This window comes from Cryobacterium sp. Sr3 (genome assembly GCF_004402835.1).
Classification (GTDB): domain Bacteria; phylum Actinomycetota; class Actinomycetes; order Actinomycetales; family Microbacteriaceae; genus Cryobacterium; species Cryobacterium sandaracinum.
On sequence record NZ_SOFA01000024.1, the window covers coordinates 57,672 to 114,798 of the forward strand.

Sequence of the window (57,127 nt, forward strand, 5' to 3'; positions counted from 1 at the left end):
AGCTCGTTGCTGACCAGCTTGGGGGCCCTGGCCCCGGGGATCAGGACCGATCCGATCACCAGGTCGGACAACACCAGCGCCCGGTCGATCTCGTAGCTGTTCGAGGCGATGGTCTGCACCCGCCCGTAGTACAGCGCGTCGATTTCGCGCAGGCGGAACAGGTTGGTGTCGAGCACGGTCACCTGGGCGCCGAGCCCGAGGGCGACCTGCATGGCTGCCGTGCCGGCCACACCGCCGCCGAGCACAGTGACCCGAGCCGGATGCGTTCCGGGCACCCCGGGCACGAGCAGGCCCGGTCCGCCGTTGGGCTTGAGCATCGCGTTGGCGCCGACGATGGGTGCCAGGCGGCCCGCAACCTCGCTCATCGGCGCGAGCAGCGGCAGCGCCCGCGTCGGCAGCTGCACGGTCTCGTAGGCGATCGAGGTGACACCGCCCTCCAGCAGCGCACGGGTCAGGGCTGGTTCCGCGGCCAGGTGCAGGTAGGTGAACAGCAGCAGATCGGGGCGGAAATAACCGTACTCGCTCGCCACGGGCTCCTTTACCTTGAGCAGCAGGTCGGCGGCGGCCCAGGTTGACGCGGCATCCGGCATGATCGTCGCGCCCGCCGCCGCATAGCTCTCGTCGCTGAGCCCGGAGCCGAGCCCGGCCCCCGTTTCGATCAACACCTCGTGCCCGTGCGCCACGAGGTCGTGTACGCCGGCCGGGGTGATCGCCACCCGGAACTCGTTGTTCTTGATTTCTGCCGGAACTGCGACCTTCATGGCGCTCCCTTGTCTAACGAATTCGACGGAGATTTTGATTCAAAAATCGTTTTTTGGGCCAAAAACGGCCTTTATGGTGAAAATCTCCGTCGAATCGGTTCAAACCCTCAGTGGTGGACCTCCGGGCGGTGGACCACTCTGGCCTGAGCGAAATCCTACCGCCGCCGAACAGCTCATTTCGATTGAGAGTGTCGGCATAGAGTGCTGATTTCGTGCGTGATCTGACCAAAAATTAACGATTCGGTCACTCTTGGGTGCGCAGGGGGCGCTCCTGTGCAAGTATCTAGCAACTCGCAATGAAAGCTGTGAGAGCTCATCCGCTGAGAAGTGCAAGGAGACCCGACCATGAAGCCCAGGCCGTTGCCCGCAGATCCCATGATCGCTCAGCTGGTCCGTCAGGCCCGGGCGACCACGATGGGGCGCCGCGCTCTGCTCGCCGGAGCCGGTGGCGGGGCCGCAGCCCTGGCGCTCGCCGCATGCTCGACCGGAGGGGCCACGAAGCCCACCGCCGCCCCCGACGAGTCCGACAGCAGCAAGCTCGTGCGCTGGGACAACTGGGCGCTCTACATCGACGTCGATGACGCCGGCGACTACCCCACACTGGATGCGTTCACGGCCGAAACCGGCATCAAGGTCGAGTACACCGAGGCCGTCGACGACAACAACACCTACTACGGCAAGGTCAAGGACCAGCTCGCCCTCGGCCAGGACATCGGCGCCGACACCGTCTGCCTGACCGACTGGATGGTCGGCCGTTGGATCCGGTTCGGCTACACCCAGGAACTCGACCAGGCCAACATCCCCAACTTGAAAAACCTGCTCCCGTCCCTGAAAGACGTGGGCTTCGACCCCGGCCGCAAGATGAGCGTGCCGTGGCAGGGCGGGTTCGCCGGCATCTGCTGGAACAAGGAGAAACTTCCGAACGGCATCGCCTCGGTCGAGGACCTGTGGAGCTCCGACCTCAAGGGCCGGGTCGGCGTTCTGTCCGAGATGCGCGACACCATGGGACTGATCATGCTCGACATGGGTGTCGACATCGCGGGCGACTGGGGCGACGACGAGTTCTTCGCCGCGATCGACGTGCTGGAGAAACAGGTCGGCGATGGCCAGGTTCGCAACATCAAGGGCAATGCGTACAAGGAAGACCTCATCAACGAGGACACCCTCGCCGCCATCGTCTGGTCCGGCGACATCGTGCAGCTCAACGCCGAGAACGGGGACAAATGGGAGTTTGTGGTCCCCGACAAGGGCGGCACCCTCTGGAACGACAACTTTCTGGTGCCGATCGGCTCCACGCACAAGAAGAATGTCGAGAAACTCATCGACTACTACTACGACCCGGCCGTCGCCGCCGAGGTCGCCGCCTACGTGAACTACATCACCCCCGTCGCCGGCGCCAAGGAAGCCGCGATGGCGATCGACCCCGAGCTCGCGAACAACCAGCTGATCTTCCCGGACGACACGACCCTGGCCAAGGCTCGCGTCTTCCGCACCCTGACCGGCGCGGAGGAGCAAAAGTACGACGCCGCCTTCCAGGGCATCCTGCTGGGCTCGTAGGGATGGCCAACGGAGAATTCGCCAGCGCGGGGGCCGACCTGGAGCTGGTGGGTATCCAGAAGAGGTTCCCGGGCTTCACCGCTATCGAACATCTCGACCTGAAGATCCCCGCGGGGTCGTTCTTCGCGCTGCTCGGCCCGTCCGGCTGCGGCAAGACCACCACCCTGCGCTTGGTGGCCGGCCTCGAGGAACCGACGGCCGGGCGCATCCTGATCGGGGGCACGGATGTGACGAACCAGAAATCCTTCCAGCGTCCGGTCAACACGGTGTTCCAGAGTTATGCCCTCTTCCCGCACATGACAGTGTTGGAGAACGTCGCCTTCGGGCTGCGCCGCCGGCGGATGGACGACCCGGTCGCCAAGGCTCACGAGGCGCTCCGCCTGGTGGAACTGGACCACCTCGCCGCCCGCCGCCCGCAACAGCTCTCCGGCGGACAGCAGCAGCGCGTGGCCCTCGCCCGCGCGATCGTCAACCGGCCGGCCCTGTTGCTGCTCGACGAGCCCCTCGGGGCGCTCGACCTGAAGCTGCGGCGCCAGATGCAGCTCGAGCTCAAGACCATCCAGGAGGAGGTCGGCCTCACGTTTCTGCACGTCACCCACGACCAGGAGGAGGCCATGACCATGGCCGATACCGTCGCGGTCATGAACAAGGGCCGGATCGAGCAGATGGGCGCCCCCGAGGAACTCTACGAGCTGCCGCGCACGGCGTTCGTCGCTAACTTCCTCGGCCAGTCGAACCTGTTCACCGGCCCCGTGGTCGGTAGCACGAGCGAGGCCATCTCCGTGGCCGTGGCCGGCCAGAAAATCGTGGTTCCGGCGGCGCGCGCGCACCGGCACACCGGCGAGGTCACGATCGGCGTCCGCCCGGAGAAGCTGACCCTGCACGTGACCGAGCCCGTCGCCGACGTCGCCCGCAACCTGATGGGTCCCGGCCGGGTGATCGACGTCTCGTTCAGTGGGGTCAGCACCCAGTACCTGGTCGAGGTCGTCGGCGTCGGCACCCTCATCGTCTTCGCGCAGAACATGGCGTTCGGCCCCGTCGCCCATGAGGGGTCCGAGGTCTGGCTGGACTGGAACATCGAACACGGCTTCGGGCTCGAGGACGACGCCTCGGCGGAGCCCCGTTTCGAGGCGGACGACAGCACCCGAAGCATCGCGACCCAGAAACGCTCCTCCCTGCTCACGGAGCTTGAGGAAGCCTAGGGTGGCGTTCGCGGCATTCTCCACCAGCACCACCGCGCCCGAACCGGCGCCGCGCCGGAAGAGCCCGATCGCGCTGCTCCTGCTGTTGCCGGGCATCCTCTACCTGGTGCTGTTCTTTCTGGCCCCCCTCGTCTCGCTGCTGCTGACGTCGTTCCAGGCCCCCTCGGAATTCGGCGACGTCGGCCAGTACTCCTACGCCTTCCGCTGGGAGAACTACGTCGACGTGATCACGGCCTACTGGCCGCACATCATGCGCTCCTTCGGCTACGCGTTGATCGCCACGCTGCTCGCCCTGGTGTTCAGCTACCCGCTGGCGTACTTTATCGGCGTGAAGGCGCGGCCCTGGCCGTTGCTGCAGAGCCTCATGCTGGTGCTGGTGATCGCCCCGTTCTTCATCAGCTTCCTGCTGCGCACCCTGGCCTGGAAGCAGCTCCTGTCCGACGAGTCGTTCGTGATCACCTCGCTCAAGGCTCTGTCGTTGCTGGCACCGGATGCCCATTTCACGGGCACTGCTTTCGCCGTCATCTTCGGGCTCACCTACAACTTCATCCCGTTCATGACCCTGCCGCTCTACACGACGCTCGAACGGCTCGACCTGCGCTACCTCGAGGCCGGCAGCGACCTCTACGCGCATCCGTTCGACGTGTTCCGCAAGATCACGATCCCGCTGTCGATGCCCGGCATCGTGGCCGGAACCCTGCTGACCTTCATCCCGGCGGCCGGCGACTACATCAACGCGAGCCGGGACTTCCTCGGCGGACCGGACACCCAGATGATCGGTAACGTGATCGAGGCCAACTTCCTGGTGCTGCAGAATTATCCGGCGGCGGCCGCGCTGTCGATCATCCTGATGTCGGTGATCCTGGTGATCGTGAGCGTCTACGTCAAACGGTCGGGCACGGAGGAGCTGCTGTGAAAATCTCCCTGGGCAAGTGGTTGCTGCCGCTCTACACGGTGCTGGCGCTGATCTTCCTGATGGTGCCGATCGTCTACACGTTCGTGTTCTCGTTCAACGACTCGCTCAAGTCCAACATCACCTGGCGCGGGTTCACCTTCGACAAGTGGCTGAACGTGTGCCAAGTGCAGAACGGCGCCGTCTGCGAGGCGTTCGGCAACAGCATCCTGATCGGCGTGGTGGCCACGGTGGCCGCGACCACGCTCGGCACCATGATCGCGATCGCCCTCGTGCGGTACCGGTTCCGGTTCCGGTCGCAGACGAGCCTGCTCCTGTTCCTGCCGATGGCCACGCCGGAAGTCGTGCTCGGCGCCGGCCTGGCCGCGCAGTTCCTGTCGCTCGGCGTTCCGAAGGACATGTCTACGATCATTCTGGCTCACACTATGTTCTGCATCAGCTTCGTGGTGGTGACGGTCAAGGCGCGTGTCGCGAGCCTCGACCCCGCGCTCGAGGAGGCCGGCCGAGACCTCTACGGCTCGGCAACCCAGGTGTTCGCGCGGATCACCTTTCCGCTCCTGCTGCCCGGCATCCTGGCGGCCGCGCTGCTCTCCTTCGCGCTGAGCTTCGATGACTTCATCATCACCAACTTCAACTCCGGCGCCGTCACCACGTTCCCCAAGTACATCTACGTGTCCGCAGCCCGGGGGATCCCGGCCGAGGCGAACGTGATCGCGTCGGCGGTGTTCATTTTCGCCCTGGTGATCGTGGTCACCGCCCAGGTATCCCGGGCGGCCAAGGAGAAGCGGCTGGCAAAACTGGGCTGACTCCCGGCCCGCGCCCTACACGTAGCTGGCGCGGATCTCCCCGACCGGGAGCCCACCGCCCAGCACCATCAGGTGCAGCTCGGGCAGAATGCCCTCGACGTCGCTGTGTGCGATCGCACCGGAGTCCGCGAGCAGACGCAGGGCCACGATGGTGGTTGCCCGCAGGCTGCCGTCGAGAATCTTGAGGGCGACCGTCGTGCCGTTGGCGGCGGAGGCGACGCAGATGCCCTCCGCGCCGGTCTTCACGAACAGTCCGAGGCGGTCGATCACGACCGTGTCGGGCATGCCGGGTCCGGCGATGACCCAGCCGTTCTGCCGTATTGCCTCGCCGAGGAAGCCGGCCTCGCGGTAGATCGCGAACGGCGAGTTTGACTTGGACGTGGCGATGCGGGCGATGCCGCGTGCCAAAGCGGTGAGGGACAGCGCGTGAACCGGCGCGCCACATCCGTCGATGCCCGACGCCGACGGCCGCTCGCCGGTGAAGCGCTCCACCACGTCGAGAATGCGCTTCTGCAACGGATGCGCCGGCTCCAAGTATCCAGACAGCGCCCAGCCGTTCTGCTGGCAGGCCACGAGCATCGCGGCGTGCTTGCCCGAGCAGTTCATGTAGATCGGGGCCTTGGCGGCCCCCAGTCGCACCAGGGCGTCGCGGGTGGGGGAGTCGTCCGGCCAGGCCGCCGGGCAGGCGAGCGCCGTCTCGGGGATGCCGGCGCGGGCGAGGAGCCCGCGCACGAGGTCGGCGTGGCGCTGCGTTCCGGTGTGGCTGGCGGTCGCGATGGCGGCGTCTTCCCCGCGCAGGGTGACCCCGCTGGCCATCACGGCGATGGCCTGGAAGGGCTTCATCGACGACCGCGGAAAGATCGGGGTGGTCACATCGCCGAGGGCGCGTAGGACCGCGCCCTCGCTGGTGAGCACGACCGCGCTGCCGGCATGCCTCGATTCGATGAAGCCGCTGCGCTCGACCACGGCCAGTTCGACCGCATCGGGGACGAAGAACGTCTGCCCGGCGTGGATTGGCACCTCGAATGTCGTTGTCACGGTGTGTGCTTCGCGCCTAAAGCGCGGCGATGGCGTCGTCGATGACCGAGAGGGCATCGTTCAGGAGGGCATCACTCACGGCCAGGCTCGGGAGGAAGCGCAGCACGTTGCCGTAGGTTCCGGCGGTGAGCAGCAACACGCCGTGCTGGGCGGCGTAGGCGGCGATGGAGGACACTGCGGCGGCGTTCGGCGCCTTCTCCGTGTCACCGGTGCCCGGCTGCACGAGTTCGATGGCGATCATGGCGCCGCGACCGCGGATCTCGCCGATGATGTCGTACTTCTCCTTGAGGGAACCGAGGCCGGCGCGCAGGGTGTTCTCGATACGCACACCCTCGGCGAGCAGATCGCCTCGCTCAATCGACTCGAAGACCGCTATGGCCGCTGCGCAGGAGACCGGGTTACCGCCGAAGGTTCCGCCGAGGCCGCCGGGCTGCGAGGAATCCATGATCTCGGCGCGGCCGGTGACGGCGGCCAGCGGCATGCCGCCGGCGATGCCCTTGGCGGTGAGCACGAGGTCGGGGGTCCAGCCGAAGTGCTCGCTGGCGTAGTACTTGCCGGTGCGGGCCATGCCGCTCTGGATCTCGTCTGCGATCATGACGACGCCGTTCGCGGTGCACCAGGTCTGCAGGGCGTTGAAGTAGCCCTCGGCCGGAACCATGAAGCCACCCTCACCCTGGATGGGCTCGACGACCAGGCAAGCCAGGTCGGTGGGTCCGACGACCTTCTCGAGGTACGCGATCGTGCGCGCCGCGGCATCCGCCCCGCTCAGACCGTCGTGATACGGGTAGGAGCTGGGGGCGTGGTAGACATCGCTGGCGAGGGGGCCGTAGCCGGTGGCGTAGGGCATGGCCTTGTAGTTCATGGCCATGGTCAGCACCGTGCGACCGTGGTAAGCGTGGTCGAGCACGGCGACGGCGCGGCGGCCGGTGTGCTTGCGGGCGATCTTGACACCGTTCTCGACGGCTTCGGCGCCCGAGTTGATCAGCACCGACTTCTTCGGCCAGGAGCCGGGGGTGTGCTCGGCGAGAAGCTCGCAGACGCGCACATACTCCTCGTAGGGCGTGATGGTGAAGAGGGTGTGGATGAAGTCCTGGGTCTGTTCGACGGCGGCCGCGACCACGCTGGTCTCGGTGTGGCCGATCGTGGTCACACCGATGCCGGCGCCCAGGTCGATGAACTGGTTGCCGTCGACGTCGACGAGGATGGCGCCGTTCGCCTTGGCGATGTAGACGGGCAAAGCGGATGCGACGCCGCCGGAGACGACGGCGAGCCTGCGCTGCTGGAGTTCTTTCGAGCGCGGACCCGGGATCGCGGTCACGATCTTGCGTTCCTGCGGCACGGTGTAAACCAGTGCGGCGGGGGTGGACGGGGAGGTCGAAGGCGTCAGCGTGTCAGTCATGATCTGACCAGTTTACCGATCGATGCGACGGGAGGCGCGGCGAATTGCTGCGACAATCGGTTCCCTGGCCGTGTTACGGCCCGTTGTCGGCCGCGAATCGGCCCGCAGAGCCGCGCAAATCGAAGGAGGCGCCGTGATCGGTGCACACCACCACTACGCCGTGAACATCGCCTGGACAGGCAACCGAGGCACCGGCACGAGCAGCTACCGGGACTACGGCCGGGATCACCTGATCACCGCCCCCGGCAAGGAGCCGATAAGTGCATCGGCCGATCCGACCTTCCACGGGGACGCCGACCGTTGGAACCCGGAGGAACTGCTGCTGGCCGCCCTCAGCGAATGCCACCTGATGAGCTACCTGCACGTCGCCGTGAAGCACGGCGTGCAGGTCGTCGACTATACCGACGACGCGACCGGGTCGATGGCCCAGACGACGGATGGTGGCGGCCACTTCACCGAGGTGACCCTGCGACCGCGCGTCACGGTTGCCGACCCCGGCCAGGTCGAACTCGCGCAGTCCCTGCACGCGGAGGCCGCCGGCCTCTGTTTCATCGGCGCATCCGTGAACTTCCCCGTCATTCACCAGCCGCAGACGGTGGCGCTCGCCGATACTGAGGTGTGACGCCGACCCGGTCACCGCAACGTGCGGTCGGTGGCCGTGCTCCCTGCGGCGGCGGCGATCAGACGGCTTCCGCCGCACGCTCGCCGCCACATACCCGGGGTTCTATCGGTGCTACGGGCCGGACAAGGCGGCGAGGGTTTCCTCGATAACGGAGGCGGCATCGTCGATCAGCGCCTCGGAGATGACGACCGACGGCATGATGCGCAGCACCGAGTCCCAGCTGCCGGCATCCAGCACGATGACGCCGTTGGTGGTCGCGTGCTTGATGATCGCGGTGAGAGCCTCGGGGTACGGTGTGTTCGTGCCCGGGTGAACGAGCTCCACCCCGAACATCGCACCCTTGCCGCGCACGTCGCCCACGACCGCGAACCGCTTCGGCCAGTCGCCGATGCGTGCCCAGAGGGCCTTCTCGACGCGCCGCGCCTCGCCGAGGAGGTCGTCCCGCTCGATCAGGTCGAAGACGGCGAGGGCGGCCGCGGTCGAGACCGGGTTGCCGCCGAAGGTTCCGCCGATGCCGCCGGGCTGCACAGAGTCCATTATGTCGGCGCGGCCGGTGACGGCGGCGAGCGGGAATCCGCCGGCGATGCCCTTGGCGGTGGTGACGAGGTCCGGCACCACGTTGTGGTGCTCGATGCCGTACCAGGCTCCGGTGCGGGCGATGCCGGCCTGGATCTCGTCGGAGACGAAGACGATGCCGTGCTCGGTGCAGAATTCGCTCAGGCGCTTGAAGAATCCGGGGGCGGGGATGACGATGCCGCCGTCGCCCTGGATCGGCTCGATGAAGAAGGCCGCGATCTCGGTGGCGCCGATGTGGGTGTTGATGTAGTCGATGGTCTTCTCGGCGGCTTCTTCGCCGGTCAGGCCGTCACGGTAGGGGTAGCTGGTCGGCACGCTGTAGATCTCGCCGGGGAACGGTCCCATTCCGGCGCGCTCGGGCCAGGGGCGGTAAGTCATCGCCATGGTCAGGTTGGTGCGACCGTGGAACGCGTGGTCGAGCGCAACGATGGCGCGCCGGCCGGTGAACTTGCGGGCGATCTTCACGGCGTTCTCGACGGCTTCCGCGCCGGTGTTCACCAGGATGGAGCGCTTCTCGAAGTCGCCGGGGGTGATCTCGGCGAGCTTCTCCGCGACGGCCACGTAGTTCTCGTACGGGGTGACGGTGAACAGGGTGTGGGTGAGCTTGGCGGCCTGCGCCGCGGCGGCCGCGGCCACCTCGTCGTTCGCGTGACCGATGGTGGTCACGCCGATGCCGCAGCCGAGGTCGATGATCTGGTTGCCGTCGACGTCGACGAGGATCGCTCCCGCTCCGTGATCCATATAGATGTTCGCCAGCGTGCCCGCACCGCGGGAAACCGCGCGCAGGCGGCGTTCCTGCAATTCGACCGACTTGGGGCCGGGAAGGGCGGTGACGAGCTTGCGCTCCTGGGGTACCGAATACGTGTCAGACATGACCCCAGCTTAGGTCGCGCCCGTTTCCGCGGTGTTTCCGGGCGACGGATGCTCGGCTCGGCCGGTCCGAAAGCGGCTAGACGCGTTCGCGCGGGAAGACCCGGTCGGCGATCTTTTGCAGGGTTCCCGAGGGCGGCGACTCGTTGTACCGGCCGGCCAATTCCTGACGGGACAGGGCGTGGATCGCGGCCATGATCTCGTCGGTCGCGCCGCGCCGTGCCTTGCCGGACTCGGCGGAACCGTGGCGGCTCAGGTCGAGGGGCTCGCCGAAGGTGACCGTGACCTTGCGGATGCGCGGGAATTTCGCTCCCACCGGCTGGATCTCCTGTGTGCCGATCAGCCCGACCGGAACCACGACGGCCCCCGTGGTGAGGGCGAGCCATGCCACGCCCGTGCGGCCCTTGTACAGGCGGCCGTCGAGGGAACGGGTTCCCTCCGGGTAGATCGCGAACGCGCTGTCGGATTCGAGGATGTTGCGGCCGGCGTCGAGAGCGTCCTGGGCGGCCTGCCCCGCGCCGCGTTCGACCCCGACCGCTCCGATCGAGGTGAAGAAGGTGCGCGAGACGAAACCCGTGAACCCGGTGCCGGTGAAGTAGGTGGACTTGGCCAGGAACTGCACGCGCCGAGGTGCGACCAGCGGAATCACGATGCTGTCGATGAACGACAGGTGGTTGCTGGCCAGGATGACGCGGCCGCTGCGCGGGATGTTATCCCGGCCGATGATGGTGGGGCGGAAGACCAGCCGGGCGATCGGCGCCATGATGCCGTAACCGAGAAAGTAGACGAATCCGGGGCGCTTCGTGCGCTCCGATTCCTCCGCCGACAGGTCGACGGGAGTTGCATCCTGGGAATCTTCTTTGGAACCGGTCATCCTTGGACCCTACCGCCACGGCCCGCCGCGCCACGAAAGGCGGCGGCGCCACCTAAAATTGCAGGATGCGCAGACGAGTTGTAATTCTCGGGTCGACCGGCTCGATCGGAACCCAGGCCCTCGATGTGATCAAGGCCCACCCCACCCGGTTCGAGGTGGTCGGGCTCTCCGCCGGCAACAACAGGACGATGCTCGAGGCGCAGGCCGCCGAGTTCGAGGTCGAGCACACGGCGCTCGGCGCGGACGAGGCCGAAGAGCTCGTCCGCGACGTCGAGGCCGACGTGGTGCTCAACGGCATCACGGGCTCGGTGGGCCTCGGGCCGACTCTCGCCGCCCTGCGAGCCGGTCGCACGCTGGCCCTGGCCAACAAGGAATCGCTCATCGTCGGTGGCGACCTGGTGAAGTCGCTGGCGGCGCCGGGACAGATCGTGCCCGTCGACTCCGAGCACTCCGCCATCGCGCAGGCGCTCCGCTCGGGAACGGCCGGCGAGGTGCGACGCCTGGTGCTGACGGCATCCGGGGGCCCGTTCCGTGGCCGACGACGCGGGCAGCTCGCCGACGTCACGCCGGCCGAGGCGCTCGCGCACCCTACCTGGGAGATGGGGCTCGTCGTCACGACCAACTCGTCCACCCTCGTCAACAAGGGCCTCGAGGTGATCGAAGCGCACCTGCTCTTCGACGTGGAATACGAGCGCATCGATGTGGTCGTGCACCCGCAGTCCGTCGTGCACTCCATGGTGGAATTCATCGACGGATCGACGATCGCCCAGGCGTCCCCGCCGGATATGCGTCTGCCGATCTCGCTCGGGCTGGACTGGCCGAACCGCGTCGCGGCGGTCGGCACCCCGATCGACTGGACCATCCCGCAGGACTGGACCTTCGAGCCCCTCGACACGACGGCTTTCCCGGCCGTCGACCTGGCCAAGCAGGTCGGGCGCGCGGGCGGCACCTACCCCGCGGTGTTCAACGCGGCGAACGAGCAGGCCGTGGCAGCTTTCCACGCCGGCACCATCGGGTTTCTGGACATCGTCGACACCATCCAGCGTGTCGTCGAACGGCACGAGCAGGACGGCCCGCTCACACGCGAGTCGCTCGTCGGCGCCGAGGCGTGGGCCCGCGCCGCGGCGGACAAGCTCCTCGCCCGCTGAGAAAGCCGGCCACGCAGCTTAGGCCGTGTCGCCTGAGCTGCGGTAACTGTCCGCGGTGGCGGCGAGGGCATCCGGCCACGGGGTCTTGCCGACGCCGAGCTCGCGCTCGGTTTCGGCGGAATCGATGATGTACGGCACCCTGAGCTGATAGCTCGAGGCCCAGATCTCGTGCATCATCGGGTTCAGCGCGCCGAGCGATTTGAGCAGCCACTGCGGGTAGCCCGCCACCGTGCCGTGCGTGCCGTAGCGGCGGTTGAGCTGGGCGGCGATGTCGTCACGGGTGATGGCCGTGCTCGGCACATGCCAGAGGCGGCCCCAGTCGCCCCGGTAGTCGGCGGCGGCCACGAGAGTTGTCACGATGTCGGGCAGGTAGCTCCAGCTGTGCACGCGCCCGGGCCGGCCCACGACCCGGGCGGTCTTCGATTCCAGGATGGCTCTGAAGAACCGGTCGTCGAGATGCGCAGTGCCGACGACGCCCGGCCCGAAATAATCGCTCGCCCGCACCTCGACGGCCCGAATCTCGCCGCGGTCGTGCGCGTCCCTCACCCGGTGCCAGAGCTCCTTGCGCACGAGCCCCTTCGTCTCGGTGGTCGTTTCCGGCGAATGCTCGGTCATCGGCCCGGTCGGAGACCCGTACGGGTAGAGATTGCCCATCATCACCAGGCGGGCGCCGGTGACGGATGCCGCCGTCAGCGCCGCGTCGATGACCGGCGGCCACTGGGTGGGCCAGTCGGTGTACCGCGGGTTGATGCACAGAAAGATCGTCGACATGCCGGTTGCCGCCCGGGTGAAGGTCTGGGCGTCGCTCGCGTTCAGCACGACAGACTCTACCCCGGGTGCCGCCGCGCCGGAGCGTGTTCCGACGGTCACCTGGTCTCCTCGAATCATCAGACGCTCGGCGAGCGGTCGTCCGACCATGCCGGCGCCGACGATCAGTTGCTGGGGCATGTATCCTCCTGAGATGAGGCCGACGCTAGTCCTCGTCGTCGCAGCCGTCGTCGTTCTTCTTGCATTTACCGTCGTCCTTGTCGTTGCCGTTGTCAACGGACGTCGGGCTCGGGGCTGGAACCGGGGCCACGGTCGGCTCCGGCTTGCTCGCCTCGATCGCGGCGGTCAGGTCCGCGGACACCAGGTTGAGGGCTGACTGGATGTCGGCAGCACGGGCGGCGCTTACCCCGTCCGCCGCGGCCGCGGTCAGCAGGTCGGCCTGGACGGCCTCGAGCGAGGCCTGGGCGGCCTCGAAGTCGCCGGCCGCGGCGGCCGCTGTGACGTTCCGCACACCGGCCTGCAACTCGGTGGCGGTGCTCTGCTGCAGGTCGGGAGGTGTGCTCCCGCACCCGGTCAGGGTGGACGCGACGAGCGTGACCGCGGCCAGTGCGAGTGTTAGGCGGGCCCGAGGCATCATGGCGTCACGCTTTCCTGGAGTCGCTTCAGATTGGTGCCGAGGGAGCCGTCGACGGCCGGGTAGGTAGCGGCGGGCGTGGCCGGTTCAGCCACCCGCGGGGTGAAGACCACCACGGCGAGCAGAATGAGCGCGGCCAGGACTCCGAGCGAGGCGAGCACTCGGGGCCGGCGCCACGTGGGAGCGATGGTGGTGCCACGGGCGCTACCCGGGGACCGTTCCGCCGCGCGGCCCGGTGAGCGGGCCGGAGCGCCGGCCGGCGTCAGAAACTCGGTGGGGGAATCCGCGCCGGGTTTCGGGGCAGCGATGACCTTCGTGACGGCCAGAACCGCAGTCGGCTCGAGGGTCGCGGCCCTGAGGACCGCGGTGGGCTCGAGGGTTTCGGTGGCGCCCAGGACGGCAGTGGGCTCCAACAGCTCGTTGGCGCCCGGATCGGCGGTGGGTTCCAGAAGCTCGGTGGCCCCCGGATCCCCCATTGCCACGGTGACTGCGGTGACATCGGCGACGTTCTCCCCGCTGACCAGGCGTCGCAGCTGCACGGCTGCGTCACCCGCGCTGAGTCGGTCGGCCGGCTCGCGGATGGTCATGCCGCCCAGAACAGCGGCCCAGCGCTGGCCGAGATGGGCCGGGATGTGCGGCTGCCGCTGCAGCCTGGCCATTGCCGATTCGATCGCCGTTCCGGTGAAGGCGCGCTCGCCAGTGAGGCATTCGAGCAGCACGAGTCCGAGCGAGTAGACGTCGCTGGGCGGGCCGATGGTGTTGCCGAGTGCCTGTTCGGGGCTGAGGTAGCCGGCCGTGCCGAGCAGAGACCCGGTCGCCGTGAGGCGGGTCGCGTCGAAGAGACGGGCAATGCCGAAGTCGGCGAGTTTGGCATGCATGGCGCGGCCGGGGAAGCCCGACGGTGCGAGCAGCACGTTCGCGGGCTTGATGTCGCGGTGGATGATGCCCCGCGCGTGCACGTAGTGCAGCGCCTCCGCGAGGTCGGCGCCCATGGCTGCCACCTCGTCGGGGTGCAGGGCCCCGTCGGCGATCTTGCTGCGCAGGTCCGTGCCGTCCACGAGCTCCATCACGATGTAAGTGCGCGAGACTCCGTCGATCACGGCCGTGCCGGCGTCGAACAGGGTGACCAGGGCGAAGTGGTTGAGGCTCGCGAGCACCGTGACCTCGCCGCTCTGGCGCTCGGGCCCGGCGTCGTCGGCCGTGTCGAGACGGAACAGCTTCACGGCGACCGTACGCCCCAGAAAGAGGTCGGTGGCCCGGTAAACGGATGCCATCCCGCCCGTTCCGAGCAGAGCGTCGATACGAAAACGGTCGGCCAGGCTGATGCCGATGGGACCGACGGCGTGTGGCTTGGACAGAGGGAACCTCCTCGTGGATCCGTAAAGTCAAGCAAACCACACCTTGCAGGGGGAACAGCCAGCGCCCTCGCAGGGTGGAGTGGGTAATCTACGACTGTGGAAACCGTGCTGCTGTATATTCTGGGCGTTCTGATCGTCGTGGTCGGCCTTGCCCTGTCCATCGGCCTGCACGAGATCGGGCACCTGCTTCCCGCCAAGCTCTTCGGCGTCAAGGTCACCCAGTACATGATCGGTTTCGGGCCCACCCTATGGTCCCGTCGCAAGGGCGAGACCGAGTACGGCGTGAAGGCCATCCCGCTCGGCGGCTACATCGCCATGATCGGCATGTTCCCGCCCGCCAAAAAGGGCGGCAGAGTGCAGGCATCCAGCACTGGCTTCTTCAACCAGCTGGTGCAGGAGGGTGAACCGGAGAAGAAGCCCGGCGCCATGGCCACCATGGTCGACGACGCCCGCCAGTCCAGCGCCGACACCATCGGTGAGGGCGAGGAGCACCGCGCGTTCTACCGCCTGCCCGTCTTCAAGCGTGTCATCATCATGCTCGGCGGGCCCACGATGAATCTCCTCATCGCGGTCGTGCTCTTCGCCGTGCTCCTGATGGGCTTCGGAACGGCCCAGGCCAGCACCAGCATCGGCAGCGTGTCCGAGTGCGTGCTGCCGGCCACGAGCACCCGGCAGACCTGCGAACCGACCGACGAGAAGGCGCCCGGCGCCGCGGCCGGCCTGCAGCCGGGCGACCGCCTGGTCAGCATGAACGGCACCCCGATCGACAGCTGGGACCAGTCCACCGAGATCATTCGCGAGTCGCCGGGCATCCCGCTTGCCACCGTCGTCGAACGCAACGGCACCCAGCAGACCCTGACCATCACCCCGAAACTCACCGAACGCTACGTGAGCGATGCCGACGGCGAGATCGAAGAGGATGCCGCCGGCGAGCCGAGGACTCAGGAGGTCGGCTTCGTCGGAATCGGCCCGGCTGGCGAGTTCGTGCCGCAGCCGGCGACCGCCGTGCTGCCCGCGGTGGGCGAGAACATCGGCGCGGTCGTGCACATGATCGCGAACCTGCCGCAGCGCATGATCGATATCGCCAACGCGGCCTTCGGACCGGGGGAGCGCGACCCCAACGGCCCGATCAGTGTGGTCGGGGTCGGCCGCGTCGCCGGCGAGATCGCCAGCATCGACGCCATCCCGGTGAACAGCAAGATCGCGAGCATGCTGGGGCTCCTGGCCTCGCTCAACGTGGCCCTGTTCGTGTTCAACCTGGTGCCGCTGATGCCGCTCGACGGCGGACACGTCGCCGGCGCGCTCTGGGAAGGGTTGCGGCGTCAGATCGCCAAGCTGTTCAGACGCCCCGACCCGGGCCCCGTCGACACGGCGAAACTGATGCCGCTCACCTTCGCCGTCGTGGTGGTGCTCGGCGCCATGAGCCTGCTGCTGATCTACGCGGACATCGTCAAACCGATCAACATCTTCGGCTGATCCGCGGCGCGTCCCGGCGCAGCTCCCCGCGGCTCTGCCCGGCGAGATTCGCCGAGATTCGCCGAAAATGCCGAGAGTCGCCGTTCAGCCAGGTCAACTGGGCAAAAACGGCGACTCTCGGCGTCTGCGAGCGGCGTCCGGTACGGGCGTTAGCGCGAGAGCAGCAGCGCCTCACCCTGGCCGCCGCCGCCGCAGAGGGCGACGGCGGCCTTACCGGTGCCGCGCCGGGCCAGCTCAAGCGCCGCGTGCAGCGCGAGGCGGCCGCCCGAGGCCCCGATCGGATGCCCGAGGGCGATCGCGCCGCCGTGGATGTTGACCTGCTCGGGGGAGAGGCCGAGCTCCCGGGTCGATTCGAGCGACACCGCGGCGAAGGCCTCATTGATCTCGACCAGGTCGAGCTCGTTGGCCGCCCAGCCCTGGCGCTCCAACGCGCGGTGGATCGCGTTCGCCGGCTGTGAGTGCAGCGAGTTGTCGGGTCCGGCGACCTGGCCGGAGGACTCCACCACCGCCAGCCAGCTGAGCTCATTGTCGTCGGCGAAGCGGCGGCTGCACAGCACGAGGGCGCTGGCACCGTCGCTCAGCGGCGACGAGTTGCCGGCCGTGACGGTGCCGTCCTCGGTGAAGGCCGGGCGCAGCCGGCCCAGCGTCTGCGTGGTGCTGTCGCCGCGCACACCCTCGTCCGTGGCGACCAGGAGCGGCTCGCCCTTCCGCTGCGGAACGCTGATCGGGGTGATCTCGTCGTCGAAGACGCCGTTCTCGACGGCGGCGGCGGCGCGCTGATGCGAGGCGGCCGCGATGGCATCCTGGTCCGCCCGAAGCAGGCCGAGCCGCCCGTTGACATGCTCGGTGGAAAGGCCCATAGAGAGGCCGTCGAAAGCATCCGTCAGCCCGTCGCTGGCGGCGTGGTCAAGCATGGTGACGCTGCCGTAGGCCCAGCCCGTGCGCGAGCCGGGCAGCAGGTGCGGGGCGTTCGACATCGATTCCTGGCCGCCGGCCACGACGACATCCGCTTCACCGAGACGGATGATCCGGGCCGCGTCGATCACGGCGGCCAACCCCGAGAGGCACACCTTGTTCAGTGTCATTGCCGGAACGTTCCACGGGATGCCGGCGCCGATCGCGCTCTGCCGGGCCGGGTTCTGGCCGGAGCCGGCCTGCAGGACCTGGCCCATAAGCACGAACTGCACCTGATCGGGTGTCACGCCGGCGCGGGCGAGCGCCCCGGTGATGGCAGCGGTTCCCAGCTGCACGGCGGTGAGGCCTGAGAGCTGCCCGTTCACCCGACCCTGCGGTGTGCGCGAGCCCGCGAGGATGACGACGTCGCTGCTGTTCACGGCACTGTGGTTCATAGCGGATCTCCTTCAGAAGACCGATCGGGCCGAGGGCCGATCGGGTAGGGGTGGCGATGCGTTCCGGCGGTGGCCCCGACCGTCGGGAGTCATCCGGCATCCGTTCAGATTTCGCCCGGTCTCGCCGCGTAAGCTGTCGCCGTGGCTGCAATCAACCTGGGAATGCCCAAAGTACCTGAAGTTCTCGCTCCGCGTCGCAAGACGCGTCAGATCAAGGTCGGCAAGGTACTCGTCGGCGGCGACGCGCGCGTGAGCGTGCAGTCGATGACGACGACACCGACCACGAACATCAACGCGACCCTGCAGCAGATTGCCGAGCTGACGGCATCCGGCTGCGACATCGTGCGCGTCGCCGTGCCCAGCCGCGACGACGCCGAGGTGCTGCCGATCATCGCGATGAAGAGCCAGATCCCGGTCATCGCCGACATCCACTTCCAGCCGAGCTACGTGTTCGCCGCGATCGACGCCGGCTGTGCCGCCGTGCGCGTCAACCCGGGAAACATCCGCAAGTTCGACGACCAGGTCGGCAAGATCGCCGCCGCGGCCAAAGCAGCCGGCGTCTCCCTCCGCATCGGCGTCAACGCCGGCTCGCTCGAGCCGAGCCTGCTGCAGAAGTACGGCAAGGCCACCCCGGAGGCGCTCGTCGAGAGCGCCGTCTGGGAAGCCAGCCTGTTCGAGGAACACGACTTCCACGACTTCAAGATCTCCGTCAAGCACAACGACCCGGTGATCATGGTCAAGGCCTACCGGCTGCTCGCCGAACGCGGCGACTGGCCCCTGCACCTCGGCGTCACCGAGGCCGGACCGTCGTTCCAAGGCACCATCAAGAGCGCCACGGCGTTCGGTATCCTGCTCGGCGAAGGCATCGGTGACACCATCCGGGTGTCGCTGAGCGCGCCCCCGGCCGAGGAGATCAAGGTGGGCCTGCAGATCCTGCAGTCGCTGAACCTGCGCGAGCGCAAGCTGGAGATCGTGTCCTGCCCGAGTTGCGGTCGCGCCCAAGTCGACGTGTACAAGCTCGCCAACGACGTCACCGACGGCCTCGAGGGCATGACCGTGCCGCTCCGGGTTGCCGTGATGGGTTGTGTCGTTAACGGACCGGGCGAGGCCCGCGACGCCGACCTCGGCGTGGCGTCGGGTAACGGCAAGGGCCAGATCTTTGTGCGCGGCGAGGTCATCAAGACCGTGCCGGAGTCGGAGATCGTCGCGACCCTGATCGAGGAGGCCAACCGGATGGCCGCCGAGATGCCGCCGAGCGAAGACTCCCTCGGCGCCCCCGTCGTGACGGTCGGCTCCAACTAGTCGAGATCCAACGAGTCCAGCGAGTCCCATTCGCTGGGTCGCGTCGCGTCGCGTCCGGGAGATCAGATCTCAGGCGCCGCGTGCATGACGTTCATCACAGGTGGAGCACCGTACCAGCGTTGAACCAATTCGACGGAGATTTTCACGTAGTGGGGACTTTTCGCGGGCTCTAGGGCCGATTCCGGCAGAATCTCCGTCGAATTCGTTCGGGAGAGGGAAACTGCCGGGGCTCTGATGGGAAGGACTCGTCGGCCGGAACGTGCGGTCATTCGGCGTCGCGGTGCGTCGCTGGGCCAGCCGCGCACACTCGTCATGGGCATCCGTTGTCACGTAAACGCGGGAATTTTTGAGACACACCGGTTTTGGCGCCGTATTGTGCGGCGTGTTGCGAAAATCTCCGAGGTTAGCGACCGGCCGCAACGGATGCCCGGGGCGGGGGCCTCCGCACGTCGGGTCGCCAGGTCTCGGCGAGCGCGACCGCCGCTGGCGCGACCGCCGCTGGTGCGACCGCCGCTGGCGGCACCTCGGTCAAGACGGTTCGCGGCGCGGGTTGTGGAATCCGGCGGACCGCGGAACAGGTGCCGGCGTCCACCGGGTGCGCCGCGACGTCTGTCCGCGCGCCGTAAAGTGGGTGAGTGCCTATTCGTATGTCCAACTACTTCCTCCGTACCCTCCGCGAAGACCCCTCGGACGCCGAGGTCACCAGCCACCGCCTGCTGGTGCGCGCCGGCTACATCCGCCGCCAAGCCCCCGGAATCTTCGCGTGGCTGCCGATCGGTCTGCGCGTCAAGGCCAAGATCGAGACGATCGTGCGCGAGGAGATGGCCGCGGCCGGCGCCTTCGAGGTGCACTTCCCGGCCCTGCTGCCGCGGGAACCCTACGAGATCACGGGCCGCTGGGACGAATACGGCGACGGCCTCTTCCGGCTCACGGACCGCAAGGGCAGCGACTTGCTCCTCGCCCCCACCCACGAAGAGGTCTTCACACTCCTCGTGAAGGACCTCTACAGTTCCTACAAGGACCTGCCCCTGTCGATCTTCCAGATCCAGGACAAGTACCGCGACGAGGCCCGGTCCCGCGGCGGGCTGCTGCGCGGCCGCGAATTCACGATGAAGGATGCCTACTCCTTCGACTACACGGATGCCGGCCTCGACACGAGCTACCAGGCTCAGCGCGACGCCTACGAGCGCATCTTCACCCGGCTCGGCCTCGAGTACGTCATCGTTCAGGCGGATGCCGGCGCAATGGGCGGCTCCAAGAGCGAAGAGTTCCTGCACCCGACCCCGGTCGGCGAAGACACCTTCGTACGCTCGGCCGGCGGCTACGCGGCCAACATCGAGGCGTTCCGCACGGTCGTCCCGCCATCGATCGACTGGGCTGGCTTCCCCGCCGCCGAGGTCTTCGACACCCCGGGCACCCCCACCATCCAGACCCTGGTCGACCGGGCCAACAGCGATCATCCGCGTCCCGACGGCCGCGTCTGGACTGCCGCGGACACCCTCAAGAACGTCGTCCTCGCGCTCATCCAACCCGACGGCACCCGTGAACTCCTCGTGATCGGCCTCCCCGGCGACCGCGAGGTGGACCTCAAGCGCGTCGAGGTGGCCGTCACCCCCGCCGAGGTCGAGGCCGCGAACGAAACGGACTTTGCCAAGTTCCCCGGGCTGGTCAAGGGCTACATCGGACCCTGGAGCGCGAACGGAGCGGTGTTCGGTGAGAAGTCGACCACCGGCATCCGTTTTCTGGTTGACCCGCGCGTCGTGGAGGGCACCGAGTGGATCACGGGCGCGAACGAGCCCGACCGCCACGTCTTCGGTCTCGTCGCCGGCCGGGATTTCGCGCTGGGCGGCACCATCGAGGCCGCCGAGGTTCGCGTCGGCGATCCCGCGCCCGACGGCTCCGGCCCGGTGGAGCTGGCCCGCGGCATGGAGATCGGCCACGTTTTCCAACTCGGCCGAAAGTACGCTGAGGCGCTGGGCCTGAAGGTTCTCGACGAGAAGGGCAAGCTCGTCACGGTCACGATGGGTTCCTACGGCATCGGCGTCACCCGCATCCTCGCCACCATCGCCGAACTCAACAACGACCCGAAGGGGCTGATCTGGCCCGAGACGGTCGCGCCGTTCGACGTGCACGTGATCGCCACCGGCCGGGACGATGTCGTCTTCGAGACTGCCGAAACCGTTGTCGCCATGCTGGAGAGCATCCAGCGCGACGTGCTCTACGACGACCGCCGCAAGGTGTCGCCGGGCGTCAAGTTCGGCGACGCGGAACTGATCGGCATCCCCGTCATCGTCATCGTGGGCCGTGGCGCCGCCGACGGCATCGTGGAACTCTGGGACCGTCGCACCGGTGGGCGCACCCAGGTGGCCATTGCCGAACTGGCCGCCAGCTTCGCCTGAGCGCCCGGCCCGGCTGAAGGTTCAGAGGCGGGCGAGCCGCGCCTGGGCGAAGCAGTACACGCCATAAGCGATCACTCCGGCGCCGACCAGCACCAGGATCGCCACCCCGAACGGCAGCGCCACGAGTGATTTCAGCGCACCGTCCATGCCGGTGGCCTTCTCCGGGTCGAGCGTGAAAGCCGCCACGGTGAAGAGGATGCCCACGGCGGCCAGCGCGATGCCCTCCGCTATGTAGCCCACGGTTCCGAGGATGACGACCACCGTGCCGGCCGGGCCACCGGGCACCGTGATGCTCTCGGTGAAGCCATGGCTGGCGCCGCGGTGAACGAAGACGCCGCCGATCACGACCACGGCCAGGCCGGCGACGAAGAGTAGCACGACGCCCCCGGGAATCGACAGCAGTCTCGCGGTCGAGTCGCTGGCTGTTTCCGACGAGCTTGCCGAGGCTCCGCGGGCGAACGTGAACGCCGTCCCCGCGATGAACAGGAAGACGACACCCTTGCCGATCAGGACGGCGCGGTGGGCCCACTTGCGTTTCGGATCTTGGGCGGGTTCAAGGAACACCTGTACCAGATACCAGAGGCCGAGCGAGGCCAGGCCGAGAACCACCGTCCAGAGCACGAACACGCCGCCGGGGGTTTGGGCCAGCTGCCCGAGCGCGCCAGACTGGTCTGCCGACTCGCCACCGGCGCCCGTTGCCACGCTGATTGCGATGGCGCCGATCATGATGTGAAGCAGGCCGTTCACCGCATAACCGGCGCGGGCCAGAAGTTGGAAGGTGCGGCTGCCCTCGACGGTGCGTGCAGCGTGGTGAGCGTTGTCGGATACGGAATCGGCGGCCATCCGCCCAGCGTAGCGCCGCGCTCGGGCCGAGGGGAAGGCAGTTTCGGCGCGGGACGGGCCTGGGTCGGGTGACGGGCGTCCGGGGATTCGGCTAATCTAGGACGAGCCCGCTGCGCAGTTTCGCGGCGGCAAGATCTGAATAGAGGAGGCCGGCCATGGACATCGACCTCAGCGTGTTGCGGCAGTTGGAGCGCGAGAAAGAGATTCCCTTCGAGGAACTCGTGCGGATCATTGAGCAAGCAATTCTGACGGCCTACGTGAAGCACACCCAGCAGGGTGAAGTCTCCACGAAGCAGGTCGTCGAGGAAGAGCCGGAAGCGCGCGTCGTCCTCGACCGCAAGACCGGCCACGTCGACATTTTTGTGCCCGAACACGACGAAGAGGGCAACGTCGTCGGCGAAGCCGTCGACAACCCCACCGACTTCGGTCGCATCGCGGCCTTCGCGGCCAAGCAGGTCATCAACCAGCGTCTGCGCGACCTGGCCGATGACGCTGTGCTCGGTGAATTCAAGGGCCGCGAGGGTGAGATCGTCGCCGGGATCATCCAGCAGGGTCCGAACCCGCGCATGATCCACGTCGACTTGGGCACGATCGAGGCGATCCTGCCGCCCGAAGAGCAGGTGCCGAGCGAGAGCTACGTGCACGGACAGCGCATTCGCGTCTATGTAACTGCCGTCGGCAAGGGCCTCAAAGGCCCGCAGATCACGGTGTCCCGCACGCACCCTTCGCTGGTGCGTCGCCTCTTCGCCCTCGAGGTGCCGGAGATCGCCAGCGGCGTCGTCGAAATCGTCTCGCTTGCCCGTGAGGCCGGTCACCGCACCAAAATGGCCGTTCGCGCCACGGAGCCCGGCGTCAATGCCAAGGGCGCCTGCATCGGCGAACTCGGCCAGCGCGTGCGCGCCGTCACCGTGGAGCTCAACAACGAGAAGATCGACATCGTCGACTACTCGCCAGACCTGGCCACCTTCGTCGCCAGCGCACTGTCGCCGGCCAAGGTCACCAGTTCCTACGTGATCGACGAATCGATCAAGGCCGTCCGAGCCCTCGTTCCCGACTACCAGCTGTCGCTGGCGATCGGCAAGGAAGGTCAGAATGCGCGCCTCGCGGCCAAGCTCACGGGTGCGAAAATCGACATTCAGCCGGACAGCATTCTGGAGGACACGGAATAGGGGGTACGATGAATTCCGTTAGAACGTGCATTGGATGCCGTTTGCGCGCTCCGCGATCCTCACTTCTGAGGGTTGTAGCCCGAGAATCGGAACTCGTGGTGGATGAAACCGCCACTCTGCCTGGGCGAGGCGCGTGGCTGCATCCCACTACCGCGTGCTTCCAGGACGCACAGCGGCGACACGCTTTCGGGCGTGCCCTTCGCGTGACCAGTTCAATGGACGCGAATCAACTAGAGAACAGGCTGAACAGGCTTATGGATAACTAATGAGCGGCTCGAAATGAGACCCGTCCGTTACTAACGGTCTGCCCCTTTCCGGGTGCAGACCCGGAACAGGAGAATTGTGGCTGCGAAACCACGCGTACACGAGATCGCTAGCGAGCTCGGCGTCGACAGCAAGGTTGCCCTTGCTAAATTGAAAGAGATGGGCGAGTTCGTCAAGGGCCCGTCCAGTAGCGTTGAACCCCCGGTAGCGCGCCGTCTGCGCGCCGCCCTGGCGGCCGATGGCTCCAGCACCGCGGCTCCCGCCGCCACTGCCACAGCTCCAGCCGGCGCCACCCCCATCGCCGCGACAACCCCCGCAAAGCCGGGCGGCGCACGTCCGTCCCCGGCCAAGTTGGCCGTCAAGCCGGGTGTACGTCCCGTCGTCGAGGTCCCCGCAGCGGTTGCTCCCACCGCGGACGCCCCGCCGATGCCGACTGCCCCGCTCACAGTCGCCGAGCGTCAGGCTCAGGCTGCCGAGAAGGCTGCGGCTGCCGCGAAGGCTGCGGCTGCCGCGATCGTCACCGAGACCGTGTCCGCGACGGATGCCCCGGTCGCCAGGACCGCGGGTGGCGCCTCGGGCGCAGCCAAGCCCGGTGCGTCCGTGCCGAAGCCGCCCGCGGCTCGTCCGGGCAACAATCCGTTCGCCAGCAACCAGGGCATGGGCAAGACCCCGAGTCCGCGTCCCGGCAACAACCCGTTTGCGAGCGCGCAGGGCATGGGTCAGCGCCCGCCGTCCACGTCTTCGCCCAGTAACATTCCGCGCCCCGCGGCCCCGCGCCCCGGTGCACCTCGTCCGGGTGGACCCGGGCAGGCCCCGCGCCCGACTGGTTTCGGTCAGCGTCCGGGTGCGTTCCAGCGTCCCGGTGGCGCTCCGGGTGGTGCCGGCGGCGCACGCCCCGGCTTCCAGCGTCCTGGTGGCGCCCCGGCCGGGGCCCCCGGCTTCGGCCCGCCCCGTCCTGCCGGTGGTGGCGGCGCCGGAGGTCGCGGTCGCGGCCCCGGCGGCGGAACCGCTGGTGCGTTCGGTCGCGGTGGCGGCAAGAACAAGGCCCGCAAGTCCAAGCGGACGAAGAGAGCAGAGTTTGAGCTGCGCGAGGCTCCGTCGCTGGGTGGCGTGAGCGTACCCCGCGGCGACGGCGGAACCGTGGTGCGTCTGCGCCGCGGTGCGTCCATCACGGACTTCGCCGACAAGATCGACGCGAGCCCCGGAAACCTGGTCACGGTCCTGTTCCACCTCGGTGAGATGGCCACGGCAACCGAGTCGCTCGACGAGGCCACGTTCGACGTTCTCGGCTCCGAGCTCGGTTACAAGATTCAGATGGTCTCTCCGGACGACGAAGACCGCGAGCTGCTGCTCGCCTTCGACATCGACATCGACCAGGAGCTGGAAGACGAGACGGATGACGAGCTTGTCGCCCGTCCCCCCGTCGTCACCGTCATGGGTCACGTCGACCACGGCAAGACTGCGCTCCTGGACGCCATTCGTAACGCGAAGGTAGCCGCGGGCGAAGCCGGCGGAATCACGCAGCACATCGGTGCCTACCAGGTCATCACCGAACACGAGGGCATTGAACGCGCCATCACCTTCATCGACACACCGGGCCATGAGGCGTTCACCGCCATGCGTGCCCGTGGTGCCCAGGTGACGGACATTGCGATCCTCGTGGTCGCGGCGGACGACGGCATCATGCCGCAGACGATTGAGGCGCTCAACCACGCCCAGGCCGCCAACGTGCCGATCGTGGTTGCAGTCAACAAGATCGACAAGCCCGGCGCCAACCCGCAGAAAGTGCGCCAGCAGCTCACCGAGTTCGGTCTCGTCGCCGAAGAATACGGTGGAGACGTCATGTTCGTCGACGTGTCGGCGAAGCAGGGCACCGGCATCCAGGAAGTCCTGAACGCCGTGCTCCTCACCGCTGACGCCGGTCTCGACATGCGGGCCAACCCGGACAAGGACGCTCGCGGCGTGGCCATCGAGGCTCGCCTCGACAAGGGGCGTGGCGCCGTGGCGACCGTGCTCATCCAGTCGGGAACACTGAACGTCGGGGACTCCATCGTGGCGGGAACGGCCTACGGCCGCGTTCGTGCGATGGCAGACGAGAACGGCGTGCCCGTGCTCGCCGCAACCCCGTCCCGTGCCGTCCAGGTTCAGGGCCTCTCCAGCGTGCCGCGTGCAGGCGACACCTTCCTGGTGATTCAGGAAGACCGCACGGCTCGTCAGATCGCCGAGAAGCGCGAAGCCGCCGAGCGCAACGCCCTGCTGGCCAAGGCCCGCAAGCGGATCAGCCTCGAAGACTTCACCCGTGCACTCGAAGAGGGCAAGGTCGAATCACTCAACCTCATCATCAAGGGTGACGTTTCCGGTGCTGTTGAAGCCCTGGAAGAGTCGCTGCTCAAGATCGAGGTCGACGATTCGGTTCAGCTGCGCATCATCCACCGCGGAGTCGGTGCGGTCACGGAAAGCGACGTCAACCTCGCCACCGTCGACAACGCCATCATCATCGGCTTCAACGTGCGCCCCGACACGAAGGCACGCGAACGCGCAGCCCGGGAAGGCGTGGATGTGCGCTTTTACTCGGTCATCTACAACGCACTCGAGGACATCGAGAACTCCCTCAAGGGAATGCTCAAGCCCGAGTTCGAAGAGGTGCAGAGTGGTGTCGCCGAGATCCGCGAGGTGTTCAGCTCCTCCAAGTTCGGAAACGTCGCCGGCGTCATCGTACGGTCGGGCGTCATCACGAGAAACGCCAAGGCGCGGGTAATCCGCAATGGTGTCGTCGTGGGAGACAACCTGGGCATCGAGTCACTGCGCCGGTTCAAGGACGATGTCACCGAGGTCCGTACGGACTTCGAGTGTGGTATCGGCCTGGGCAAGTTCAACGACATCCAGATCGGTGACGAAATCGAGACGATCGAAATGAAGGAAAAGCCGCGGGTCTAAGGACGTACGGATGATGGGTGTGGGTTTCGCTGGGTTCCTGAACTCGGACGCGGCGGGGCCCGCACCTTCGGTAATATTTCGACAATAGGAGTTAGACCATGGCAGATCCGGCACGCGCCAGGAAAATGGCCGACCGCATCAAGGTCATCGTGGCCAAGCGCATCGAACGCGGACTCCGCGATCCGAGGCTCGGTTTCGTGACCATCACCGACGTGAAGGTGACCGGTGACCTGCAGCACGCCTCGGTGTTCTACACGGTCTACGGTTCGGCAGAGGAACGAGCCGACAGCGCGACAGCGCTCAAGGCGGCTACCGGCATGCTGAGAAGCGAGGTCGGTAAGAACATCACCGCCCGGCTGACGCCGTCGCTCGAATTCATCGCGGACGCCATCCCGGAGAACGCGGCCCTGATCGACGACCTGCTGCGTGAGGCGCGCGAGCGCGACACGCAGGTCGAGGAGCAGGCTCGCACGGCGAAGTATGCCGGCGACGAGGACCCCTACGTCAAGGCGCGCGAATACGACGACGGCGACGACGAAGACGAAGGCGACGACGAGGAAGACGACGAGGTGCAGCCCGGGGGCGGCCAACACGCCGAAGTTCCCGCCGAAGTTCCCGCCGGGTCGGATTTGCAGAAGTAAGGAAGCAACACCTGCCGGTCAGTGACCGGCCGGCCGTGCCGGCCCGCATCATCCGTCAGCGGTGTGCGGGCCGGTTCGGCTTTTCTCGCGCCCGAAGGGGCTTATTCCTGCGGCAGGGTGTACTCGCCGGGTGCGGTGGCAATGGCGAGGCCGTCGGACAGCAAGCCCGCCAAAGCCCGGTCACGCTGGGGTGAGTCGGCCCACAGGTCGGTGATCTCGGCATCCGTCACCGGGTGCCGGGTGGCGCGAAGCTCGGCCATGATCAAGCCGCGCACCTTTCGGTCGCTGCCCTCGAACTTCTTCTGCACGGCTTTGCGCGGGCCGGAATAGGGCGGGTAGTCCGCCAGGCGCCAGGCGCAGGCGGCGCGGATGGGGCAGTCATCGCACCGGGGGATCCTGGCGGTGCAGACCACGGCGCCCAGCTCCATCATGCCGGCGTTGAATACGGCGGCGTCGCTCACGGGAAGTGGGAGCAGCGCGCTCATGGCGTCAAGGTCGCGGGTGCGGCTGGGTGGGGCCGGTTCGGCCTGGCCGGCCACGGCGCGCGCGATGACGCGCCGGGTGTTGGTGTCGACGACCGGATGCCGCAGGCCGTAAGCGAACGCGGCGACCGCCCTGGCCGTGTAGTCGCCGATCCCGCTGAGGGCCAGCAAGGCGTCGACGTCGGCGGGGACCACCCCATCGTGCCGCTCGGTGATCTCCACCGCGGCCGCGTGGAGCCACAGAGCGCGGCGAGGGTAACCCAGGTTTGCCCAGGCCCGCACCGCCTCGCCGGGCGGGACCGCCGCGAGGTCCCCCGGGGTCGGCCAGCGCTCGAGCCACTCCGCGAGGCGGGGAATCACCCGGTTCACCGGGGTCTGCTGCAGCATGAACTCGCTCACCAGCACGCCCCAGGCGCCGAAGCCGTGCCGGCGCCAGGGCAGGTCGCGAGCATTGCCCCGGAACCAGGCGTTGATGGCGAGGCTGAGGGCAGGGGAGCCGGCTGCAGGAGCAAGCGTGAGCGTGGCATTCACCGTTCTAACCTAGGCTCGAAAGATGAAGCTTGCCTCCACTCCCCGGATCGAGTTCCTGCGGGAACTCGCGACCGAAATCCTTGGCGTCTACGGTCTCGGTCGCACGGTCGTCGCCATCGACGGCACGGATGTCGCGGAGCGCGCCGCTTTCGCCGACGACCTGGCCGCCGTGTTCGATGAGCGGGAGCATCCGGTGTTCTCAGCCTCCCTGCGCGATTTCCGGCGGTCGCGGGCGGAGCAGGAGCGCTTCGGCCCGGAATCTCCCGAGCGGCTGCTGCGCCACCTGTACGACTTCTCGCTGCTGCGGCGCGTGCTGCTCGACCCGTTCCGGCTGGGTGGCAGCACCGGTTTCGTCACCCGAGCGTTCGACGCCGACCGGGATGCCTGGATCCAGCCCACCTGGCTGACCGGGCCGTCCGACGCCACGCTGATTCTCGACGGCGAGTACCTGAACCGCAAGGAGTTGCGCGACCTGTGGTCGTACAGCGTTCTGGTGGAGACCGAGGCGGACGCGGTGCGCTTCGGACCAGGCGGTGCCGAGGATACCGGCATGGTCACCGAGCACGAGGTCGCCGACCGGCTGTACCGCGGCGAGGTGCGTCCGCGCAGCCGGGCCACGGCCATCGTCGACGTGAGCAACCCGGCCGACCCGCGCCGTGTGTTCCTCGACAGCTGCTGATCGGGGTCTTGGGTCACGGGTCGTGACGGTCATCGGCGGAGCGCCGCGAACCGCTCGAGCACGTCGTACGGGGCCAGCGACACCCCGCGTGCCTCAACCTCGTGCACGAGAGTTGTCAGCAGCTCGTTCACGGGCGCCCGCACGCCGGCCAGGGCGGCTTCCCGCACCACCGCGCCGTTGAGAAAGTCGACCTCGGTGAGCTGCCCGCGCTTCAGGCTCTGCTGCGTCGAACCCAGGTTCGGCACGTCGCCCATGCGGGCCTTCAGCCTCAGCGGCAGCACCTGGCCGAGGGCCGGCGGCAGCCGCGAGAAGGCTCTCAACGGCCGGTCGCCGAGCCCCTGCAGGCTGCCGTAACGCACCCCGCGCTTCATCCCCACCTCCACGGTCTCGCGCATGCTCTCGGTCATCACGCGGCGCAGCCCGGCGTGGTCGATGACATTCTGAACGCTCATCCCGGTGATCGCGGGTAGTGCGTTGAGCATGTTGACGACGAGTTTGGTCCACTGGGCACCGACGAAGTTGTCGAGGGCGACGGTGGGCACGGCGCCGGCGAGCACGTCCCGCCAGGCGAGCGTGGCGGCATCCGCGGCGCCGGTTCCCCGGCCCAGATAGGTGGGCGCGGCGGTTGTGATCGTCACCTGGCCGGGTGCCGCGTAATTCGCCGCGATGATCGACAGGGCGCCGAAGCAGTCCGAGCGGGGCAGCAGAGAGCCCGCCGTGAGCACCCCGTCGAGGCCGTTCTGCACGACGATCACGGGGGAGCCGTCGAGCACCCGGGCGTTCTCGCCGATGGCCGCAGCCGCATCCTGGGCCTTGGTGCAGACGAGCGTCAGCTGCGGGGTCCGGGCCAGACGTTCGAGCGCGAGCGGATGCTGGCGTACGGTTCCGAAGGCCCCGGTCAGTGAAATCCCCTCGGCCCGGATGGCCGCCAGCGCCGGTCCGCGCGCCGTCACGGTCACCGTATGACCGGCCCGGGCGAGCAGGGTCGCGAACGTGCCGCCGAGGGCGCCGGCTCCGATCACCGCAATATTCATCCCCCCAGCCTAGGTCGCGCCCGATGGGTCAGCGCCGGACCGGGGCCGGATACCATGTCAAGAATGAACGAAGCATCCGGCGGGCCAGCCAGCGAACCGATAGTCGAACGGACGCCCGGGCAGCGGTCGATGAAGGTCGGCACCACCGTCAGCGGACTCCTCCTGGTCGACAAGCCCCAGGGCTGGACCAGCCACGACGCCGTCGCCCGCACCCGCCGCCTGGCCGGCACCCGCAAGGTCGGCCATGCCGGCACGCTGGACCCGATGGCCACCGGCCTGCTGATCCTCGGAATCAACAGTTCCACCCGCCTGCTGACGTACGTCGTCGGCCTCGACAAGGAATACCTGGCAACAATTCGACTGGGTACGTCGACGACGACCGACGACGCCGAGGGTGAAGAGCTGGCGCGGGCATCCGTCGACGCCGTGGCCGCCGTCACGCCGAAAGCCGTCGCGGCCGGAATCGGCGCCCTCACCGGCGCCATCACGCAGCAGCCCAGCTCCGTCAGCGCCATCAAGATCGACGGCAAGCGCGCCTACGCCCGGGTGCGCGCCGGCGAGGAGGTGGACCTGCCGGCCCGCCCCGTCACCGTGAGCGCGTTCGAGTTGCTCTCCCTGACCCCGGGCGACGGCTTCCTCGACCTCGAGGTGCGGGTGGAGTGCTCCTCCGGCACGTACATCCGGGCGCTGGCCCGCGACCTCGGCGCCGCCCTCGATGTCGGCGGCCACCTCACCAGCTTGCGCCGAACCCGGATCGGCCCGTTCGGCATCGACATGGCCCAGCCGCTCGCCGAACTCGACGTCGCTGCCGGACTGATCGGCCCGACGGATGCCGCCACGCGCATCCTGGGACGCCTCGACCTGACAGAGCAGCAGGCCATCGACCTCGGACACGGCAAGCGCATCGCGGTGGACGGCGCAGTCGGCACCGACGCCGAAGCCGGCACGGCGGTTCCGGTCGGCCCGGTGGCCGCGGTCGCGCCGGACGGCCGGCTGGTCGGCCTGGTCGAGTACCGCGGCGACCACGCCAAGTCCCTGCTCAACTTCCCGCCGGATCAGTTCGCCGATGCCGCGCAAACCGTGGCAGCCCCGAAGGCCACCGCATGATCGAGTGGTTCATGTGGCTCCAGTTGGCCGTGGCCACCCTCGCCGGCCTACTCTGCATCGCCCTCGGCCTGGCCGGGCGCAAACCCAGCGACCTCACCATGGGTGCCACCGCGCTCGTGGAGCTACTGCTGATCGTGCAACTCGTCGTCGCGATCGTCGCCCCGCTCACGGGCAACACCGCGACCGGCAGCCTGCTCGAGTTCTACACCTACCTGATCAGCGCAATTCTCGTGCCCGTGGCCGCCGCAGCCTGGGCGCTGATCGAACGTAGCCGCTGGAGCACGGTCATCTTGGGCGTCGCCGGGCTGGGCGTCGCCGTGATGGTCTACCGCATGTGGCAGATCTGGACCGTCCAGGGCCTGTGAGATTCAGGGCCAAGAAGTCCGGCGCCCGTGAAATCAGATCCACGGATGCTGCGATAATTAGGAAGCCATGACCGCAGAGCAGAGCAACGCCGCAGGGACGCCCGCCGAGAGCGCTCGGTCGACCCCGGTGACCGGCATCGGGCGCGTGCTGATCGCCGTCTACGGCCTCCTCGCGCTCGCCGCCACGGGCCGCTCCTTCGTGCAGATCGCCTCCAAATTCGCCGAGGCACCGTTGTCCTACTCATTGTCCGCGCTGGCCGCGGTCGTCTACATCGTCGCCACGGTGGCCCTGATCAGGAGCGGCGGACGCTGGCGCCGCGTGGCCTGGATCACGATCGGCTTCGAGTTCGCCGGCGTGCTGGTGGTCGGCACCCTCAGCCTCGTCGACCCGGCCCTGTTTCCGCACGACTCGGTCTGGTCGTTGTACGGCCGCGGCTACCTCTTCATCCCGCTCGTGCTGCCGGTCCTGGGCATGTGGTGGCTGTCCCGGAGCGGTAAGGTGCGCGAGTGAAGGTGCTGCGCGGCGTCGCCGATATCCCGGCCGACTGGCCGGCCTCCGCGGTCAGCATCGGCAAGTTCGATGGCGTGCACGCGGGGCACCGCGCGGTCATCGCCGAGTTGCAGGCACTCGCCGACAGCGACGGACTGGCCTCCGTGGTGGTGACCTTCGACCGGCATCCGCTCGCCGTGCTTGCCCCCCAGGAGTGCCCACAGACCCTGATCAGCACCGAACAGAAGCTTGCCTTGCTCGCCGAGACCGGCGTGCGCGCCACCCTTCTGCTCGAGTTCACCGCGGCGTTGGCCGCTCTTTCGCCCGAGGATTTCATTGAGAGCATCGTGGTGCAGGGGCTTCACGCGCGCACCGTGCTGGTCGGCCGCGACTTCCGGTTCGGCGCTCGCGGCGCCGGCGATGTGCACCTATTGCAGGAGCTGGGGGACCGGTTCGGGTTCACCGTGCGCCTGATCGACGACGTGAAACCAGACCGGATGCGCCGGGTCTCGTCGACCTGGATCCGCGAGCTGCTCTCCCGCGGCGAGGTCGGCGCGGCCACCACCCTGCTCGGGCACAACCCGACCGTGCGCGGGGAGGTCGTGCACGGCGCGAAGCGAGGACGCGAACTCGGCTTTCCCACGGCCAACCTGTCACCGGCGTCCGAGGGGCTGATCCCCGCGGACGGGGTCTACGCGGGCTGGCTGACGGATGCCGGTATCCGCTACCCGGCGGCCATCTCGGTGGGCAACAACCCCACCTTCGACGGTGTGGCGCAGAAGCAGGTCGAGGCCTTTGTGCTCGACCAGGACATCGACCTGTACGACCATGTAGTGGAGGTGTCCTTCGTCGAACGTATCCGCGGCATGGTCGCGTTCACCGGAATCGAACCGTTGATCGTGCAGATGCACGATGACGTGGAAAAGGTCCGCGGCATCCTGGCCTGACGCGGGCATCCTGGCCGGACCGGGCATCTCGCTGTTGAGAGTCGGCTACTTGGTCGGGCCGCTGCTTGTCGGGCTGCTGCTTTTCGGGCTGCTGCACCAGCTGGCCGGCGGCTGGACCTGGCCGCTCGCCTTCCTGATCGGCGCCGCCCTGGCCGCTACGCTCGGCGGCGCCGTGCTGTCCTGCCCGCCCAGTGTCCTGCTGCCTGCCTAGCGCCCTGCTGCCCGCCCAGTGCCCCGCGCGGCCTCACAAATTCGACGGAGATTCTGGCAAAAAACCGGGTGAGACCGGTCTCAATGCCGGTTGAGAGCAAAATCTCCGTCGAATTGGTTCAGGGGCGGGCGGGCAGGCGGGCGAAGGGCGCGCGGGCGCGGGAGTGGGTGACTCAGGCGACCAGATCGGCGCGGTGGATGAGCGCCGCGGCGCCGATCAGTGGGCCGTCGCCGGAGAGAGCGGATGCGACGACGCGCACCCGGGTCGCGAAGGAGAACACCGTGCGCTCGGCGACGGCCGCTCGCACGTAGTCGAACAGGTCCGGCGTGACGTGTGAGAAGCCGCCGCCGATCGCCACCACGTCGAGGTCCACGAGATTCGTCGCGGAGGCGATCGCCTGGCCGATGGCCTGGCCGCAGCGCTTGACCGCACTGATCGCGATCGGGTCTCCCGCGGCGTATGCGGCCGAGAGGTCTTCGCCGGTGAGGCCCGACCAGCCCTCGGCGCGCGCCCAGGCCACGGTGCGCGGTCCGGATGCGACGGCCTCGAGGCATCCGGTGCCGCCGCAGGCGCAGGCGTCGTCGAACCCGCCGACTTCGATGTGACCGATGTGCCCGGCGTTGCCGGTCGGCCCGGAAACGGTGGACCCACCCAGGATCAGGCCGCCGCCGATGCCGGTGGACACGACCATGCCCATCAGGCTGTCGGCGCCCCTCCCGGCGCCGAGCCAGTGCTCGGCGAGCGTGATGCAGAGGCCGTCCAGGCGCAGGCGCACGGGCGCCTCGGGCACGAGGGCCGCGACACAATCCCGTAAGGGGTAATCCCGCCAGGCCGGCAGATTCAACGGAGAGACTGTGCCCGTGTCCACGGTGATCGGTCCGGCGGTGCCGATGCCGACGCCGAGGAGGGCGTCTCCGGCCGGCAGGCTCGCTCGGGCGCGGGTGACAACGGTCCGTACACTGTCCGCGAGTTCCTCGGCGGTTTTGACCGGGCCGGTGGGGGCGCGGTGCCGGCTGGCGGCGAGCACGACCCCCTGCTCGTCGACGAGTGCGGCTTCAACCTTGGTGCCGCCGAGGTCGACGGCGAGAGCGTAGCTGGTGGGCATGACATCAGCCTAGGGCGTGCAGAGTTGCAGGGTCGATGCTCGAATGCGCAGATGAGCAACATGACCAACAGGCGTTGATCGGGGGAGACCGGCGACTTAGGCTGGACCCGAACGGAACGGAGCACCATGACGGACACCGACGAACTCTTATCCATTCGCGCGGCCGAACTCTACTATGAGGAAAACAAGACGCAGGACGAAATCGGCACCGTTCTCCGCCTCACCCGCTGGAAGGTGGGCCGGCTCCTCGCCCAGGCCAAGGCCAGTGGCTTCATCCGCATCGAAATCGTTCACCCGCGCGCCCGTCGTCTCTCCATCGAACGCCGGCTGCGCGAGACCACGCAGCTGACGGATGCCATCGTCGTCTCCTCTGCCGGCGTCTCCACTGACGAGGAACTCCAGTCCCGCACCGCCCAAGCTGCCGCCGACTACCTCACGGGCCTCCGCCCGGTGCCGCGAACGCTCGGCATCAGCTGGGGCCGCACCCTGCACGAGGTGTCGCTGCACCTGGCCCAGGGCTGGGCCAGCGGCGTCAACGTCGTGCAGATCAACGGCGGAGTCAGCCTCAACCGGCGCGCCGGCACCGCAGCCGCGACGGCCGTCACCATTGCTCACAAGGCCTCGGGGGCGGCGACACTGCTGCCGAGCCCAGCCATCCTCGAGCGCCTCGACACCAAGACCGCGATCGAAGCCGACCGCTCCGTCGCCGCCGTGCTGAACCTCGGCGCCGCGGCATCCGCCTACCTGTTCAGCGCCGGCCAGGCCGACCAAAACTCGGCTCTCGTCGACAGCGGCTACCTCACCGCAGAACAGGTCGCCGAGCTCGTACGCAAGGGCGCGGTCGGCGACATCGTCGGCCGGTACATCGACAGCAACGGCAACATCGTCGACCCGGAACTCAACGGCCGGACCGTCGGCATCCAGCTCGAAGCGCTGCGTCACGCGAAGACCGCCATCGCCGTGATCACCGGCGGCTCCAAACACTCCATCGCCCGCGCCGTCGTCGGCAGCGGCCTGTGCACAGTGCTCGTCACCGACGAAGACACCGCACTCGCCATCCTCGGCGAAAACGCATGACCGCACCCCGACCGCAAGGACAATTCATGACTACCAGCCAAACGGCCATGGCCCAGCTGAACACCGGGGAACGCGCCCTGGCGCTCATCGGCGGCGAAGCCACGGATGCGAATCTGCGGCGTTACCTGCACGGCATCCCCGGCATCGACGCCGTCGGCTTGGAGCAGCGTGCCTCCGACCTCGGCACCCGCTCGATCAAGACCAGCTCGAAGAAGTGGGCGATCGACAAGATCATCAGCCTGATCGACCTCACCACCCTCGAGGGGGCCGATACCCCCGGCAAGGTGAAGTCCCTGGTCGGCAAGGCCCTCACGCCCGACGCCGGTGACCTCAGCTGCCCTCGCGTGGCCGCGGTCTGCGTCTACGGCGACATGGTGCTGCACGCCGTCGCCGCTCTCGGCTCCGCGCACTCCGCGGGCACGGATGCCGGCGTGAACGTCGCCGCCGTCGCGACCGCGTTCCCGAGTGGGCGCGCGTCCCTCGCGATCAAGCTGGCCGACGTGCACGACGCCGTCGCGGCCGGCGCCGACGAGATCGACATGGTCATCGACCGTGGTGCGTTCCTGTCCGGCAGGTTCGGCCAGGTCTACGACGAGATCGTGGCGGTCAAGCAGAGCTGCCGCCGCCCCGACGGCAGTTTCGCCCACCTCAAGGTGATCCTCGAGACCGGGGAGCTCAGTACCTACGACAACGTGCGCCGCGCGTCGTGGCTGGCCATCCTGGCCGGCGGCGACTTCATCAAGACCTCCACCGGCAAAGTGCCCGTCGCGGCCACCCTGCCCGTGACCCTCTCCATGCTCGAGGTCGTGCGCGACTGGCATCGCCTCACCGGGGCGAAGGTCGGTGTGAAGCCGGCCGGCGGCATTCGCACGTCTAAAGACGCCACCAAGTACATCGTGACCGTCGCCGAAACCGTGGGCGAGGAATGGCTCACGCCGAGCCTGTTCCGGTTCGGGGCGTCGAGCCTGCTGAACGACGTGCTGATGCAGCGCCAGAAGATGACCTCCGGACACTACTCCGGCCTTGACTACGTGACGATCGATTGAATCTCGACAAGCTCGATCACCGACAACTCGATCAACCTTGATTGGAATAACCATGAGCTTTCTTGACTACGCTCCCGCCCCGGAGTCCCAGGCCGTGCTGAACCTTCGGGGGGACTACGGACTCTTCATCGACGGGGAGTTCGTCGCCGGTCGGGGTGAGCCGTTCCAGAGCATCAACCCGGCCACCGAGAAGCAGATCGCAATGATCGCCCACGCCGACGCGGCGGATGTCGACGCGGCGGTGGCCGCCGCCCGTCGCGCCTACGACAAGACCTGGTCGAAGCTCTCCGGCAGCGATCGCGGCAAGTACCTGTTCCGCATCGCCCGCCTTGTGCAGGAGCGGGCCCGTGAGCTTGCCGTCGCCGAGACCCTCGACAACGGCAAGCCGATCAAGGAGAGCCGCGACGTCGACGTGCCTCTGGTTGCCGCCTGGTTTTTCTACTACGCCGGCTGGGCCGACAAGCTCGACCACGCCGGGGTCGGCCCCACGCCGTCCGCGCGGGGCGTCGCCGCCCAGGTGATCCCGTGGAACTTCCCCCTGCTGATGCTGGCTTGGAAGATCGCCCCGGCCCTCGCCGCCGGCAACACGGTCGTGCTCAAGCCGGCTGAGACCACCTCCCTGACCGCGCTGTTGTTCGCCGAGATCCTGCAGCAGGCCGACCTGCCCGCCGGCGTTGTCAACATCGTCACGGGCGGCCGCGACACCGGCAAGGCCCTCGTCGGGCACCCCGGCGTCAACCTCGTCGCGTTCACCGGCTCCACCGGCGCAGGCCGGGCCATCGCCCGCTCGGTCGCCGGAACCGACAAGAAGGTCATCCTCGAGCTCGGCGGCAAGGCCGCGAACATCGTCTTCGACGACGCGCCCATAGACCAGGCGATCGAGGGCATCGTCAACGGCATCTTCTTCAACCAGGGCCACGTCTGCTGCGCGGGCAGCCGCCTGCTCGTGCAGGAGTCGATCCATGACGATGTCATCGACCGCCTCAAGGCGCGCCTGTCCACGCTGCGCCTCGGCGACCCGATGGACAAGAACACCGACATCGGCGCCATCAACAGCGCCGAGCAGCTGGCGCGCATCCGGGAGCTCACCGACATCGGCGAGCAGGAAGGCGCCGAGCGCTGGAGCCCGGACTGCGTGCTGCCCGAGGCCGGCTTCTGGTTCAGGCCGACCATCTTCACCAACGTCTCCACCAGCCACCGCATCGCCCGTGACGAGGTATTCGGCCCGGTGCTCTCCGTGCTGACCTTCCGCACCCCGGCCGAGGCCATCGCCAAGGCGAACAACACGCCGTACGGACTGTCCGCCGGAATCTGGACCGAGAAGGGCAGCCGGATGCTGGCCGTCGCCGACAAGTTGCGTGCCGGCGTGATCTGGGCGAACACGTTCAACCGCTTCGACCCGGCCAGTCCATTCGGCGGCTACAAAGAGTCCGGCTACGGGCGCGAGGGCGGCCGCCACGGGCTTGCCGCATACCTCAAGCCCGCCGCCGGTCGCGCGGCCGCGCGCACCGTGACGGCCGCGCCCGCGGCATCCATCGCACCGGCCGTTGCTTCGCCGGCCGCGGAGAAGACCCCCGTTTCCCGAAAGAAGGCAGCCAAGTGACCCGCCTCGCCGTTCCCAAGACCTACAAGCTCTACCTCGGCGGCAAGTTCCCGCGCAGTGAGTCGGGCCGGGTCTACGAGATCCGTTCCCACGACGGGGAATTCCTCGCCAACGCCGCGAAGGCCAGCCGCAAGGATGCCCGGGACGCCGTCGTCGCCGCCCGCTCGGCCCTCGGCGGCTGGGCCGGCGCCACGGCCTACAACCGCGGCCAGGTGCTTTACCGCATTGCGGAGTTGCTCGAGGGGCGCCGGGCCCAGTTCGTCACCGAAATCGTGCAGTCGGAAGGCGTGAGCACCGCGGCAGCATTCGCCCAGGTCGACGAGGCCATCGACCGCTGGGTCTGGTACGCCGGCTGGGCCGACAAGTACCTGCAGGTGGCCGGCAACGCCAACCCGGTTTCGGGTCCCTACTTCAACCTCTCGGTGCCGGAGCCCACGGGCGTCGTCGCCATCATCGCGCCGCAGACCGGGGGTTCCCTCCTCGGTCTCGTCAGCGCGGTCGCCCCGGCGCTGGTCTCAGGCAACACCGTGGTCGTCGTCGCGAACGAGGCCATGCCGCTCTCGGCGATCAGCCTGGGCGAGGTGCTCGCCACTAGTGACGTGCCCGGCGGCGTAGTCAACATCCTCACCGGGTCTCCCGCCGAGATGGCGCCGTGGCTGGCCAGCCACGCCGACGTCAACGCCCTCGACCTGGTTGGCGCCGGCGATCTCGACTGGATCCACCTCGAGATCGACGCGGCCGAGACCCTCACCCGGGTGCTGCAGCCCGAGAACGGTCCGGATGCCGCGAGTCCCTCCCTGGCGCGCGTCCTGGCGTTTACCGAAACGAAGACGATCTGGCACACGAAGGGCCTGATCTAGCCCGCGCCCGCCTGACGAATTCGACGGAGATTTTGCCCAAAACGGCGCAAAACCGCCTTCCGGGCCTCAAAACCCCAAAATCTCCGTCGAATTCGTCAGGGCCAGCCGGGCTACGCCTCGTGCGGCCGCTCGGTGTCGTCGTCGCGCAACAAGTCTTCCAGGGCCTGGTCCACCTCGTCGAGGACCGGCTCAACCCCGGCCGCCGAGCTGGTCAGGCGGGCCACGAGGGCCTGTGGGTCGTCGAGGTCCGCTGACGAGGGCAGAAGGTCCGGGTGGGCCCACAGCTCGTCGCGCTTCTCGTTGCCCACGGCATCCGTCACGGCCTGCCACAGGGCGGCGGCCTCGCGCAGGCGCCGGGGGCGCAGCTCGAGCCCGACCAGGGTGGCGAACGCCGACTCGGCGGGCCCACCGGATGCCCGGCGCCGCTTCACCGTCTCGGCGATCGCGTCCGCGCGGGGCAGCCGGCTCGTGGCCTCGAGGGTGACGACATCGACCCAGCCCTCGATCAGGGCGAGCATCGTTTCGAGCCGGGAGAGCGCGGCCAGCTGGGCCTCGCTCTTCGGCGGGATCAGCGAGCCGTCGACCATGGCGGCGCGCAATTCTTCCGGGTTGGCCGGGTCGAAGCCGTCGGCCAGCTGCTCGAGGCGGCTTGAGTCGATGTGGATGCCGCGGGCGAAGTCGGTGATCGAGCTGATCAGGTGCAGGCGCAGCCAGCGGGAGTGGCGGAAGAGGCGCGCGTGGGCGATTTCCCGCACCGCGAGGTAGATCTGCACCTGGTCGGCGGGAACGTCGAGGCCTTCCCCGAACGCGGCCACGTTCTGGGGGAGCAAAGCGGCCTGCTGGTCGCTGAGCAGAGGGATTCCAACGTCTCCACCGGAGACGACTTCACTGGACAGCTGACCCACGACCTGGCCGAGCTGCATGGCGAACAGGGTGCCGCCGATGCTGCGCATCACCTGGCCGGCACCGGCCATCATGCCTTTGAGCTCTTCCGGGGCCTGATCGGTGAGCACCCGGGTCAGGGAGTCGGAGATGCTGGTCGCGACGGGCTCGGCGAGCTGGGTCCACAGCGGCATGGTCGCGGAGACCCATTCCTTACGGGTCATCAGGCGCGGAGGGGTGGTGAGCTCGGCGACCGAGATCACCTCGTCCAGCCAGAGGGAGGCGATGTGGAATGCCTGATCGAGGGCGGCGCGTTCGGCCGAGGTCACGTCGAGCTGACTCTGGGCCGCGCGCTCCTGGCCCTGGTTGAGGGCGGCATCCCAATTGATGGATCCGTCGCCGCCGCCGCGCAGAGCACCCTGCAACTGATTCATCAGCGCGGAAATGCTCGCCGGGTCGCTGGGAAGCCCCGCCGCGCCGGCCAGCTGGCTCGGGTCGATGGACGACTTCCCACTCAGGATGTCGCGCAGCATGTCCCGAAACTCATCTTCGGGATTGTGACCCTCGTCGGGTCGGGAGTCGTCGTCGGCCACTTCAGGCACCTCTCAGTCGCGTCCTCCTACGCTAGCCGGAGATCCCCGGCGCGGACTGGGAAATGACCTACGCTGGTAAACCGGTGTCCGCCTGCCGCGAACAGCCAGCACATTCCCTGGAAGGAGACCGGTGGCCCTCTTCACCGATCACCCAGTACAGCCGCCCGACCGATCCGCGCGCGCCGTCGGGACAGGCTGGGTGGTGCTCGGGATCGCGATGGTCATCGGCCTCATCCTCGCCGTGACGCCGTCACCGTATGTGATCGAGAAGCCAGGACCGGTCTACAACACCATCGGCACGGCCGAACAGGACGGCAAGCAGGTGCCGCTCATCTCCATCTCCGGCGAACCCGTTTACCCGACCGAGGGCAGCCTCGACCTGCTGACCGTGTCGCTGCTGGGCAACCCCGACAACCGGCCGAGCTGGCTGACGGTCGCCGCAGCCTGGCTCGACCCGAACCAGGCCGTGATCCCGATCGAGTCGGCGTTCCCGCCCGACGTGAGCACGAAGCAGCGCGAGGAGCAGAGCCAGGCGCAGATGGTGAATTCGCAGCAGGATGCGATCGCCGCCGCTCTGACCAGCCTCGACTATGACTACCCGACGATCCTCTCGGTCGTCTCCCTGCCGGGCGACTCGCCCGCCGAGGGAGCCATCGAAGCCGGCGACGAGGTGGTCTCGGTGAACGGTGAAGAGGTCGCCGACATCACGGCCCTGCGGGACGCGCTGACGCGAAACGGTGTCGACGACGCCGCCTCCATCGGAATCATCCGGGACGGCGCCAGCGAGACGGTGCAGGTCACCCCGGTTGAATCGGGCGACGCCGTCGTGGTGGGCATCAATGTGACGAGCGACTACGACTTCCCCTTCGACGTCACGATCGAACTCGACTCGGTCGGCGGGCCCAGCGCGGGCATGATGTTCGCCCTCGGCATCATCGACACGCTCACCTCCGGCTTTATTCAGGGCGGTGAGGATGTCGCGGGCACCGGCACGGTAAACCAGGCCGGCGAGGTGGGTCAGATCGGCGGTATCCGACAGAAGCTGATCGGTGCCGACCGAAGCGGCGCCGATTGGTTCCTCGCGCCCGCCGACAACTGCGACGAGGTCACCGGTCACGTGCCCGACGGGATGACGGTCTTTTCCGTGGACACCCTCGACGACGCGCTGGCCGCGCTGGACGCCATCCGCACCGGTTCGGACACCGACGCACTGGAGCAGTGCGCACTCGGCTAACCCCGGGCCGCTGCCCAGCGAATGTGCGGCTTTCGTTCGCGGCGGCTGTCTAGAATGGGCGATGACCGCCGATTTCGAGATCAAGAGGCCAATTCGTGACGTCACAACAAGCCCGAAGCGCTCCCGCGCCACAGCGCAGCCGTGCTCCCCTTGCCATTACGGCAGCGATTATCGCGGGGCTGGTGATCATCTTCTTCGTTTTCGCCGGGCTATATGCCGACGTTCTCTGGTTCGACCAGTTGGGCTTCCTAGCCGTGCTGACCACGCAGTGGTTCGCCGGTGCCGTGCTGTTTCTGATCGGGTTCGTAGCGATGGCGGTCCCCGTCTGGGCGAGCATCCAGATCGCTTACCGCTTGCGGCCGGTCTATGCGAAGCTCAACTCGCAGCTCGACCGCTACCAGCAGGTCATCGAGCCGCTGCGCCGCCTCGCCATGTACGGCATCCCGGCTCTGCTAGGTCTGTTCGCCGGCGTCGCCGCGGCTACCCGCTGGCAGGTCGTTCTGATGTGGCTGAACCGCACGGACACCGGCCGAGTTGACCCCCAATTCAAACTGGACATCTCGTTCTATCTGTTCGATCTCCCCTTCCTGCACTCCGTGCTCGGCTTCGCGTCGGCCGTGGTGCTCATCTCGGCCCTCGTCGCCGCGGCTACGAGCTACCTGTATGGCTCGATCAGGGTGAGCGGGCGCGAGGTCATGGTTTCCAAGGCCGCCCGCATCCAGATTGCCAGCACGGCAGCCCTTTACCTGATGCTGCAGGCCGTGAGTATCTGGCTCGACCAGTACTCCACGCTGACCAACACCAACGACATCATCACCGGCGCCGGCTACACCGACGTGAACGCCACGATTCCGGGCCGCGCCATCCTGGCCGGAATCGCCGCCGTCGTCGCTATCCTGTTCCTCCTCACGGCCTTCATCGGCCGCTGGCGCCTGCCCATTGTCGGCACCGCGCTGTTGATCGTGAGCAGTCTCCTGCTCGGCTCGCTGTACCCGTGGGTCGTGCAGCGCTTCCAGGTGGTGCCGAGCGCCAAAACGCTCGAAGAACCCTATATTCAACGCAACATCGATCTCACCCGCGACGCCTACGACCTGGCGGATGTGGAAGAGATTCCGTACAACGCGATCACGACGGCCGCGCCCGGCGCCTTGCGCGCCGACGCAGAGACGACCGCTAACATCCGTATTCTCGACCCTGCTCTGGTCAGCGACGCGTTCTCCCAGCTCGAGCAGTTCAAGCAGTATTATCAATTTCCGCAAAACCTCGACGTCGACCGGTACCCGATTGACGGCAAGTCCCAGGACACAGTGGTCACCGTGCGCGACCTCAACCTGGCCGGTTTGAACGCCGGCAACACCTGGGTCAACTCGACCGTGGTCTACACGCACGGCTACGGCGTCGTGGCGGCCTACGGCAACCAGCGCTCGGCCGCCGGCCAGCCCGTGTTCCTCGAGTCCGGCATCCCGACCACCGGGTCGCTGCCCGAATACGAACCGCGGATTTACTTCGGCGAGACGTCGCCGCCGTACTCCATCGTGGGTGCGCCCAAGGACAGCAAGCCGGTCGAACTCGACTACCCGTCGGGCACGGATGGGGCGCAACAGACCTACACGACGTTCACGGGCGACGGTGGGCCGAAGCTCGACAACGCGTTCAACAAGCTGATCTACGCGCTCAAGTTCCAGTCGGAGCAGATCTTCCTGGCCAACGCCGTGAACGAGAAATCACAGATCCTTTACGACCGTGACCCGGTCACCCGGGTGCAGAAGGTGGCTCCGTACCTGACCCTCGACTCCGACGCCTACCCGTCGATCGTCGACGGTAAGCTCAAGTGGATCGTCGACGGCTACACCACCTCGGCCGACTACCCGTACTCCACTTCCGTGGGCCTGAGCGACGCGATCGCCGACACGGAAACGCCCCCGCAGCCATTCGCGCTCGACAACATCAACTACATGCGCAACTCGGTCAAGGCCACGGTCGACGCCTACGACGGCGAGGTCACCCTCTACGCCTGGGACGACGAGGATCCGCTGCTCAAGACCTGGCAGAAGATCTTCCCGTCGACGATCAAGCCGATGACCGAGATGAGCGGCGACCTGATGAGCCACGTTCGCTACCCGGCGGACATGTTCAAGGTGCAGCGCCGGGTTCTGGGTAAGTACCACGTCACCGACCCGGGTTCCTTTTACTCGGTTGACGACGCCTGGACGACGCCGAACGACCCGGTGTCGCCGTCGACGAACACGACCCTACAGCCGCCCTACTACCTGACCATGCAGGTTCCAGGCCAGGAGAAGCCATCCTTCTCGCTGTACACCACGTTCATCCCGGACGCGAGCGGCGCGACGAGCCGGAACGTTCTGACCGGCTACCTCGCGGTCGACGCGGATGCCGGTTCGACCGACGGGGTGCGGGCGGAAGGCTACGGGAAGCTCCGCCTGCTCAACCTGCCGGAGGACGTGACCGTGCCTGGCCCCGGCCAGGTGCAGGCCAAGTTCAACGCGGACCCGACCGTCTCACAACAGTTGAACCTGCTGAAGCAGGGCCAGTCGAAGGTGCTCAACGGAAACCTGCTCACCGTGCCTGTGGGTGGCGGCCTGCTCTACGTGCAGCCGGTTTACGTGCAGTCCACGGGTGAGACCAGCTACCCGCTGCTGCAGAAGGTGCTCGTCGCCTTCGGAGATCAGATCGCGTTCGAGGACACGCTGGACAAGGCGCTTGACGTGCTCTTCGGAGGCGACTCCGGCGCCAGCGCCGGAGACACCGATGTGCCGCCGTCCGAGACGCCCGTGGAGGGGGAGGCCCCTGCCGAGGGCGAAACCACCCCATCGACGTCGACCGGTGACCCGGCGACGGATGCTCAACTGAAGTCGCTCCTCGCCGTGGCCAAGCTGGCCGTCACCGAGAAGCAGGCGGCCCTGACGACCGGTGACTTCACCGCCTATGGAATAGCCGACAAGAAGCTGAGCGATGCGATCGCCGAAATGCTGGTGCTGCTCGACCAGTAGCGAGTCGTTCGCCGCTTCATCCGCTGCGCGGGTGCTGCGCCGTTTAGCCGGGGGCACGCCTCCCGCGGAACGGCGCGGCATCCGCGTTCCGCGGGCCGGGACGGCCGGTTCCGCAGCCCGTGTGGTCGGACCGCGCCGGAGGCTGTGGTAAATTTATCGTTGTAGCGCGGGGTGGAGCAGTTCGGTAGCTCGCTGGGCTCATAACCCAGAGGTCGTAGGTTCAAATCCTGCCCCCGCAACCAAGGGCGTTTCAGGCAATGCCACCGTGATTTTCATCACGTACACAGAAGGGCCGGTTCAGCAGAAATGCTGCACCGGTCTTTCTGCTTTAACTCACAGGAGCCAGTGAATGTCCGGACTTTTCAGAGAAAGTGTCGGGGAGGCCATCGCCCTGACTCCACATTCATCACGGCCGTAGTCCGACTACCCGATCCGGATCGTCTGGGCGACGCTCGGCACCCCGTTAACGTCCATGGCGAACAGGAGATAATGCCCGGGGACCACGACTCCCGGATCGGACGGAATCGTCAGGGATGCGACATTACCGGTTACGCCGGTGGGCGTGAGTGGGATGCGACGCTGGTCAGTGTTGATCGAGTGGGTGACCGTGCTCATGCGGATGAGGGGGAACGCTGGTGTGGGCCCGGACGTCGTTATGTGGATGGTGGAACCCCGCACCGCAGCGGTAGGCGCCGTGGTGATCGATGGACGAGGGCGGGCGGTGCCGTCGGCGTTGAACAGGTAGGGCGGGGTGAATATCTGCCCGTCCGGGTGGTTGGTCGTGCAGGTGCCGCAGAGGCCGCCAACGCCGACGAAGACCCGGGCATCAGGCAGCAGTAGCCCCACGCTGTGACACGTGCGTGGCGCAGTCATCGGCGCGAGCGCGGTGAACTTACCTGTCGCCGGGTTCCAAACCTCAGGCGCCATGGCGGCCGGTGCGTCCGAGAACTGCTTCGCGTACGCCTGACCGCCCAATGCCAGAACCTGTCCGTCGGGCAGCACGACAGAGTTCAAGAAAGCCCGTCGCGCCGCCATGTCGCCGGTTCGCGTCACCTTGACACCATTGTTGATGTCGATTGCATAGGCCCGCGCGGTCGCGTCACTGTCCTGGTACGCGGGCGAGCCACCGAGGGTGAGTATCTTGCCGACGTCGTACATGACCGCATTCCGTTCATCGCGTCACCACTGTCGGCCCGGAGACCAAGATCCTGAACAGCGCTGGTGCTGCTGGTCGTGTACATGTTCATCCGACGGCTCGGGCCGCATGGAACACCTTCCCGTCGGCCACCGCGAACAGCCACGCGTGGTTGTCGGATCGGAACACCCCTTGCGGGTCGTTCGTCAGGATCGGTGCGACAGGCGCGTTGGCCAGCCCGCGCCACCCGGCGCTAGTCGATCAGATTTCACCGTTCTTACCGCCCTGGCCGCCCGCCCAGGAACCGCCGAGAAGGAACACTTGCCTATTGCAGAGCGTGACGTTCGACTGATAGGCGCGCGGGATGTTCATGGGTGTGGCGGCTGACCACGTGTGGTCGCCGGGTCGTAGATCGTCGACGAGGCGGCGTTGCTCCCCCCGCTGATCAGGATCCTGCCGTCCGGGAGGATCGACACTCCGGGGCAGAACATGTCGTGCCCCGTATTAGCGACAGTAAGCGGGGTGACCACGCCGGTGTTCAGAGCGAGGATGGCGGTCTGGGTCTTGCCGTTGGCCCCGCCGAAGGTCGTGTTGGAGTACGAGAACCAGGTGAGCACTTTGTTGCCGGGCAGGAGGGCTGCCGCCGTGGTCCACTGTCCGCGATTGCCGGCCTCGGTCGTCGCGGTCAGGCGAACGTATCGCGCCTGAACAGCCGGGAACGTGAGGGCCTTCGCCTGGCTGTTGTCAGCCCAGATTCCGCTGGCGACCGGTGCACTCCAGCTCGTTCCGTCGGAGCTCACGGCGATGGCGTATTGGCCGATGGCGCCGTTCCGGGACGTGCCGGACCTCGGGGTGTAGGTGAAGCCGGAGACCTCGTTGATCGCCCGCACGTCGAGAACAATGCTGTGCGGAAACGGGATCAACGTGGGGGAGTACTGGGAGTGCCAGATCGTGGTGAGGTTGCCGTCGAGCATGTTCGCGGCGCCGCCGCTTTCGCGGGTTGTCTCTTGCTCGCTCGCCGTCACTATCCAGCCGGTCCGGGTGAGCGCCGTCGGCGCTGGCGCGGGTGGGGGCGGCTGGGTGGTGCCTGTTTCTGCGATCAGATGGAGTTCGGCGGCGCTGGTCCAGGGCCGCGGCTACCTGCCTCCGTGATCGCGGTCAGCCGGATGAAACGTGTCGCCACAGGGGTGAATCCCGTCGTCTTCTCCAACGCGTTCTCGGCCCAGGTTCCTGTTGCGACGGCGGCACCCCAGTTCGTGCCATCCGGGCTGGCATGGATCTCGAAACGGCCGATTCGTCCATTCGAACTGCATGTGCGCGGCAGGTACTTCAGGGCTGCGACGGTGTCGGTTTTGTACATGTCGATGGTGATCGAATGGGGCAGCGGCACCGCGGTTCCGCTCCACTCACTGTGCCAGTAGGTCGAGGCGTTGCCGTCGAGCACATTAACGGCTGCGCCGTTCTCACCTGTGGTTTCCTGGTCACTCGCGGTCACGGTCCACCCTGTGCGCGGCAGCGGAGTGGACGAGAAGCCGGGCAGCAGTCGGGTTGCGGCGCATGCGGAATACTCGTTGGGTACTGGGGGAAGGTGCAGGCACTGTCGATAGAAACCCAGATCCACCGTCAATGGAAGGGTGTGGGGAGAGCAATTCGACGAACGTCGACATCCCCGGCACAGCGTCGCGCGCGGCCGCCCAGGACGTCCGGAATCAGTTTCCGGACTTGTCGCCGAAGCCGTCGGCATAAGCGGCGGTGTCGGACAGGACTTCTGTGAGAACGGTCACGGGTGAATCTCTTTCTATCGAAAGCGGTTTCAGGAGTACCCAGAGCGTGGCCATCACACTGAGGTCTGACCATGCGTTTCACAACCCGAGGCTGTGGTAAGTTTGTATTTGCAGCGCGGGGTGGAGCAGTTCGGTAGCTCGCTGGGCTCATAACCCAGAGGTCGTAGGTTCAAATCCTGCCCCCGCAACCATCAGCCCCCGGAACCACACGGTTCCGGGGGCTTTTTTGTGTCAGGCACACGTGGCTGTGCGCCGAACGAATCGTCACGAAGGAGTCACTCATGCCACTGGTTCGAATCGATCTGAATCGAGCGGGCCCCCGGTCCAGTAAGTTCGATATGCATCAGGTCACCGGCGAAACCTCGCTGTTTCAGGCCGCCGCACGACAGTCGGGAACAGTTCAGATATGAAGCTCAAGATCAGCCTGCTGGCCGTTTTCGGTGTCGCGTCGCTGGCGCTGACGGGGTGCACCGCCACGGGAACGGATGCTGACGGGGGAGCGGCAGGGGAGCCGGTCACCATCGCCGTGGTCACTCACGGCACCGCGGGCGATTCCTTCTGGGACGTCGTCAAGAGCGGCGCCGAGCAGGCAGGCACCGACCTCGGAGCCACGGTCACGTATCAGGGCGACGGCGACCCGGTCAAGCAGAGCCAGCTGATCGAAGCGGCCATCGCGGCCCAGCCCGACGGGCTCATCATCTCGATGGCGAACCCCGACGGCGTGAAGAGCGCCGTCGAGAAAGCCGTTGCCGCCGGCATCCCAGTGATCACCATCAACTCGGGCCTGGAGAAGTCCGTCGAATTCGGCGCCCAGACCCACGTCGGCCAGAGCGAGTTCATCGCGGGCCAGGGAGCCGGTGAACAGCTGGCCGCCGCCGACGTGACCAACGTGATCTGCATCATCCACGAGGCCGGCAACTCGGGGCTCGAAGAACGCTGCACGGGTGCCGCCGACACGGTCGGCGCGGACGTCAGCAACGTGCAGGTCGACGTCGCCAACCTCGCGGATGCCCAGAACACCATCAAGAGCAAACTCCTGGCCGACCCGTCCATCGACGCCGTCCTCACCCTGCAGACCGGGGTCGCCGTGGCCGCGAGCCAGGCCATCGACGAGGCGAAAAGCCCAGCCACGCTGGCCACGTTCGACGTGTCCGCCGACGTGACCCGGCTCATCCAGGGCGGCAAGATACTGTTCGCGGTCGACCAGCAGCCGTACTCCCAGGGCTACCTGCCCGTGACCTTCCTCACCCTGCAGAAGCGCAACGGCGACGTCGTCGGCGGCGGGCTGCCGGTCTATTCAGGCCCGGGCTTCGTGACGAAGGACAACGCGGCCCAGGTCGCGAAGTTCGCGGAGAACGGCACGAGATGACCGTCGCTGTGGGCGCGGGGATCGATGAACGGCCGACGAGGGCGCATCCGCTGCCCACCCTGCTGCGCAGGCCTGAGGTCGGCGCACTCGTGGCGACCCTGGCGATCTTCCTCTTCTTCTCGCTCTCCACGCAGGCGTTCCTGACTCCCGCGGGCATCTCCACCTGGCTCTACTCGGCCTCCCTGTTCGGCATCATGGCCGTGGCCGTCGCCCTGCTCATGATCGGCGGGGAGTTCGACCTCTCGGCGGGCGCGATGACGGGCACCACGGGGCTCATCGTCGGCGTGGTCACCACTCAGTGGGAGCTGAACATCTGGTTCGCCCTCGTGCTGGCCCTCGCGGTGGCCCTCCTGATCGGCGCCGGGAACGCCTGGGTCGTCATGAAGACCGGCCTGCCGAGCTTCATCGTGACCCTCGCGGCCTTCTTCATCCTGCAGGGCTGCAACCTGGCGTTGACGAAACTCTTCACGGGCAGCGTCGCCATTCAGGGGATGGGGGCGGTGCCCGGGTTCGACCAGGTCAAGGTCTTCTTCGGCTCCTCGTTCCCGTTCCTGGGCATGGACGTCAAGATCTCGATCGTCTGGTGGATCGCGTTCACCGCGCTGGCCACCTGGGTGCTGCTGCGCACCCGGCCCGGCAACTGGATCTTCGCCGTCGGCGGCCAGGTCACGAGCTCCCGGCAGGTCGGCGTTCCCGTGTTCAAGGTCAAGCTCGGGCTGTTCATGACCACGGCCGGTGCCGGCTGGCTCGTCGGCATGCTTCAGCTCTTCGACGTGTCGACCGTGCAGGCCACGACCGGGGTCGGTCAGGAATTCATCTACATCATCTGTGCCGTCGTGGGCGGATGCCTGCTCACCGGCGGTTACGGATCGGCGATTGGCGCGGCCCTCGGAGCCCTGATCTACGGGATGACCCTGCAGGGCATCGTGTTCGCCCAGTGGGACAACAATTGGCTCAAGGCATTTCTCGGCGGGATGCTGCTGCTCGCCGTGCTTGTAAACCTGCTCGTTCGCCGCCAGTCCGGGGTGCGCGCATGACGCCGGCCCCGATCCGTCCGGAGCCGATTCTCGAGGTGCATGACATCGGGAAGTCCTACGGTTCGGTGCGGGCGTTGGCGGGCGTGTCGGCATCCGTCGGCGCCGGGGAAGTGCTCTGCGTGCTGGGCGACAACGGCGCGGGCAAGTCAACGTTCATCAAGATCCTCTCCGGTGCCCACCAGCACTCGGAGGGCAGCCTGCGCGTCTTCGGGGTGGAGCGCCGATTCGCGCATCCGCGGGAGGCGCTCTCCCTCGGCATCGCCACCGCCTACCAGGACCTGGCCGTGGTGCCGTTGATGCCGGTGTGGCGCAACTTCTTCCTCGGTTCCGAGCTCACCCGAGGCCGAGGCCCGCTGCGGCGCCTCGATGTCACCGGCATGCGGGCCACGACCAAAAACGAGCTCGCCCGGATGGGCATCAACCTACGCGACGTGGACCAGCCGATCGGAACGCTTTCCGGCGGGGAACGGCAATCCGTCGCCATCGCACGCGCCGTGCATTTCGGGGCGAAGGTCGTCATTCTCGACGAACCCACGTCGGCCCTGGGGGTCAAGCAGGCCGGGGTGGTGCTCTCGTACATCGCCCGGGCCAGGGACCGCGGGCTCGGCGTCGTCTTTATCACGCACAATCCGCACCACGCCTATCCGGTCGGCGACCGTTTCCTGCTGCTGCAGCGCGGCACCAGTATGGGTGATTTCGCCAAGAGTGAGATCACGATCGAAGAGATGACCGCGCTGATGGCGGGAGGGGCCGAACTTGAGGCGCTGGCCCACGAACTGGAGCGTGCGTAGGGCCTGAGATGGCCGCCCCGTCGCCGCGCGGGCGGTGGAAAGGCGCTGATTCATTCGTATACATCTACTAAACTAGTTTGCGTTATTGGTGAGTCACTCTGAATTTCAGGTTCTAGTCAGGGTAAAATTATCCCGTGACCAACCTCCTGGAACAGCCCGAAGCGGATGCCGCGCACGGCCTGTCCGCGGCGGCTCGGGCGGTCGCGGGGCTGCCGCACCGCCGGAGAACTACTCGAGCGTCTGACGCTCGTCTCCGGGCCGACCGCGGGGCGACGGACGCGGTTGGGCACGCAGCTGCGCACCGGCCGCTCCCCGGGGTGGCGAACCGCTGCCGCCCACCTTCCCCGCCACGGCCATCGGCCTGGCCGCCGGGGCGATCGGCGTCGACACGGCCGACGCGATTCTCACCGCGTTGACGCCGACGCTGCGGTACACCGACCTGGACTCGGTGCAGGCAGCCGAGAGCGAGCTGGTCGCCTCGGCCACCGGCACCAGCTCCGAGACCCCGGTGCCGGCGTCGGTGCCGGCGTCGGCGGATGAGATCCGGTTGCAGGGTGCGGTCTGGAGGGCCGTGCTCGCGCCCGACGGGTCCCGACCAGCGGCGCCACGACGTGCTCGCCGTGATCCTCGACGTCGTCTCCCGGGCCGGGGAGGCCCCGACCATCGGCGGCGCCCCGGCCACGGTTCTGGTCAGTGTGCGGGAACAGGACCTGAACGCGGACTTCGGTCAGGGCCGCGGCGTCGGCTGGATCGACGGCGTCGAAACCCCGATCTCGATCAGCGCCGTCACGGACCTGATCAGCAACGGCGGTCAGCAGAAAGTCGTCATCACCGACGAGGGACGCATCATCGCCCTCGGCTCACCCGAACGCTGCTTCACCGCCGCGCAACGCCGGGCGATTCAGCTCCGCGACGGCACCTGCGTCATCCCGGGCTGCAAAATCCCGGCCGGGATGACCGAGATCCACCACGTGATCCCGCACTCCGAGGGCGGACCGACGCACACCGACAACGGCGTCTGTTTGTGCTGGTGGCATCACCGCTACCTCGCCGCCTCCGGCTGGGCAATCCGGATGGTCCGCGGCGCCGTGCAGATCATGGCACCACCCTGGCTGGAGACCGGGGCCCTCAAATGGCGGAATGAGACCAAGTCCCGCCCCCGGATGACGGACGCGGTCGAACGGGGAAACGGATAGGGGGTCCCTGGTCACGGTCTCGGTCTCGACAGGCTCGACCATCGTCGAGGGAACGTTGGGGAGGGTGGGTCGCCGGGTAGCGTGGGGACCATACGCGTTGACTCGAGAAAGGGGCCCCATGAGCGCACCCCACGATCCGTTTGAGCTTTCTGCACGCCGGTTGACGCTGGACCTCGCCCGGCGGGGCACGGAATTCTTCGGTCGCGAACTGCAGGGGCTCACAGACGATGAACTCGACGGGGACTCCCTGCTGCCGGGCTGGACCCGGCGCCAGGTCGTCGCGCACGTCGCGTCCAACACCCGTGCGATCGGACGGCTGGCACAGTGGGCCGACACCGGAGCCGAGACGGTGATGTTTGCCTCGATGGAGGCGCGGAATGCGGAGATCGTCGCGGGCAGCATCCTCAGTTCCGATGCGGTCCGTGAATCCTGGGCGGACTCGGCCGCCGACCTGGACCGACGCTGGCTGGCGCTGGCGGACGACCGCTGGGTCGTTCCGGTCAGGAACGGGCAGGGTGCCATGGTGCCGCTGCGGGACACGATCTGGATGCGCACCCGCGAACTCTGGATCCACGCCGTCGACCTCAACCACGGTGCCGGCTTCCGGGACCTGCCGGAGGAGGCATTCGACCGGCTTCTCGGCGAGATCGTCGGTGCCTGGGCCTCCCGGGGGGACGCGGGCCGCCGGCTCACCGCGACGGATTCGACGCACACAGGCTACGGCGATCCGGATGCCGCCGACCAGGTCACGGGGTCGCTCGCCGACCTGGCCGCCTGGGCCGCCGGCCGTGCCCGATCGGGCGTTACTTCCGATGCGGGGGAGACCCCCGTGGCAGCGCGCTGGCTCTGAACCGACTGTGACCAGGCTCGCTCCTGCCACAGGGTGGGCCGTACACGAGAACGGCCCCGCACCAACAGGTGCGGGGCCGTTCCCCAGTCAATCAGGCGGTGACGGCTACTTGCCTGCCTTGCGGGCCGACTTCTTTTCTTCGGCCGGTGCCACTGCTTCGACGGCCGCGCGAGCGGCGCGGACCTCGTTGAAAGAGGTGCCGTAGTACGCGGCCTCCATGATGGTGTGCATGTCGTCGAGNAGAGGTGCCGTAGTACGCGGCCTCCATGATGGTGTGCATGTCGTCGAGCATCGGCATGCGCGGGTTGGCCGGTGCGCACTGGTCACCGTAAGCACCCATGGCCAGGCTGTCGAGGCGGCTGATGAAGTCCTCTTCCGGCACACCCTGCGCCTGGAAGGACGGCTTGATGCCGGCCAGGTCGCGCAGCTTCTCCACGGCCAGGGCGTAGGACTCGACGCCCTCCGCCGGGGTCGACGCCGGGAGGCCGAGGTGCTTCGCGATCTGCTGGAAGCGCTCCGGGGCGATGTAGCTCTCGTACTTGGGCCAGCTGGTGAGCTTGGTGGGGATGAGGCCGTTGTAACGGATCACGTGCGGCAGGTAGGTCGCGTTGACCCGGCCGTGGATCAGGTGGAGCTGCGCGCCGGTGACGTGAGCCATCGCGTGACAAATACCCAGGAACGCGTTGCCGAACGCCATCCCGGCGATCGACGAGGCGTTGTGCATCTTCTCGCGGGCCTTGATGACCTCACCGTCGGTGCTGGCGGTGGTGCCGTTGACGCTGGTCACGATGTTCTCGAAGATCAGCTTGATCGCGTGCAGGCAGAGGCCGTCGGTGAAGTCGTTCGCGTAGACGGACACGTAGGCCTCGGTGGCGTGTGTGAGAGCGTCGAAACCCGAGTCAGCAACCAGGAACGACGGCATCATGGCCGTGAGCACGGGGTCGATGATCGCGACGGTCGGCAGGAGGGCGTAGTCCGCGAGCGGGTACTTGACTCCGGTGACTTCGTCGGTGATCACGGCGAACGGGGTCATTTCCGAACCGGTGCCCGAAGTGGTGGGGATGCAGACGAGCTTGGCCAGTTCGCCGAGGTCGGGGAACTTGAACGCGCGCTTGCGCACGTCGAAGAACTTTTCCTTCATGTCGGAGAATTCGATTTCGGGGTGTTCGTACAGCAGCCACATGACCTTCGCGGCGTCCATCGGCGAGCCGCCGCCGAGGGCGATGATGGTGTCAGGCTTGAAGGCCCGCATTTCGGCGGCACCCTTTTCGACCGCTGAGACGGTCGGTTCGGGCAGCACGTTGTCGATGATCTGCAGTGCGACGCGGCCCTCGCGCCGGTTCAGGATGTCGAGGATCTTGTCGACGAAACCGAGGCGGGTCATGGTCGAGTCGGTCACGATCGTGACACGTTCGACGTTGCGCATGTCCGCCAGGTAACGGATGGCGTTCGGCTCGAAGTACGTCTTGGCGGGGACCTTGAACCACTGCAAGTTGTTGTTCCTTCTGCCGATGCGCTTGACGTTGATGAGGTTGATCGCGGAGACGTTGTTCGAGACGGAGTTGTGTCCGTACGAGCCACAGCCGAGTGTCAATGACGGGATGAACGCGTTGTAGATGTCACCGATACCACCGAGCGAGCTGGGAGCGTTGGTGATGATCCGGACCGCCTTGACGCGGGTTCCGAACTCTTCGATGATGGCCGGGTTTTCGCTGTGGATGGAGCCCGAGTGGCCGAGGCCGTCGAATTCAACCATCTGCTCGGAGAGCGAAATGCCCTCTTCAGCGTCCTTGGCATGCAGCACGGCGAGAACGGGTGCCAGCTTTTCGCGGGTCATCGGCTCGTTCGGTCCCACTCCGGCGACCTCGACCAGGATGATCGATGTGTCGGCCGGGATGGTGAATCCGGCCTGCTGGGCGATCCAGACCGGCGACTTGCCGACGACGGCGGCGTTGAGCTTGGCCTCGCCACAGTTGGTCGAGTTGGCCTGGACTCCGAAGATGTAGTCCTCGAGGAGAAGCTTCTCGGCCGGGGTGACCAGGTAGGTGTGCAGGATCTTGAACTCGGCCATGGCTTCTGCGTAGAGCGGCTCTTCGATGATGACGGCCTGCTCCGACGCGCAGATCATGCCGTAGTCGAAAGACTTGGAGAGCACGACGTCGTTGATGGCACGCTTGAGCTTGGCGCTTTTCTCGATGAAGGCGGGAACGTTGCCCGCTCCGACGCCGAGGGCGGGCTTGCCGCAGGAGTACGCGGCCCGGACCATGGCGTTGCCACCGGTGGCGAGGATGGTTGCGACGCCCGGGTGGTTCATCAGCAGGCTGGTGGCCTCGAGGGACGGCGTTTCAACCCACTGGATGCAGTTTGCCGGTGCACCGGCGAGGATGGCGGCGTCGCGCACGACGCGCGCTGCGGCCACAGAGGACTGCTGGGCGCCCGGGTGGAAACCGAAAACAATCGGGTTGCGGGTCTTCAGTGCGATGAGCGACTTGAAGATCGCGGTCGAGGTGGGGTTCGTAACGGGGGTCACACCGCAAATCACGCCGACCGGCTCAGCGATCTCAGTAATGCCGGTAATGTCGTCTCGGCTGATAACGCCGACGGTCTTAAGGTTTTGCATCGAGTTCGTAACGTGTTCGCATGCGAAAAGATTTTTAACGGCCTTATCTTCGAATACGCCACGGCCGGTTTCGGCTACGGCGTGAACGGCAAGCTCGGCGTGTTTGCTGAGAGCAGCCACCGAGGCTTTCTTAACGATGTGGTCGATTTGTTCCTGCGTGAAGTTCGCGTAATCCAGAAGCGCGACCTGAGCGGCTTTAACCAGAGAGTCAATTTGAGTGGCAAGTGACTCGGTGACTGGTTTGTCGATTATTGTCATTGTGTCCCTTTTTGGCGGCCCACCTTGGGCTTATCGCCTCTTACTTATAACCTTAGGGCGCTGGCCAGACGGCCGCACGTCGAGGGACGTGCAGTCAGCGGTCCAGGGTCGGTCACCGTCAGCAGATTAGCTGATCGGGGGCATCTTCGCCGCGAGGAACGAAACCTTCGGAAATTGTCTGACAACTCGCAGTAAGTTCGGTTTCAGGCGCGCGCGTGCACGCGCGCGTCACGCGCGCGAAGCCGGGCCTGAAGCGCCGGCAGGTCAGCCTCGGCCGAGACTGCGGACGGTGCCCACGGCGGCCTGAACGGATGCGGCCGCTTCAGACGCATCCGCTGCTGTGGTCGTCGATGCCAGCGTGAACCGCACGGCGGTCTGGGCGACCTCAGCCGGGATGCCCAGAGCGGTCAGCACGTGGGACGGTTCGTCACTGTCGGCCGCGCAGGCCGACCCGCTCGAGCAGACGATGCCGCGCTGTTCCAGCTCGAGCAACACCGCCTCGCCGCTCGTGCCCGGGAAGACGAACGAGGCGGTGCCCGGCAGACGCTCCGTCGGGTGGCCGGTGAGCCGGGCCGACGGTGTGCCGCTCAGAACCGTGGTGATGAAGGCATCCCGCAGCGCGGTGATGCGGGGCGCTGCCTCCGTGCGTTCCGCCTCGGCGAGGCGCAGTGCGGTCGCCAGCGCCAGCGCCCCGGGCACGTTCTCCGTTCCGCTGCGGCGCCCGCGCTCCTGACCGCCGCCGTGCAGCACCGGTTCGACCGCGATGCGGCGGCGCAGGAAAAGCACCCCGATGCCGGGAGGTGCGCCGAGTTTGTGGCCCGACAGGCTCAGGGCATCGACGCCGAGAGCCCCCACGTCGACCGAAAGCCAGCCGGCCGCCTGCACGGCGTCGGTGTGGAGCGGCACGCGGGCGCCCTGGGCGATGGCTGACAGTTCCGCGAGCCGCTGAACGGTGCCGACCTCGTTGTTGGCGTATTGCACCGAGACGAGGGTGGTATCCGGGCGGATCACGGCGCGGAGCTGTTCCGGATCCACCCGGCCGGAGGCATCCGGGTCCAGGAGCGTCACCTCGAAGCCGTGCAGGCGGCGCAGATAGTCGCAGGATTCGAGTACCGCCTCGTGCTCGATCGGCGTCGTGATGAGGTGACGGCCGCGTGGAGCGCCCAGGGCGATGCCCTTGATCGCGAGGTTGTCGGACTCGGTGCCGCCGGTCGTGAACACAACGTCGGCCGACCGACACCCGAGCACGCCCGCGACCATGGCCCGCGCCTCGGCCAGCGCGGCGGCCGCGGCCTCACCCACTCGGTGGTGGCTCGACGGGTTGCCGAACCGGCCCGCGAGCTGCTGCCAGAGCACCTCGAGAACTTCCCGTCGCACCGGGGTGGTCGCGGCGTTGTCGAGATAGATCATGGCCGGACCGGTCAGCCCTCGGTGAGGATGACGACGTCGAGGCCGAGGTCGAGGGAGCGCACGCTGTGCGTGATAGCCCCGACCGAGATGATGTCGACGCCGGTCTCGGCGATGCCGCGCACGGTCAGCAGAGAGACGCCGCCGCTGGCCTCCACGCGTGCTCGGCCGCCCGTGAGGCGTACGCCCTCGCGCAGGTCGTCGGGGCTGAAGTTGTCGAGCATGATCGTGTCGACGCCGGCGGCAAGCACAAGCTCGATTTGGTCGATCCGGTCCACCTCCACCTCGAGGTGCGTGGTGTGGGAGATGCGGTCGCGCACCTGCCGGAGCGCCTCGGTGAGGTTCAGGCCGCCCGCGGTTAGCACGGCCAGGTGGTTATCCTTGGCCATGATCGCGTCGGAGAGGCTGAAGCGGTGGTTGTGGCCGCCGCCGTCGCGCACCGCGGCACGTTCCAGCACACGCAGGCCCGGGGTGGTCTTGCGGGTGTCGACGATGCGGGCGCGGGTGCCGGCCGTCT

The 57,127-nt window shown here is 67.4% G+C and carries 50 protein-coding genes and 2 tRNA genes (2 of these 52 only partly in view); 32 read left to right on the top strand and 20 right to left on the bottom strand.

The window, feature by feature from the left end:
* On the bottom strand, positions 1–761 hold the 5' portion of the coding sequence (gene ald, locus E3N94_RS05580) for an alanine dehydrogenase (protein WP_134569939.1). Its footprint begins 355 nt before the window's first position; only the first 761 of its 1,116 coding nucleotides appear in the window; it begins with the start codon at positions 759–761; its stop codon lies beyond the left edge, outside the window.
* A 345-nt stretch (positions 762–1,106) separates the two neighbouring features.
* On the opposite strand from ald, the gene E3N94_RS05585 reads away from it, so the two are divergent.
* Genes E3N94_RS05585 through E3N94_RS05600 form a run of 4 tightly spaced genes read left to right on the top strand, consistent with a single transcriptional unit; the run spans position 1,107 to position 5,239 of the window.
* Positions 1,107–2,318, top strand: coding sequence for a spermidine/putrescine ABC transporter substrate-binding protein (locus E3N94_RS05585; protein WP_134396407.1), 1,212 nt, complete (start codon positions 1,107–1,109; stop codon positions 2,316–2,318).
* 2 nt (positions 2,319–2,320) lie between these two features.
* Entirely contained in the window at positions 2,321–3,520 is a 1,200-nt protein-coding gene (locus E3N94_RS05590) for an ABC transporter ATP-binding protein (protein ID WP_104100279.1), read from the top strand.
* A 1-nt stretch (position 3,521) separates the two neighbouring features.
* Positions 3,522–4,436 carry an ABC transporter permease gene (locus E3N94_RS05595; protein WP_104100278.1) on the top strand — a complete coding sequence of 305 codons (915 nt, stop codon included), beginning with the start codon at positions 3,522–3,524 and terminating at the stop codon, positions 4,434–4,436.
* The gene (locus tag E3N94_RS05600) at positions 4,433–5,239 is read left to right on the top strand and encodes an ABC transporter permease (RefSeq protein ID WP_174720187.1); all 807 of its coding nucleotides are present in this window, start codon (positions 4,433–4,435) and stop codon (positions 5,237–5,239) included. Before E3N94_RS05595 ends, E3N94_RS05600 begins: the two co-directional genes overlap by 4 nt.
* A gap of 15 nt (positions 5,240–5,254) precedes the next feature.
* Here the strand turns inward: E3N94_RS05600 and E3N94_RS05605 are convergent, their stop codons facing one another.
* Both E3N94_RS05605 and gabT read right to left on the bottom strand, forming a co-directional pair.
* Positions 5,255–6,277 (bottom strand): asparaginase, encoded by a 1,023-nt coding sequence (locus E3N94_RS05605; protein ID WP_241987071.1) that lies wholly within the window; start codon positions 6,275–6,277, stop codon positions 5,255–5,257.
* A 16-nt stretch (positions 6,278–6,293) separates the two neighbouring features.
* On the bottom strand, positions 6,294–7,676 hold the full coding sequence (gabT, locus tag E3N94_RS05610) for a 4-aminobutyrate--2-oxoglutarate transaminase (RefSeq protein WP_104100276.1): 1,383 nt from the start codon (positions 7,674–7,676) through the stop codon (positions 6,294–6,296).
* A 136-nt stretch (positions 7,677–7,812) separates the two neighbouring features.
* Here gabT and E3N94_RS05615 point away from each other — a divergent pair, with 136 nt between their 5' ends.
* A complete protein-coding gene (locus tag E3N94_RS05615; RefSeq protein WP_104100294.1) occupies positions 7,813–8,298 on the top strand; it encodes an OsmC family protein in 486 nt (161 codons plus the stop codon).
* Positions 8,299–8,409: 111 nt separating this feature from the next.
* On the opposite strand, the gene E3N94_RS05620 is transcribed toward E3N94_RS05615, so the two are convergent.
* Together E3N94_RS05620 and E3N94_RS05625 are read right to left on the bottom strand one after the other, a co-directional pair.
* Positions 8,410–9,747: an aminotransferase class III-fold pyridoxal phosphate-dependent enzyme gene (locus E3N94_RS05620; protein ID WP_104100275.1), complete on the bottom strand. Its 1,338-nt coding sequence runs from the start codon at positions 9,745–9,747 to the stop codon at positions 8,410–8,412.
* Between the two features lie 76 nt (positions 9,748–9,823).
* Complete coding sequence (locus E3N94_RS05625) at positions 9,824–10,618, bottom strand: lysophospholipid acyltransferase family protein (protein ID WP_104100274.1); 795 nt, start codon at positions 10,616–10,618, stop codon at positions 9,824–9,826.
* Between the two features lie 65 nt (positions 10,619–10,683).
* Here E3N94_RS05625 and dxr point away from each other — a divergent pair, with 65 nt between their 5' ends.
* Positions 10,684–11,766 (top strand): 1-deoxy-D-xylulose-5-phosphate reductoisomerase, encoded by a 1,083-nt coding sequence (dxr, locus tag E3N94_RS05630; protein WP_134569941.1) that lies wholly within the window; start codon positions 10,684–10,686, stop codon positions 11,764–11,766.
* A gap of 18 nt (positions 11,767–11,784) precedes the next feature.
* Here dxr and E3N94_RS05635 read toward each other — a convergent pair whose 3' ends face one another.
* From E3N94_RS05635 to E3N94_RS05645, 3 genes are read right to left on the bottom strand one after another with little or no spacing between them, the layout of a single operon-like run.
* Positions 11,785–12,714, bottom strand: a complete 930-nt coding sequence (locus tag E3N94_RS05635; protein ID WP_104100272.1) for a hypothetical protein — start codon at positions 12,712–12,714, stop codon at positions 11,785–11,787.
* A 25-nt stretch (positions 12,715–12,739) separates the two neighbouring features.
* Positions 12,740–13,171 (bottom strand): hypothetical protein, encoded by a 432-nt coding sequence (locus tag E3N94_RS05640; RefSeq protein ID WP_104100271.1) that lies wholly within the window; start codon positions 13,169–13,171, stop codon positions 12,740–12,742.
* Positions 13,168–14,526: a serine/threonine-protein kinase gene (locus E3N94_RS05645; protein ID WP_347232692.1), complete on the bottom strand. Its 1,359-nt coding sequence runs from the start codon at positions 14,524–14,526 to the stop codon at positions 13,168–13,170. The genes E3N94_RS05640 and E3N94_RS05645 overlap by 4 nt, the downstream gene beginning before the upstream one ends.
* A 96-nt stretch (positions 14,527–14,622) precedes the next feature.
* Here E3N94_RS05645 and E3N94_RS05650 point away from each other — a divergent pair, with 96 nt between their 5' ends.
* Entirely contained in the window at positions 14,623–16,002 is a 1,380-nt protein-coding gene (locus tag E3N94_RS05650) for a site-2 protease family protein (RefSeq protein ID WP_166790069.1), read from the top strand.
* A 149-nt stretch (positions 16,003–16,151) separates the two neighbouring features.
* Here the strand turns inward: E3N94_RS05650 and E3N94_RS05655 are convergent, their stop codons facing one another.
* On the bottom strand, positions 16,152–17,351 hold the full coding sequence (locus E3N94_RS05655) for an acetyl-CoA C-acetyltransferase (RefSeq protein WP_104100269.1): 1,200 nt from the start codon (positions 17,349–17,351) through the stop codon (positions 16,152–16,154).
* A gap of 141 nt (positions 17,352–17,492) precedes the next feature.
* On the opposite strand from E3N94_RS05655, the gene ispG reads away from it, so the two are divergent.
* Both ispG and E3N94_RS05665 read left to right on the top strand, forming a co-directional pair.
* Entirely contained in the window at positions 17,493–18,653 is a 1,161-nt protein-coding gene (gene ispG / locus E3N94_RS05660; RefSeq protein ID WP_174720143.1) for a flavodoxin-dependent (E)-4-hydroxy-3-methylbut-2-enyl-diphosphate synthase, read from the top strand.
* A 635-nt stretch (positions 18,654–19,288) separates the two neighbouring features.
* Positions 19,289–21,052 carry a proline--tRNA ligase gene (locus E3N94_RS05665; protein ID WP_174776119.1) on the top strand — a complete coding sequence of 588 codons (1,764 nt, stop codon included), beginning with the start codon at positions 19,289–19,291 and terminating at the stop codon, positions 21,050–21,052.
* 21 nt (positions 21,053–21,073) lie between these two features.
* On the opposite strand, the gene E3N94_RS05670 is transcribed toward E3N94_RS05665, so the two are convergent.
* On the bottom strand, positions 21,074–21,895 hold the full coding sequence (locus E3N94_RS05670) for a DUF1206 domain-containing protein (RefSeq protein ID WP_104100267.1): 822 nt from the start codon (positions 21,893–21,895) through the stop codon (positions 21,074–21,076).
* Between the two features lie 155 nt (positions 21,896–22,050).
* Here E3N94_RS05670 and nusA point away from each other — a divergent pair, with 155 nt between their 5' ends.
* The 4 genes from nusA to rbfA all read left to right on the top strand — a co-directional run bounded on the left by nusA (position 22,051) and on the right by rbfA (position 26,906).
* Positions 22,051–23,064: a transcription termination factor NusA gene (nusA, locus tag E3N94_RS05675; protein WP_104100266.1), complete on the top strand. Its 1,014-nt coding sequence runs from the start codon at positions 22,051–22,053 to the stop codon at positions 23,062–23,064.
* Between the two features lie 8 nt (positions 23,065–23,072).
* Positions 23,073–23,330 (top strand): YlxR family protein, encoded by a 258-nt coding sequence (locus E3N94_RS05680; RefSeq protein WP_104100265.1) that lies wholly within the window; start codon positions 23,073–23,075, stop codon positions 23,328–23,330.
* Positions 23,331–23,406: 76 nt separating this feature from the next.
* Positions 23,407–26,265, top strand: a complete 2,859-nt coding sequence (gene infB, locus E3N94_RS05685) for a translation initiation factor IF-2 (RefSeq protein ID WP_104100264.1) — start codon at positions 23,407–23,409, stop codon at positions 26,263–26,265.
* A 98-nt stretch (positions 26,266–26,363) separates the two neighbouring features.
* Positions 26,364–26,906, top strand: a complete 543-nt coding sequence (gene rbfA / locus E3N94_RS05690; RefSeq protein WP_104100263.1) for a 30S ribosome-binding factor RbfA — start codon at positions 26,364–26,366, stop codon at positions 26,904–26,906.
* Positions 26,907–27,007: 101 nt separating this feature from the next.
* Here rbfA and E3N94_RS05695 read toward each other — a convergent pair whose 3' ends face one another.
* Entirely contained in the window at positions 27,008–27,862 is an 855-nt protein-coding gene (locus E3N94_RS05695; RefSeq protein WP_166784823.1) for an A/G-specific adenine glycosylase, read from the bottom strand.
* Positions 27,863–27,941: 79 nt separating this feature from the next.
* Between E3N94_RS05695 and E3N94_RS05700 the strand changes: the two genes are divergently transcribed.
* Positions 27,942–28,598 (top strand): hypothetical protein, encoded by a 657-nt coding sequence (locus tag E3N94_RS05700; protein ID WP_104100262.1) that lies wholly within the window; start codon positions 27,942–27,944, stop codon positions 28,596–28,598.
* Positions 28,599–28,627: 29 nt separating this feature from the next.
* On the opposite strand, the gene E3N94_RS05705 is transcribed toward E3N94_RS05700, so the two are convergent.
* The gene (locus tag E3N94_RS05705) at positions 28,628–29,632 is read right to left on the bottom strand and encodes a ketopantoate reductase family protein (RefSeq protein ID WP_104100261.1); all 1,005 of its coding nucleotides are present in this window, start codon (positions 29,630–29,632) and stop codon (positions 28,628–28,630) included.
* 129 nt (positions 29,633–29,761) lie between these two features.
* Between E3N94_RS05705 and truB the strand changes: the two genes are divergently transcribed.
* From truB to E3N94_RS05730, 5 genes are all read left to right on the top strand, one after another.
* On the top strand, positions 29,762–30,739 hold the full coding sequence (gene truB, locus E3N94_RS05710) for a tRNA pseudouridine(55) synthase TruB (protein ID WP_104100260.1): 978 nt from the start codon (positions 29,762–29,764) through the stop codon (positions 30,737–30,739).
* Positions 30,736–31,104, top strand: coding sequence for a hypothetical protein (locus E3N94_RS05715; protein ID WP_104100259.1), 369 nt, complete (start codon positions 30,736–30,738; stop codon positions 31,102–31,104). The genes truB and E3N94_RS05715 overlap by 4 nt, the downstream gene beginning before the upstream one ends.
* A 67-nt stretch (positions 31,105–31,171) precedes the next feature.
* Complete coding sequence (locus E3N94_RS05720; RefSeq protein WP_104100258.1) at positions 31,172–31,615, top strand: hypothetical protein; 444 nt, start codon at positions 31,172–31,174, stop codon at positions 31,613–31,615.
* Positions 31,612–32,541, top strand: coding sequence for a bifunctional riboflavin kinase/FAD synthetase (locus E3N94_RS05725; protein WP_104100257.1), 930 nt, complete (start codon positions 31,612–31,614; stop codon positions 32,539–32,541). Before E3N94_RS05720 ends, E3N94_RS05725 begins: the two co-directional genes overlap by 4 nt.
* Positions 32,507–32,752, top strand: a complete 246-nt coding sequence (locus E3N94_RS05730; protein WP_104100256.1) for a hypothetical protein — start codon at positions 32,507–32,509, stop codon at positions 32,750–32,752. The genes E3N94_RS05725 and E3N94_RS05730 overlap by 35 nt, the downstream gene beginning before the upstream one ends.
* A 172-nt stretch (positions 32,753–32,924) precedes the next feature.
* Here the strand turns inward: E3N94_RS05730 and E3N94_RS05735 are convergent, their stop codons facing one another.
* Positions 32,925–33,857 carry an ROK family protein gene (locus tag E3N94_RS05735; protein WP_104100255.1) on the bottom strand — a complete coding sequence of 311 codons (933 nt, stop codon included), beginning with the start codon at positions 33,855–33,857 and terminating at the stop codon, positions 32,925–32,927.
* A gap of 126 nt (positions 33,858–33,983) precedes the next feature.
* On the opposite strand from E3N94_RS05735, the gene E3N94_RS05740 reads away from it, so the two are divergent.
* Genes E3N94_RS05740 through E3N94_RS05755 form a run of 4 tightly spaced genes read left to right on the top strand, consistent with a single transcriptional unit; the run spans position 33,984 to position 38,443 of the window.
* The gene (locus tag E3N94_RS05740; protein WP_104100254.1) at positions 33,984–34,934 is read left to right on the top strand and encodes a sugar-binding domain-containing protein; all 951 of its coding nucleotides are present in this window, start codon (positions 33,984–33,986) and stop codon (positions 34,932–34,934) included.
* Positions 34,935–34,960: 26 nt separating this feature from the next.
* Complete coding sequence (gene deoC, locus E3N94_RS05745) at positions 34,961–35,980, top strand: deoxyribose-phosphate aldolase (RefSeq protein WP_104100253.1); 1,020 nt, start codon at positions 34,961–34,963, stop codon at positions 35,978–35,980.
* 52 nt (positions 35,981–36,032) lie between these two features.
* Positions 36,033–37,583 carry an aldehyde dehydrogenase family protein gene (locus E3N94_RS05750; protein ID WP_104100252.1) on the top strand — a complete coding sequence of 517 codons (1,551 nt, stop codon included), beginning with the start codon at positions 36,033–36,035 and terminating at the stop codon, positions 37,581–37,583.
* Positions 37,580–38,443, top strand: coding sequence for an aldehyde dehydrogenase family protein (locus E3N94_RS05755; RefSeq protein ID WP_104100251.1), 864 nt, complete (start codon positions 37,580–37,582; stop codon positions 38,441–38,443). Before E3N94_RS05750 ends, E3N94_RS05755 begins: the two co-directional genes overlap by 4 nt.
* A 110-nt stretch (positions 38,444–38,553) precedes the next feature.
* Here E3N94_RS05755 and E3N94_RS05760 read toward each other — a convergent pair whose 3' ends face one another.
* Positions 38,554–39,858: a zinc-dependent metalloprotease gene (locus E3N94_RS05760; RefSeq protein ID WP_104100290.1), complete on the bottom strand. Its 1,305-nt coding sequence runs from the start codon at positions 39,856–39,858 to the stop codon at positions 38,554–38,556.
* Positions 39,859–40,048: 190 nt separating this feature from the next.
* On the opposite strand from E3N94_RS05760, the gene E3N94_RS05765 reads away from it, so the two are divergent.
* The 3 genes from E3N94_RS05765 to E3N94_RS05775 all read left to right on the top strand — a co-directional run bounded on the left by E3N94_RS05765 (position 40,049) and on the right by E3N94_RS05775 (position 44,405).
* Positions 40,049–41,152, top strand: a complete 1,104-nt coding sequence (locus tag E3N94_RS05765; RefSeq protein ID WP_104100250.1) for a S16 family serine protease — start codon at positions 40,049–40,051, stop codon at positions 41,150–41,152.
* A gap of 95 nt (positions 41,153–41,247) precedes the next feature.
* On the top strand, positions 41,248–44,163 hold the full coding sequence (locus tag E3N94_RS05770; RefSeq protein WP_174776120.1) for a UPF0182 family protein: 2,916 nt from the start codon (positions 41,248–41,250) through the stop codon (positions 44,161–44,163).
* Between the two features lie 165 nt (positions 44,164–44,328).
* Positions 44,329–44,405 (top strand) — tRNA-Met (locus E3N94_RS05775).
* 181 nt (positions 44,406–44,586) lie between these two features.
* Here E3N94_RS05775 and E3N94_RS05780 read toward each other — a convergent pair.
* From E3N94_RS05780 to E3N94_RS16475, 3 genes are all read right to left on the bottom strand, one after another.
* A complete protein-coding gene (locus E3N94_RS05780) occupies positions 44,587–45,321 on the bottom strand; it encodes a galactose oxidase-like domain-containing protein (RefSeq protein WP_104100249.1) in 735 nt (244 codons plus the stop codon).
* Positions 45,322–45,666: 345 nt separating this feature from the next.
* Positions 45,667–46,323 carry a discoidin domain-containing protein gene (locus E3N94_RS05785; protein WP_158250235.1) on the bottom strand — a complete coding sequence of 219 codons (657 nt, stop codon included), beginning with the start codon at positions 46,321–46,323 and terminating at the stop codon, positions 45,667–45,669.
* A gap of 74 nt (positions 46,324–46,397) precedes the next feature.
* Entirely contained in the window at positions 46,398–46,793 is a 396-nt protein-coding gene (locus tag E3N94_RS16475; RefSeq protein WP_158250234.1) for a discoidin domain-containing protein, read from the bottom strand.
* Between the two features lie 403 nt (positions 46,794–47,196).
* On the opposite strand from E3N94_RS16475, the gene E3N94_RS05795 reads away from it, so the two are divergent.
* The 6 genes from E3N94_RS05795 to E3N94_RS05825 all read left to right on the top strand — a co-directional run bounded on the left by E3N94_RS05795 (position 47,197) and on the right by E3N94_RS05825 (position 52,325).
* Positions 47,197–47,273, top strand: a tRNA-Met gene (locus E3N94_RS05795).
* A 215-nt stretch (positions 47,274–47,488) separates the two neighbouring features.
* Entirely contained in the window at positions 47,489–48,451 is a 963-nt protein-coding gene (locus tag E3N94_RS05800; protein ID WP_104100246.1) for a sugar ABC transporter substrate-binding protein, read from the top strand.
* Positions 48,448–49,488 (top strand): ABC transporter permease, encoded by a 1,041-nt coding sequence (locus tag E3N94_RS16810; RefSeq protein ID WP_104100245.1) that lies wholly within the window; start codon positions 48,448–48,450, stop codon positions 49,486–49,488. The genes E3N94_RS05800 and E3N94_RS16810 overlap by 4 nt, the downstream gene beginning before the upstream one ends.
* Positions 49,485–50,279, top strand: coding sequence for an ATP-binding cassette domain-containing protein (locus tag E3N94_RS05810; protein ID WP_104100244.1), 795 nt, complete (start codon positions 49,485–49,487; stop codon positions 50,277–50,279). Before E3N94_RS16810 ends, E3N94_RS05810 begins: the two co-directional genes overlap by 4 nt.
* 611 nt (positions 50,280–50,890) lie before the next feature.
* On the top strand, positions 50,891–51,475 hold the full coding sequence (locus tag E3N94_RS05820) for an HNH endonuclease signature motif containing protein (RefSeq protein ID WP_166790070.1): 585 nt from the start codon (positions 50,891–50,893) through the stop codon (positions 51,473–51,475).
* A gap of 118 nt (positions 51,476–51,593) precedes the next feature.
* On the top strand, positions 51,594–52,325 hold the full coding sequence (locus E3N94_RS05825) for a maleylpyruvate isomerase family mycothiol-dependent enzyme (RefSeq protein WP_104100241.1): 732 nt from the start codon (positions 51,594–51,596) through the stop codon (positions 52,323–52,325).
* A gap of 91 nt (positions 52,326–52,416) precedes the next feature.
* On the opposite strand, the gene adhE is transcribed toward E3N94_RS05825, so the two are convergent.
* The 3 genes from adhE to nadC form a co-directional block, all read right to left on the bottom strand.
* On the bottom strand, positions 52,417–55,203 hold the full coding sequence (adhE, locus tag E3N94_RS05830; protein WP_134569944.1) for a bifunctional acetaldehyde-CoA/alcohol dehydrogenase: 2,787 nt from the start codon (positions 55,201–55,203) through the stop codon (positions 52,417–52,419).
* A gap of 264 nt (positions 55,204–55,467) precedes the next feature.
* Positions 55,468–56,613 carry a cysteine desulfurase family protein gene (locus E3N94_RS05835; protein WP_104100239.1) on the bottom strand — a complete coding sequence of 382 codons (1,146 nt, stop codon included), beginning with the start codon at positions 56,611–56,613 and terminating at the stop codon, positions 55,468–55,470.
* 11 nt (positions 56,614–56,624) lie between these two features.
* Positions 56,625–57,127, bottom strand: partial view of a carboxylating nicotinate-nucleotide diphosphorylase gene (gene nadC, locus E3N94_RS05840; protein WP_104100238.1) — the 3' portion only. 358 nt of this gene lie beyond the right edge of the window; 503 of the gene's 861 nt are visible here — the last part of the coding sequence; its start codon lies beyond the right edge, outside the window — the gene reads right to left on this strand; it ends in the stop codon at positions 56,625–56,627.

What these genes read in the sequence shown, in the direction of transcription:
- E3N94_RS05585 (WP_134396407.1), top strand. Translation starts at nt 1,107, where the DNA reads ATGAAGCCCAGGCCGTTGCCCGCAGATCCCATGATCGCTCAGCTGGTC.
- E3N94_RS05590 (WP_104100279.1), top strand. Translation starts at nt 2,321, where the DNA reads ATGGCCAACGGAGAATTCGCCAGCGCGGGGGCCGACCTGGAGCTGGTG.
- gabT (WP_104100276.1), bottom strand. Translation starts at nt 7,676, where the DNA reads ATGACTGACACGCTGACGCCTTCGACCTCCCCGTCCACCCCCGCCGCA.
- E3N94_RS05620 (WP_104100275.1), bottom strand. Translation starts at nt 9,747, where the DNA reads ATGTCTGACACGTATTCGGTACCCCAGGAGCGCAAGCTCGTCACCGCC.
- E3N94_RS05625 (WP_104100274.1), bottom strand. Translation starts at nt 10,618, where the DNA reads ATGACCGGTTCCAAAGAAGATTCCCAGGATGCAACTCCCGTCGACCTG.
- dxr (WP_134569941.1), top strand. Translation starts at nt 10,684, where the DNA reads ATGCGCAGACGAGTTGTAATTCTCGGGTCGACCGGCTCGATCGGAACC.
- E3N94_RS05635 (WP_104100272.1), bottom strand. Translation starts at nt 12,714, where the DNA reads ATGCCCCAGCAACTGATCGTCGGCGCCGGCATGGTCGGACGACCGCTC.
- E3N94_RS05640 (WP_104100271.1), bottom strand. Translation starts at nt 13,171, where the DNA reads ATGATGCCTCGGGCCCGCCTAACACTCGCACTGGCCGCGGTCACGCTC.
- E3N94_RS05655 (WP_104100269.1), bottom strand. Translation starts at nt 17,351, where the DNA reads ATGAACCACAGTGCCGTGAACAGCAGCGACGTCGTCATCCTCGCGGGC.
- E3N94_RS05670 (WP_104100267.1), bottom strand. Translation starts at nt 21,895, where the DNA reads ATGGCCGCCGATTCCGTATCCGACAACGCTCACCACGCTGCACGCACC.
- nusA (WP_104100266.1), top strand. Translation starts at nt 22,051, where the DNA reads ATGGACATCGACCTCAGCGTGTTGCGGCAGTTGGAGCGCGAGAAAGAG.
- E3N94_RS05680 (WP_104100265.1), top strand. Translation starts at nt 23,073, where the DNA reads ATGAATTCCGTTAGAACGTGCATTGGATGCCGTTTGCGCGCTCCGCGA.
- rbfA (WP_104100263.1), top strand. Translation starts at nt 26,364, where the DNA reads ATGGCAGATCCGGCACGCGCCAGGAAAATGGCCGACCGCATCAAGGTC.
- E3N94_RS05700 (WP_104100262.1), top strand. Translation starts at nt 27,942, where the DNA reads ATGAAGCTTGCCTCCACTCCCCGGATCGAGTTCCTGCGGGAACTCGCG.
- E3N94_RS05705 (WP_104100261.1), bottom strand. Translation starts at nt 29,632, where the DNA reads ATGAATATTGCGGTGATCGGAGCCGGCGCCCTCGGCGGCACGTTCGCG.
- truB (WP_104100260.1), top strand. Translation starts at nt 29,762, where the DNA reads ATGAAGGTCGGCACCACCGTCAGCGGACTCCTCCTGGTCGACAAGCCC.
- E3N94_RS05715 (WP_104100259.1), top strand. Translation starts at nt 30,736, where the DNA reads ATGATCGAGTGGTTCATGTGGCTCCAGTTGGCCGTGGCCACCCTCGCC.
- E3N94_RS05720 (WP_104100258.1), top strand. Translation starts at nt 31,172, where the DNA reads ATGACCGCAGAGCAGAGCAACGCCGCAGGGACGCCCGCCGAGAGCGCT.
- E3N94_RS05730 (WP_104100256.1), top strand. Translation starts at nt 32,507, where the DNA reads ATGACGTGGAAAAGGTCCGCGGCATCCTGGCCTGACGCGGGCATCCTG.
- E3N94_RS05735 (WP_104100255.1), bottom strand. Translation starts at nt 33,857, where the DNA reads ATGCCCACCAGCTACGCTCTCGCCGTCGACCTCGGCGGCACCAAGGTT.
- E3N94_RS05740 (WP_104100254.1), top strand. Translation starts at nt 33,984, where the DNA reads ATGACGGACACCGACGAACTCTTATCCATTCGCGCGGCCGAACTCTAC.
- deoC (WP_104100253.1), top strand. Translation starts at nt 34,961, where the DNA reads ATGACTACCAGCCAAACGGCCATGGCCCAGCTGAACACCGGGGAACGC.
- E3N94_RS05750 (WP_104100252.1), top strand. Translation starts at nt 36,033, where the DNA reads ATGAGCTTTCTTGACTACGCTCCCGCCCCGGAGTCCCAGGCCGTGCTG.
- E3N94_RS05760 (WP_104100290.1), bottom strand. Translation starts at nt 39,858, where the DNA reads ATGCTGCGCGACATCCTGAGTGGGAAGTCGTCCATCGACCCGAGCCAG.
- E3N94_RS05780 (WP_104100249.1), bottom strand. Translation starts at nt 45,321, where the DNA reads ATGTACGACGTCGGCAAGATACTCACCCTCGGTGGCTCGCCCGCGTAC.
- E3N94_RS05800 (WP_104100246.1), top strand. Translation starts at nt 47,489, where the DNA reads ATGAAGCTCAAGATCAGCCTGCTGGCCGTTTTCGGTGTCGCGTCGCTG.
- E3N94_RS16810 (WP_104100245.1), top strand. Translation starts at nt 48,448, where the DNA reads ATGACCGTCGCTGTGGGCGCGGGGATCGATGAACGGCCGACGAGGGCG.
- E3N94_RS05810 (WP_104100244.1), top strand. Translation starts at nt 49,485, where the DNA reads ATGACGCCGGCCCCGATCCGTCCGGAGCCGATTCTCGAGGTGCATGAC.
- E3N94_RS05825 (WP_104100241.1), top strand. Translation starts at nt 51,594, where the DNA reads ATGAGCGCACCCCACGATCCGTTTGAGCTTTCTGCACGCCGGTTGACG.
- E3N94_RS05835 (WP_104100239.1), bottom strand. Translation starts at nt 56,613, where the DNA reads ATGATCTATCTCGACAACGCCGCGACCACCCCGGTGCGACGGGAAGTT.